General features: G+C 69.6%; 50 protein-coding genes and 1 tRNA gene (1 of these 51 only partly in view). 30 read left to right on the plus strand and 21 right to left on the minus strand.

Features of this window, described 5'->3' with window-relative positions; genetic code table 11:
* The first annotated feature begins 132 nt into the window (after positions 1-132).
* From AC3WOE_RS23345 to AC3WOE_RS23355, 3 genes are read left to right on the plus strand one after another with little or no spacing between them, the layout of a single operon-like run.
* Positions 133-1,887, plus strand: coding sequence for an ATP-binding protein (locus tag AC3WOE_RS23345; protein ID WP_492693784.1), 1,755 nt, complete (start codon positions 133-135; stop codon positions 1,885-1,887).
* Between the two features lie 3 nt (positions 1,888-1,890).
* Complete coding sequence (locus AC3WOE_RS23350; RefSeq protein ID WP_492693785.1) at positions 1,891-2,226, plus strand: Hpt domain-containing protein; 336 nt, start codon at positions 1,891-1,893, stop codon at positions 2,224-2,226.
* On the plus strand, positions 2,223-3,512 hold the full coding sequence (locus AC3WOE_RS23355) for a response regulator (protein ID WP_492693786.1): 1,290 nt from the start codon (positions 2,223-2,225) through the stop codon (positions 3,510-3,512). The genes AC3WOE_RS23350 and AC3WOE_RS23355 overlap by 4 nt, the downstream gene beginning before the upstream one ends.
* Positions 3,513-3,539: 27 nt before the next feature.
* Here AC3WOE_RS23355 and AC3WOE_RS23360 read toward each other — a convergent pair whose 3' ends face one another.
* Together AC3WOE_RS23360 and AC3WOE_RS23365 are read right to left on the minus strand one after the other, a co-directional pair.
* Positions 3,540-4,775 (minus strand): OmpA family protein, encoded by a 1,236-nt coding sequence (locus AC3WOE_RS23360; RefSeq protein ID WP_492693787.1) that lies wholly within the window; start codon positions 4,773-4,775, stop codon positions 3,540-3,542.
* A complete protein-coding gene (locus AC3WOE_RS23365) occupies positions 4,772-6,445 on the minus strand; it encodes a serine/threonine-protein kinase (protein WP_492693788.1) in 1,674 nt (557 codons plus the stop codon). The genes AC3WOE_RS23360 and AC3WOE_RS23365 overlap by 4 nt, the downstream gene beginning before the upstream one ends.
* Before the next feature lie 155 nt (positions 6,446-6,600).
* On the opposite strand from AC3WOE_RS23365, the gene AC3WOE_RS23370 reads away from it, so the two are divergent.
* Positions 6,601-7,887, plus strand: coding sequence for a sensor domain-containing phosphodiesterase (locus tag AC3WOE_RS23370; RefSeq protein ID WP_492693789.1), 1,287 nt, complete (start codon positions 6,601-6,603; stop codon positions 7,885-7,887).
* Here AC3WOE_RS23370 and AC3WOE_RS23375 read toward each other — a convergent pair.
* From AC3WOE_RS23375 to AC3WOE_RS23395, 5 genes are read right to left on the minus strand one after another with little or no spacing between them, the layout of a single operon-like run.
* Positions 7,884-9,491 carry a M28 family metallopeptidase gene (locus tag AC3WOE_RS23375; RefSeq protein ID WP_492693790.1) on the minus strand — a complete coding sequence of 536 codons (1,608 nt, stop codon included), beginning with the start codon at positions 9,489-9,491 and terminating at the stop codon, positions 7,884-7,886. The two genes, AC3WOE_RS23370 and AC3WOE_RS23375, sit on opposite strands and share 4 nt — an antisense overlap.
* Positions 9,491-11,479: a S9 family peptidase gene (locus tag AC3WOE_RS23380; RefSeq protein ID WP_492693791.1), complete on the minus strand. Its 1,989-nt coding sequence runs from the start codon at positions 11,477-11,479 to the stop codon at positions 9,491-9,493. The genes AC3WOE_RS23375 and AC3WOE_RS23380 overlap by 1 nt, the downstream gene beginning before the upstream one ends.
* On the minus strand, positions 11,476-12,072 hold the full coding sequence (locus AC3WOE_RS23385) for a GNAT family N-acetyltransferase (protein ID WP_492693792.1): 597 nt from the start codon (positions 12,070-12,072) through the stop codon (positions 11,476-11,478). Before AC3WOE_RS23385 ends, AC3WOE_RS23380 begins: the two co-directional genes overlap by 4 nt.
* Positions 12,069-12,293: a hypothetical protein gene (locus AC3WOE_RS23390; RefSeq protein WP_492693793.1), complete on the minus strand. Its 225-nt coding sequence runs from the start codon at positions 12,291-12,293 to the stop codon at positions 12,069-12,071. The genes AC3WOE_RS23385 and AC3WOE_RS23390 overlap by 4 nt, the downstream gene beginning before the upstream one ends.
* On the minus strand, positions 12,293-13,147 hold the full coding sequence (locus AC3WOE_RS23395; protein ID WP_492693794.1) for an AAA family ATPase: 855 nt from the start codon (positions 13,145-13,147) through the stop codon (positions 12,293-12,295). The genes AC3WOE_RS23390 and AC3WOE_RS23395 overlap by 1 nt, the downstream gene beginning before the upstream one ends.
* 99 nt (positions 13,148-13,246) lie before the next feature.
* Here AC3WOE_RS23395 and AC3WOE_RS23400 point away from each other — a divergent pair, with 99 nt between their 5' ends.
* From AC3WOE_RS23400 to AC3WOE_RS23440, 9 genes are all read left to right on the plus strand, one after another.
* Positions 13,247-13,891 (plus strand): c-type cytochrome, encoded by a 645-nt coding sequence (locus AC3WOE_RS23400; RefSeq protein ID WP_492693795.1) that lies wholly within the window; start codon positions 13,247-13,249, stop codon positions 13,889-13,891.
* A 130-nt stretch (positions 13,892-14,021) separates the two neighbouring features.
* The gene (locus AC3WOE_RS23405; protein WP_492693796.1) at positions 14,022-15,245 is read left to right on the plus strand and encodes an HD-GYP domain-containing protein; all 1,224 of its coding nucleotides are present in this window, start codon (positions 14,022-14,024) and stop codon (positions 15,243-15,245) included.
* A gap of 80 nt (positions 15,246-15,325) precedes the next feature.
* On the plus strand, positions 15,326-16,894 hold the full coding sequence (locus tag AC3WOE_RS23410) for an ABC transporter substrate-binding protein (protein ID WP_492693797.1): 1,569 nt from the start codon (positions 15,326-15,328) through the stop codon (positions 16,892-16,894).
* A 242-nt stretch (positions 16,895-17,136) separates the two neighbouring features.
* On the plus strand, positions 17,137-19,053 hold the full coding sequence (locus tag AC3WOE_RS23415; RefSeq protein ID WP_492693798.1) for a hypothetical protein: 1,917 nt from the start codon (positions 17,137-17,139) through the stop codon (positions 19,051-19,053).
* 109 nt (positions 19,054-19,162) lie between these two features.
* Positions 19,163-21,127, plus strand: coding sequence for a TonB-dependent receptor plug domain-containing protein (locus AC3WOE_RS23420; RefSeq protein WP_492693799.1), 1,965 nt, complete (start codon positions 19,163-19,165; stop codon positions 21,125-21,127).
* A gap of 4 nt (positions 21,128-21,131) precedes the next feature.
* On the plus strand, positions 21,132-21,692 hold the full coding sequence (locus tag AC3WOE_RS23425) for a YfiR family protein (RefSeq protein ID WP_492693800.1): 561 nt from the start codon (positions 21,132-21,134) through the stop codon (positions 21,690-21,692).
* Complete coding sequence (locus AC3WOE_RS23430) at positions 21,689-23,494, plus strand: putative bifunctional diguanylate cyclase/phosphodiesterase (protein WP_492693801.1); 1,806 nt, start codon at positions 21,689-21,691, stop codon at positions 23,492-23,494. Before AC3WOE_RS23425 ends, AC3WOE_RS23430 begins: the two co-directional genes overlap by 4 nt.
* A gap of 65 nt (positions 23,495-23,559) precedes the next feature.
* Complete coding sequence (locus AC3WOE_RS23435) at positions 23,560-23,805, plus strand: hypothetical protein (protein ID WP_492693802.1); 246 nt, start codon at positions 23,560-23,562, stop codon at positions 23,803-23,805.
* 35 nt (positions 23,806-23,840) lie between these two features.
* Positions 23,841-24,275, plus strand: a complete 435-nt coding sequence (locus AC3WOE_RS23440) for an Hsp20/alpha crystallin family protein (protein ID WP_492693803.1) — start codon at positions 23,841-23,843, stop codon at positions 24,273-24,275.
* Between the two features lie 61 nt (positions 24,276-24,336).
* Here AC3WOE_RS23440 and AC3WOE_RS23445 read toward each other — a convergent pair whose 3' ends face one another.
* The gene (locus tag AC3WOE_RS23445; RefSeq protein WP_492693804.1) at positions 24,337-24,648 is read right to left on the minus strand and encodes a hypothetical protein; all 312 of its coding nucleotides are present in this window, start codon (positions 24,646-24,648) and stop codon (positions 24,337-24,339) included.
* A 163-nt stretch (positions 24,649-24,811) separates the two neighbouring features.
* On the opposite strand from AC3WOE_RS23445, the gene AC3WOE_RS23450 reads away from it, so the two are divergent.
* The gene (locus AC3WOE_RS23450) at positions 24,812-25,339 is read left to right on the plus strand and encodes a flavodoxin (RefSeq protein ID WP_492693805.1); all 528 of its coding nucleotides are present in this window, start codon (positions 24,812-24,814) and stop codon (positions 25,337-25,339) included.
* A 234-nt stretch (positions 25,340-25,573) separates the two neighbouring features.
* Here the strand turns inward: AC3WOE_RS23450 and AC3WOE_RS23455 are convergent.
* Positions 25,574-25,663 (minus strand) — tRNA-Ser (locus AC3WOE_RS23455).
* A gap of 31 nt (positions 25,664-25,694) precedes the next feature.
* Positions 25,695-26,519 carry a symmetrical bis(5'-nucleosyl)-tetraphosphatase gene (locus AC3WOE_RS23460; RefSeq protein WP_492693806.1) on the minus strand — a complete coding sequence of 275 codons (825 nt, stop codon included), beginning with the start codon at positions 26,517-26,519 and terminating at the stop codon, positions 25,695-25,697.
* 127 nt (positions 26,520-26,646) lie between these two features.
* Here AC3WOE_RS23460 and AC3WOE_RS23465 point away from each other — a divergent pair, with 127 nt between their 5' ends.
* From AC3WOE_RS23465 to AC3WOE_RS23475, 3 genes are all read left to right on the plus strand, one after another.
* On the plus strand, positions 26,647-27,954 hold the full coding sequence (locus AC3WOE_RS23465) for a hemolysin family protein (protein WP_492693807.1): 1,308 nt from the start codon (positions 26,647-26,649) through the stop codon (positions 27,952-27,954).
* Positions 27,951-28,685, plus strand: a complete 735-nt coding sequence (locus AC3WOE_RS23470) for a SapC family protein (RefSeq protein ID WP_492693808.1) — start codon at positions 27,951-27,953, stop codon at positions 28,683-28,685. The genes AC3WOE_RS23465 and AC3WOE_RS23470 overlap by 4 nt, the downstream gene beginning before the upstream one ends.
* Before the next feature lie 231 nt (positions 28,686-28,916).
* The gene (locus tag AC3WOE_RS23475) at positions 28,917-29,603 is read left to right on the plus strand and encodes an N-acyl amino acid synthase FeeM domain-containing protein (protein ID WP_492693809.1); all 687 of its coding nucleotides are present in this window, start codon (positions 28,917-28,919) and stop codon (positions 29,601-29,603) included.
* On the opposite strand, the gene AC3WOE_RS23480 is transcribed toward AC3WOE_RS23475, so the two are convergent.
* Both AC3WOE_RS23480 and AC3WOE_RS23485 read right to left on the minus strand, forming a co-directional pair.
* Positions 29,546-30,040 (minus strand): hypothetical protein, encoded by a 495-nt coding sequence (locus AC3WOE_RS23480; RefSeq protein ID WP_492693810.1) that lies wholly within the window; start codon positions 30,038-30,040, stop codon positions 29,546-29,548. The two genes, AC3WOE_RS23475 and AC3WOE_RS23480, sit on opposite strands and share 58 nt — an antisense overlap.
* A gap of 58 nt (positions 30,041-30,098) precedes the next feature.
* Entirely contained in the window at positions 30,099-31,523 is a 1,425-nt protein-coding gene (locus tag AC3WOE_RS23485) for a phospholipase D-like domain-containing protein (protein ID WP_492693811.1), read from the minus strand.
* A gap of 305 nt (positions 31,524-31,828) precedes the next feature.
* Between AC3WOE_RS23485 and AC3WOE_RS23490 the strand changes: the two genes are divergently transcribed.
* The 3 genes from AC3WOE_RS23490 (at position 31,829) to AC3WOE_RS23500 (ending at position 34,048) form a co-directional block, all read left to right on the plus strand.
* On the plus strand, positions 31,829-33,310 hold the full coding sequence (locus AC3WOE_RS23490; protein WP_492693812.1) for a sigma-54-dependent transcriptional regulator: 1,482 nt from the start codon (positions 31,829-31,831) through the stop codon (positions 33,308-33,310).
* A gap of 64 nt (positions 33,311-33,374) precedes the next feature.
* Entirely contained in the window at positions 33,375-33,578 is a 204-nt protein-coding gene (locus tag AC3WOE_RS23495) for a hypothetical protein (RefSeq protein WP_492693813.1), read from the plus strand.
* A complete protein-coding gene (locus AC3WOE_RS23500) occupies positions 33,545-34,048 on the plus strand; it encodes a hypothetical protein (protein WP_492693814.1) in 504 nt (167 codons plus the stop codon). Before AC3WOE_RS23495 ends, AC3WOE_RS23500 begins: the two co-directional genes overlap by 34 nt.
* On the opposite strand, the gene AC3WOE_RS23505 is transcribed toward AC3WOE_RS23500, so the two are convergent.
* Positions 34,041-35,315 (minus strand): glycosyltransferase, encoded by a 1,275-nt coding sequence (locus AC3WOE_RS23505; RefSeq protein WP_492693815.1) that lies wholly within the window; start codon positions 35,313-35,315, stop codon positions 34,041-34,043. The genes AC3WOE_RS23500 and AC3WOE_RS23505 overlap by 8 nt on opposite strands.
* A gap of 53 nt (positions 35,316-35,368) precedes the next feature.
* On the opposite strand from AC3WOE_RS23505, the gene AC3WOE_RS23510 reads away from it, so the two are divergent.
* The 3 genes from AC3WOE_RS23510 to AC3WOE_RS23520 are packed head-to-tail and all read left to right on the plus strand — an operon-like array spanning position 35,369 to position 38,754.
* Positions 35,369-36,463 carry a DNA topoisomerase IB gene (locus tag AC3WOE_RS23510; protein WP_492693816.1) on the plus strand — a complete coding sequence of 365 codons (1,095 nt, stop codon included), beginning with the start codon at positions 35,369-35,371 and terminating at the stop codon, positions 36,461-36,463.
* A gap of 6 nt (positions 36,464-36,469) precedes the next feature.
* Entirely contained in the window at positions 36,470-37,642 is a 1,173-nt protein-coding gene (locus tag AC3WOE_RS23515) for a glycosyltransferase family 4 protein (protein WP_492693817.1), read from the plus strand.
* Positions 37,642-38,754 carry a zinc-binding metallopeptidase family protein gene (locus tag AC3WOE_RS23520; protein WP_492693818.1) on the plus strand — a complete coding sequence of 371 codons (1,113 nt, stop codon included), beginning with the start codon at positions 37,642-37,644 and terminating at the stop codon, positions 38,752-38,754. Before AC3WOE_RS23515 ends, AC3WOE_RS23520 begins: the two co-directional genes overlap by 1 nt.
* Before the next feature lie 15 nt (positions 38,755-38,769).
* Here AC3WOE_RS23520 and AC3WOE_RS23525 read toward each other — a convergent pair whose 3' ends face one another.
* Positions 38,770-39,216: a response regulator gene (locus AC3WOE_RS23525; protein ID WP_492693819.1), complete on the minus strand. Its 447-nt coding sequence runs from the start codon at positions 39,214-39,216 to the stop codon at positions 38,770-38,772.
* A gap of 105 nt (positions 39,217-39,321) precedes the next feature.
* On the opposite strand from AC3WOE_RS23525, the gene AC3WOE_RS23530 reads away from it, so the two are divergent.
* Positions 39,322-39,828 (plus strand): hypothetical protein, encoded by a 507-nt coding sequence (locus AC3WOE_RS23530; RefSeq protein ID WP_492693820.1) that lies wholly within the window; start codon positions 39,322-39,324, stop codon positions 39,826-39,828.
* Between the two features lie 69 nt (positions 39,829-39,897).
* On the opposite strand, the gene AC3WOE_RS23535 is transcribed toward AC3WOE_RS23530, so the two are convergent.
* Together AC3WOE_RS23535 and AC3WOE_RS23540 are read right to left on the minus strand one after the other, a co-directional pair.
* Positions 39,898-40,353 carry a PA2169 family four-helix-bundle protein gene (locus tag AC3WOE_RS23535; RefSeq protein WP_492693821.1) on the minus strand — a complete coding sequence of 152 codons (456 nt, stop codon included), beginning with the start codon at positions 40,351-40,353 and terminating at the stop codon, positions 39,898-39,900.
* 91 nt (positions 40,354-40,444) lie between these two features.
* Complete coding sequence (locus AC3WOE_RS23540) at positions 40,445-42,697, minus strand: hybrid sensor histidine kinase/response regulator (protein WP_492693822.1); 2,253 nt, start codon at positions 42,695-42,697, stop codon at positions 40,445-40,447.
* Positions 42,698-43,106: 409 nt separating this feature from the next.
* Between AC3WOE_RS23540 and rpoN the strand changes: the two genes are divergently transcribed.
* Positions 43,107-44,621, plus strand: coding sequence for an RNA polymerase factor sigma-54 (gene rpoN / locus AC3WOE_RS23545; RefSeq protein ID WP_492693823.1), 1,515 nt, complete (start codon positions 43,107-43,109; stop codon positions 44,619-44,621).
* Between the two features lie 7 nt (positions 44,622-44,628).
* Here the strand turns inward: rpoN and AC3WOE_RS23550 are convergent, their stop codons facing one another.
* Positions 44,629-45,954, minus strand: coding sequence for a PQQ-dependent sugar dehydrogenase (locus tag AC3WOE_RS23550; protein WP_492693824.1), 1,326 nt, complete (start codon positions 45,952-45,954; stop codon positions 44,629-44,631).
* Between the two features lie 375 nt (positions 45,955-46,329).
* Here AC3WOE_RS23550 and AC3WOE_RS23555 point away from each other — a divergent pair, with 375 nt between their 5' ends.
* On the plus strand, positions 46,330-46,521 hold the full coding sequence (locus AC3WOE_RS23555; RefSeq protein ID WP_492693825.1) for a CsbD family protein: 192 nt from the start codon (positions 46,330-46,332) through the stop codon (positions 46,519-46,521).
* Between the two features lie 70 nt (positions 46,522-46,591).
* Here AC3WOE_RS23555 and AC3WOE_RS23560 read toward each other — a convergent pair whose 3' ends face one another.
* Positions 46,592-47,296, minus strand: coding sequence for a D-glycero-alpha-D-manno-heptose-1,7-bisphosphate 7-phosphatase (locus tag AC3WOE_RS23560; protein WP_492693826.1), 705 nt, complete (start codon positions 47,294-47,296; stop codon positions 46,592-46,594).
* A 164-nt stretch (positions 47,297-47,460) separates the two neighbouring features.
* On the opposite strand from AC3WOE_RS23560, the gene ku reads away from it, so the two are divergent.
* The 4 genes from ku to AC3WOE_RS23580 all read left to right on the plus strand — a co-directional run bounded on the left by ku (position 47,461) and on the right by AC3WOE_RS23580 (position 51,419).
* Positions 47,461-48,369 carry a non-homologous end joining protein Ku gene (gene ku / locus AC3WOE_RS23565; RefSeq protein ID WP_492693827.1) on the plus strand — a complete coding sequence of 303 codons (909 nt, stop codon included), beginning with the start codon at positions 47,461-47,463 and terminating at the stop codon, positions 48,367-48,369.
* Between the two features lie 21 nt (positions 48,370-48,390).
* The gene (locus AC3WOE_RS23570) at positions 48,391-48,576 is read left to right on the plus strand and encodes a DUF3606 domain-containing protein (RefSeq protein ID WP_492693828.1); all 186 of its coding nucleotides are present in this window, start codon (positions 48,391-48,393) and stop codon (positions 48,574-48,576) included.
* Positions 48,577-48,579: 3 nt separating this feature from the next.
* Complete coding sequence (gene ligD / locus AC3WOE_RS23575; protein WP_492693829.1) at positions 48,580-51,075, plus strand: DNA ligase D; 2,496 nt, start codon at positions 48,580-48,582, stop codon at positions 51,073-51,075.
* A 68-nt stretch (positions 51,076-51,143) separates the two neighbouring features.
* The gene (locus tag AC3WOE_RS23580) at positions 51,144-51,419 is read left to right on the plus strand and encodes a hypothetical protein (protein WP_492693830.1); all 276 of its coding nucleotides are present in this window, start codon (positions 51,144-51,146) and stop codon (positions 51,417-51,419) included.
* Here AC3WOE_RS23580 and AC3WOE_RS23585 read toward each other — a convergent pair.
* The 3 genes from AC3WOE_RS23585 to AC3WOE_RS23595 form a co-directional block, all read right to left on the minus strand.
* Complete coding sequence (locus AC3WOE_RS23585) at positions 51,416-53,302, minus strand: AAA family ATPase (protein WP_492693831.1); 1,887 nt, start codon at positions 53,300-53,302, stop codon at positions 51,416-51,418. The two genes, AC3WOE_RS23580 and AC3WOE_RS23585, sit on opposite strands and share 4 nt — an antisense overlap.
* 154 nt (positions 53,303-53,456) lie before the next feature.
* On the minus strand, positions 53,457-53,948 hold the full coding sequence (locus tag AC3WOE_RS23590) for a tetratricopeptide repeat protein (RefSeq protein WP_492693832.1): 492 nt from the start codon (positions 53,946-53,948) through the stop codon (positions 53,457-53,459).
* 34 nt (positions 53,949-53,982) lie between these two features.
* Positions 53,983-54,408: the 3' portion of a PEP-CTERM sorting domain-containing protein gene (locus tag AC3WOE_RS23595; protein WP_492693833.1), read on the minus strand. 228 nt of this gene lie beyond the right edge of the window; the window shows 426 of its 654 coding nt (coding positions 229-654); its start codon lies beyond the right edge, outside the window — the gene reads right to left on this strand; it ends in the stop codon at positions 53,983-53,985.

Genomic DNA, 54,408 nt, shown 5'->3' on the forward strand with positions numbered 1-54,408 from the left:
TCACGGCATTGACCTCAAGCCGCCCATGTCACGTCTCTCGCTATCTCGAAAGAACGTGTTGACTCTTCACAGCTAGCCGTGCTGGTGCTTGGCGTCATGCTCCTGCGCATGCTCGGCGCACATTGGCCTGCCATGGCGGAGCCGCGCATTGCTGCCGCTGTGACCGTGCCGCTGGCCCTGCTTTTCTCGAGCGCCGTGCCGCGCTTGAGGGGCGTCGCCGATGCCTTCGTCCAGCGCGTGTTCTTCAGCAATTGGCGCAACAACGAAGAGGTGCTGTGGGTCGCCGCCCGCGCTGCGGCGAAGCTTCAGGGCCAGCAGGCGCTGCTGAACCACCACCTGACAGCCATCAGCCGGTTTGCGGGTGACGCCGAGGTGATGGCCTATCGGGTAGCTACGCAGACCGGCATGCGCCTGGCATCCACGTCTCCCGGAGCTCCCGAGGCCTTGCGGCTGAGCCTAGGCGATCTGCGCAGCATCCTCGCGCACGGCCTGCCCGCCGGGCTGGCGGCCGTGGCGGGTGTGGACGGCCTGGCCGTGCCGATCCGGCACCGCGATGAACTCACCGGCTTTGTGCTGCTGAGCACGCGCCCTGGCGGTGCGCCCTACCGGCCCGACGAGGTGCGCGCCGTGACCCGCGCGAGCGAGATGCTGGAGGAAGATCTGCAGGCCGACTCCGGCCGCACCCAGGCTCAGTTGCTGGAGCAGAAGCTCGCCGCCGAGCTGGCGGCGCGCGAGGCGGCCCAGTCCGCCAACGCGGCCAAGAGCGCCTTCCTGGCGACCGTCAGCCACGAGATCCGCACGCCGATGAACGGCGTCATCGGCATGAGCGGCCTGCTGCTGAGTTCGCCGCTGACGGAGGACCAGCGCGACCATGCGCAGACCATCCGCGAGTCGGCCGAGGCGCTGCTGACCATCATCAACGACGTGCTGGACTTCTCCAAGATCGAGGCCGGCCGGCTGGAGCTGGAGAACCAGCCCTTCGACCTGCGCGAGTGCATGCGCCTGTGTCTGGACCTGGTGGGTGTGCGGGCAGCGCACAAGGGCCTGCAGCTGAGCTGCCACTTCGACGCCGAAGTGCCGGCGGCCGTCGTGGGCGACGCGGCGCACCTGCGCCAGATCCTGCTCAACCTGCTCGGCAATGCGGTCAAGTTCACCGAGCGCGGCGAGGTGGCACTCAGGGTGTCCATGCCGGCCGAGGGGCGCCTGGCCTTCGAGGTGCGTGACACCGGCATTGGCCTGAGCGCGGAGGGCAGGGCCCGGCTGTTCCAGCGCTTCAGCCAGGCGGACAGCAGCATCGCCAGCCGCTACGGCGGCACCGGCCTGGGTCTGGCCATCAGCAGGCAGCTGGCCGAACTGATGGGCGGCAGCATGGACGTGGAGAGCGCCGGGCCGGGGCAAGGCAGCCGCTTCCACTTCGACATCCAGGCGCCGGCCGCGGCGCTGGACCTGCTGCCTCAGCGCGCGTCGTCTGCCCCGACAGAACTGGACCCGCAGATGGCCGCCCGCCATCCGCTGCGCATCCTGCTGGCCGAGGACAACGGCGTGAACCAGAAGCTGGCGCTGCGGCTGCTGGAGCAGATGGGCTACCGGGCCGACCTGGCCAGCAACGGCCGCGAGGCGGTGGACAGCGTGGCGCGCCAGGCCTACGACCTGTTGCTGATGGACGTGCGCATGCCCGACATGGACGGCCTGGAAGCCACGCGCCAGATCGTGTCGCGCTGGCCGGTCGGCCAACGCCCGCGTATCGTGGCCATGACCGCCAACGCCTTGCACGGCGACCGCCCGCAATGCCTGGCCGCGGGCATGGACGAGCATCTGAGCAAGCCGCTGCGCGTGGAGGCGATGATTGCCGAGCTGATGGCGACCCCTGCGCGAACCGACGCCTGAACCATGAAGCTGCCCCGCATCGACGCCCACACCTTCGAGGCCTTGCAGGCCAACGCGGGGGCGGACTTTGTCATCACCCTCATCGATGCCTTCGCCGAAGAGGCGCCGCGCCTGCTGGCCGACTTGCGGGCGGCGCTGGCCGCAGCAGACGGCGAGCGTTTCGTGACTGCGGCGCACACGCTGAAGAGCAATGGCGTCGCCTTCGGCGCCACGCGACTGGCGGAGATGGCGCGGCGCATCGAGTGGCAAGGGCTGGAGGCGCCCGCACCCGACGTCGACGCGCTGGCCGCCGAGCTGGACGCCACCTTGACGGCGCTGCACGCCCTGGCACGGCAATGAGCGCGCCACCCACCGCGCTCGTCTTCGGCGCCGTCGAGCTGCGGCTGGCCGAGCGGCTGCTGCTGGTGGACGGCCAGCCGGTGAGCCTGGGCAGCCGCGGCTTCGACCTGCTGAGGGCCTTGGTGGCCAGGCGCGACCGCGTCGTCAGCAAGGATGAGCTGCTGGACGAGGTCTGGCCCGGTCTCGTCGTCGAGGAGAACAACCTGCAGGTGCAGATCTCCGGCCTGCGCCGCGTGCTCGGGGCCCGTGCCATCGCCACCGTGGCGGGACTGGGATACCGCTTCACGCTGCCGGCCGGGCCGGCCCAGGGCACGGCGTCGCCATCGCCGCCGCCGTTCAGCGCGCAACCGGGCGCGCGCGTGCTGGTGGCCGACGACAACAAGGTCAACCGCCTGCTGCTGTGCCGCTCCCTGGAGCTGATGGGCCACAGCGTCAGCAGCGCCGAGAACGGTCGGCAGGCGCTGGAGCTGCTGAAGCGCCAGCCCTTCGAGCTGCTGCTGCTGGACCTGGCCATGCCGGAGCTGGACGGCTTCGGCCTGCTGCAGGCCCGCGCCACGGATGCGGCGCTGCGCGAGGTGGCCGTCATCGTCACCAGTGCGCTGGGCGGCGTGGCGCCGGTGGCGCGCTGCATCGAACTGGGCGCCGACGACTTCCTGCACAAGCCGGTGGACCCCTGGCTGCTGCAGGCGCGGGTCGAGTCCAGCCTGGCGCGCAAGCAGCAGCGGGACCAGCAGGGGGCCGCGCTGCGCCGCTGGATGCCGGGCGGCCCGGCCGAGGCCAGCCGGCTGGTCGAGGCCTGCGTGCTGGTGGCGCGGCTACACCGGCCCGAGCTGCGGGCCGAGTCGCCGCAGGCGCTGATGGAGCTGCTGAGCCACTGGAGCACGCTGATGTTCGACGCCGTCGAGGGCCGCGGCGGCGAGGTGGCCCAGTTCGGCGGCGACGGTCTGTTGGCGTTGTTCGCCGAGCCGTTGTCGGCGGTGCAGGCGGGGCAGGACATGGCCGAGGTGGCGGGCCTCTTCAACGCGGAACGCGGTGCAGCTGCGCAGCCGCCCATCGCCATGGGCATCGGCATCAGCCGTGGCGAGCTGGTCGTCGGCTCGGCGGCCACGGCGCGGCGCGCGGCCCATGCCTGCGTCGGCGCACCGGCCTTGCAGGCTGCACGGCTCGCCGAGGCCGCCGCGCCGGGCCTGCTGATCGACGAGACCACCCGCGCCGGCCTGCCGGTCGATCTGCGCACCGAGGCCGTGAACGACGTGGCCGGGGGCCGGGTCTTCCGCCTGCTCTAGCGTCCGCGGCTCAGAGGCGTTGCCACCTCAATTGCAGGGCTCGACGCGGAACTCGACGCGGCGGTCCAGGGCGTCCACGGCGTTGTCGGTGCCGCTGCCCACCAGGTTTTCGCGCCAGCCCATGCCGCTGGCCTTGATGCGCGAGCTCAGCGGCGGCGCCTCGCCGGTCAGGCGCTGCTGGATGAAGGCGGCGCGCTGCAGCGACAGGGCGTCGTTGGTCTGCTCCGAGCCGGTGTGGCTGGTGTGGCCGACGATGACCATGCAGACCCGGGTGCTGTTGCTTTCCTTGGCGATCTGCCGCAGCCACATCGGATAGGCGCCGCTGACCTTGGCGTCGGACCAGAACTCCGTGCTGCCCGGGTTGAACAGGAACTTCACGTCCAGCTTGTTGGAGCGCAGGCCGTAGGCCACGATCTGGCCGAAGGCCCATTCGGCTTCGGCGGTGCGGCCGAGCTTGACGTTGTTCAGGTAGATGCCGTTCAAGGTGCGCAGCTGGTCGCCGCCGGCCTGGCTGCGGGCCTCCTGGTACTTGGCCAGAGACTCCGGATAGCGCTCGGCGTTGTAGAGGGAGCCGGCTTCGTTGATGACGCTGGCCACCGCCACGCGTTCCATATAGGTGGCATTGGCCGCACCGCCAGGGGCCGTCAGGGCCGTGCTGATATAGCCTTCCACGACGCGGTCCTTCACCAGCACCGGGCTGTCCTGGTAGATGGCCAGCGGCGTGTGGTTGAGGCCGTCGTCGCGGGCCAGGGCCGAGGCCTGGGCCACCACCTGGCCGGTCTTGATCTCCACCAGGGCCAGGTTGATCTGCAGCGACTTCTTGCCTGGCACGCCGAGCAGCCGGGTCAGGGTGCCGGTCAGCAGGTACTGGACCTTGGACAGGTTCTCGGTCTTGAAGGGCAGCAGGTCGAAGCCGCCTTCCTTGCGCGCCGCCAGGCGCTCGCCGATGCGGCGCTCCAGCAATTGCGTGGTCTGGGTCTGCTGGCCGCTGGTGGCGTCGATCATCGGGTCGACGACGACGTTCTTGCGGACGATCTTGGATTCCATCTTGGCCAGGAAGGCCGGCAGCTTCTGGGTCTGGCCCACCAGGCCGTCGGTGGCGACGACGATGGCCTCGCTGAACGACAGCTCGTTGGTCGAGACCGTCGGCGCCTTGGGCGCTGTTTCCAGACAGCCGGCCAGCACGGCCAGGCAACCCAGCATGGCGGCACGCGCCAGCTGCACTGAAAAACTGATGCGATTCGTGTGGCCAGGGCGACTCATCGGCATTCCCTCTTCAGGTAGGCGGCTTCACTCGCGGTCAGGGGTTCCAGTGAGGCCTTTTGCAGAATATCACTGCACCTTGCACCTTTTGTGGCCACCGGAACAGGGGACGGTGCGCTCGCGCGGGCCTTGGTCGTTGCGGGCGCGGTGGGTGTCGGGGCCGAAACCGCGGGGGCCGGTGTCGGCGCGGGAGCGGCGGCGGGTGGCGGCGGCACCGGAGCCGTGGAGGCTGGCACGTCCGGCGCGGAGGCTGCAGTGGCTGTGGAGGCTGCCGCGGCGGGTGCTGACGCAGCCTGAACGATGGCCGGCGCCGGTGCGGCTGCGGGCGGCAACGACGAGGGCGAGGGCGCCGGCGCAGACAGCATGCGATAGCCGCCCAGGGCCAGTGCGGCCAGACCCGCTCCGCCCACCAGGCCCAGCACGAGACCGCGGCGCGGCGGGGGCGCGGCGGGCGCTTGCACGGGCGCCGGAGCAGGTGGCGGCGGCGGGGGCAACACCGGCGGAGGCGGCGCCGCGGGCGGCAGCACCGGGGCGGGGGCGGTCCGCTGGGGGCGCGTGACGGGCAATGGCGCCTGGGTCTTGGGCCGCGCCGGTTCGGTGCGGGGCGGCACGGTGCCGCCCGGCGCCACCTGGGTCGGATCGAAGTCCGGCAGCAGCACCGTCCTGTCGTCGTCGGGCATGCCGCCCAGTTCGAGCAAGTCCAGCACCTGGGTGTCGTCGGCGGTCAGCAGGGTGCGGAATTCGGCGATGGATTGCGGGCGGTCCTTGGGGTGGATGGCCAGCGCACGGTCGATGGCCGCGAGAAAGGCATTGCCGCAGCGACCCGCGGCCACGGTGGCCAGCGGTTGCAGCTGGTCGTTGAGCAGGCGCTCGACGGAGGCCACGGTGCGGCGGCCGCTGATGGCCGCGTAGAGCACGCTGGCCAGCGCGAAGATGTCGGTCCAGGGCCCTTGGGTCACGCCGGGCATGTCGCCGTATTGCTCGATGGGCGCGAAGCCCGGCTTGAGCATGGCGGTCAGCGCGTGGGTCAGGTCGCCGATGACGCGGCGGGCGGCACCGAAGTCCAGCAGCAGCGGCCCGTGGTCGGTCAGCAGGATGTTGTCGGGCGCGATGTCGCGGTGATAGCAGTGCTCGTTGTGCAGCACCTCCAGCGCATCCAGCAGCGGCATCAACCAGGCGCGCACTTCCTTCTCGGTCGGCTGGCGGCCGAGCTTGCCCAGGGCCTGCTTCAGCGTCTGTCCCTGGTAATAGGGCATGGCCATGTAGGCGGTGCCGTTCTGCTCCCAGAACTGATGCACCTTGAGCAAGGCCGGGTGGTCGAAGCGGGCCAGCAGCTTGGCCTCGTTGACGAAGCTCCTCAGCCCGATGGCAAAGGTCTCGGTGTGCTCCGCTGACTTGACCAGCACGGTCAGCGACTGGCCGGCGCGGGCCGCCATCGACGAGGGCAGGTATTCCTTGATGGCGACCTGGCGCTCCAGGGCGACGTCGGTGGCGAGATAGACGATGCCGAAGCCGCCCTCGCCCAGCACCCGGTCGATGCGGTAGTCGTGGATGCGCGTGCCGGGCGGCAGGGTGTGGCCCGGCGTCAGCGGCGGGCCCATCTTGACGGTGGGCTCGACCGGGTCTTCCGGCTTGTCGCGCCCCGATGGATCGCCATCTGCGTCGCTCATTGCTTCACGGGACGCGGCAGGGGGAGGGCGGGCATCGGCATCGGCGCTCGGCTGAGGGGGCGACAGGGGCTAAAACGATTATCAGTGCGATATTCCCGCGACTTCGTAGGGGGCGCCGCTAGTATGGGTCGCATGTCGCTCCCGCAGGACCGCCCTTGAAAGCCGTCGCGCCGCCCGGCGCCGATGCCATGCTGCTGCATCTCGTCGAGTCGCTGGAGATGGAAGGCGGACGCTGGCGGGCGCGCCAGGGCGACTGGCAGCTGGACAGCCATTTCCAGCCCGTGTTCAGCTTTCCGCACCGGCGCGCCGTCGGCTACGAGGCGTTGCTGCGGGTGTCTGACCCGGCCGGCAATGCCGTCTCGCCGATCAAGTTCTTCGAGCAGCTGCGCAGCTTCGAGCAGCAATGGGCGGCCGACCGCCTGTGCCGGCTGCTGCACGTGCACAACTTCGTGCAGCAGACCGGCAGAGGCGAGGATGGGGGTTGGCTCTTCCTCAATATTCATCCCGCGGTCTTCGTGCATGGCGCCCAGCAGATGCAGGCGCTGGAGTCGTCGGTGCGCACCATGCAGGCGCTCGGCCTGCCCATGCACCGCGTCGTGCTGGAGGTGACCGAGGACGTCATGGCCCAGGAGGCCGACTTCGAGCGCGCCGTGGCCAACGTGCGCCAGACCGGTTGCCTGCTCGCCCTGGACGATTTCGGCGCGGGTCATTCCAACTTCGACCGCATCTGGCATATCCACCCCGAGATCGTGAAGCTGGACCGCAGCCTGCTGCGCCGTGCCTGCGGCTCGCCGCGCATCGCGCGCGTGCTGGCCCAGATGGTGTCGCTGCTGCACGAGTGCGGGTCGCTGGTGCTGCTGGAAGGCGTGGAGACGCGCGACGAGGCCTTGCTGGCCCTCGACGTCGACGTCGACATGGTGCAGGGCTTCGTCTTCGGTCGGCCGGTGCCCGGCATGCTGGGGCCCCAGGGTGTGTCGGACGAGATCGAGGAGATCTGGGAGCTGCTGGACGGTCGCCATGCCGACACGCGGCGTGTGCATGCGGCCCAGATGGCGCCCTACCGCGAGGCGCTCCGGCGAGCCCAGGAAAGCCTGGCGGGTCAGGCCTTGCCCGAGGCCTGTGCGGAGCTGCTGGCGCTGCCGGGCGTGCAGGTCTGCTTCCTGCTGGACGAGCAGGGCCGCCACGTGGCCGAACCCCTGGTGCCGCCGGGCGTCAAGGACCTGTCCCAGGACCCGCGCTTCAGGCCGCTGGGCCTGGCCGGCGAGGCGCGCTGGGCGCGCCGGCCCTATTTCCGCCGTGCACTGGAGGAGCCGGGCGTCATGCAGATGACGAGGCCCTATCTGAGCCTGCACGGCGCGCAGATGTGCGTGACCCTGTCCGTGGCCTGCCGCACGCCGGACGGGCTGCGCGTGCTGTGCACGGACATCGACTGGATGGGCTAGGGAGCACGCCCGTACAACTCGCCGAAGAAGTCTCCGGGCAGCCAGCGCGGCCGCTCGGGCTGTTGGGCGACCTCCTTCACCAACTCCCACTGCAGCTGCGCAAAGCGCTGCGCGGCCGTCCAGTGGAAGGGCTGGCTCAGGTCGTCGCCGGGCTGGTGGTAGCGCTGGCGGCGGAAGTCGCGGATCAGCGCATCGCCGTCCTCGCCGGCCTGGAACGAGGCACCGCCCGGCCCGAGGATGAGGGCCGGGATGCCGCGGCGCACGAAGCTGTACTGGTCGGAGCGCGTGAAGCGGCTCTGTTCGGGCATGGGGTCGGGCGAGGTCTGCAGGCCCAGCCTGCGCGCGGCGCGCTCGACGGCCGCGCCCAGCGTCGAATGTTCTGCCCCCAGGGCGACGACGTCCTTGAAGTCGTGCAGCAGCACGGGCATGTCGATGTTGATGGCCGCCGCGATCGCCTCCGCCGGCACGGTCGGGTGGCGGGCGAAATAGGAGGAGCCGGACTGGGCTTTCTCTTCGCCCGTCAATGCGATGACGAGGACGGAGCGGTCCAGCATGCCCGGGCTCTGGGCCAGCAGCCGGGCCGTCTCCAGCAGCATGGCCACGCCCATGGCGTTGTCCATGGCGCCGGGGAAGATCACATCGCCCTTGCGGCCGAGGTGATCGAGGTGGGCGCTCAGCACGATGAACTCGTGCTTGCGTCGCCCGCCCTCGATGCAGCCGATGACGTTGTGGCTGCGCGCCTGGCCGTGCACGCTGTCGCGCACGAGGCGGGCTCTCAGGCCCAGGTCGCCGCGCGGCAGGGGCTGGCCGGCCTCGGCGTCGGCCACCAGGCGCTCGTAGTCGCTCGCGACGCGAGCCAGCAGGCGAGGCGCGGCCTGCGCACTGACCGAGGCTCCGCCCTGGATGCCGCGGACGTCGTTGCCGCCGCCGCCTTCGGGCGTCTGCCAGTCCATGTAGGCGGCATCGGCGTACTGGCGATTCAACTGGAAGGGCGCGACGCGGTCGCTGCGCGGCGTGGTCAGCGTGATGAGGCCGATGGCGCCATGGCGAGCGGCCGCCTCCTGCTTGGTGCGGCCATTGCCGAAGTGGGCGCCTTCCTCGGAGGGCAGCCGCGGCGGTCGGCCGGACAGGGCGACGACGATCTTGCCCCTGACCTCCAGCCCTGCATAGTCGTCCAGGCCGAAGGCCGGCGCCTCGATGCCGTAGCCGGCGAAGACGAGATCCCCCTGCATCTCGGCATGCGCTGAAGCCATGTCGGGGCGGGTGCTGAATTCATCGAGATAGCGCAGGCGTTCGCAGGTCTCGCCGCGGCAGAGCTCCAGCGTCGGTGCGGTGGCGGCGAGGCGCGCACTCTTCAGCGGCACGGCCTGGGCATAGCCGCCGGCGTCGCCCAAGGGCTTGAGACCCAGTTGCGCGAACTGGCTGGCCACATAGGCGGCCGCCAGGTCGAAGCCGCGGGTGCCGGCCTCGCGGCCTTCCAGCAGCGGGTCGGCCAGGAAGCGCAGATGGGCCTGCAGGCGCCGCGCGTCGGCCTGTGCTGCGGCGGCCAGTGCCGGGCCGGGCAGGGCGGCCGCCAGCGCGCTCAGCAGGGCGCGGCGCTGCATCAGCGCGCCGGCTGATGCCGGGCCAGCCAGCCGAAGAACTCGCCGTACCAGAGGCGGCTGTTGCGCGGCTTCAGCACCCAGTGGTTCTCGTCCGGGAACCACACCAGGCGCGAGGGCACGCCCAGCGACTTCAGCGTGTTGTAGTAGGCCAGGCCCTGGGCGTCGGGCACGCGGTAGTCCAGGGCGCCGTGGATGACCAGGGTGGGCGTCTTGAAGGCCTTGGCGAAGCTGTGCGGGCTTTGCGCCGCGACGCGGGCCGGGTCGTCCCAGTAGGCCGCGCCCAGTTCCTTGCGGTGCCAGTTGTAGGCGTCGTCGGCATACATGGCCTGCCAGTCGTAGCAGCCGGCATGGCAGACATAGGCCTGGTAGCGGCCGGCTTTCACATGGCCGTTCATCCAGGCCACCATATAGCCGCCATAGCTGCCGCCGGTGGCGACGATGCGCTTCCTGTCCACCCAGGACTTCTTCAGCAGCCAGTCGGTGCCGGCCTCGACGTCCTGCAGTTCGTACTCGCCCCAGTGGCCGGTGATGCTGTCCAGGAACTCGAAGCCGAAGCTGGATGAGCCGTGGTAGTTCACGCAGGCCACCACATAGCCCTGGGCGGCGAAGGCCTGGTGGTTCCAGCGCCAGTGCCAGCTGTCCCCGAAGGCCGTGTGCGGGCCACCGTGGATGACGTGCATGACGGGCCACTTCTTCTTGGCATCGAAGCCCGGCGGGTAGACCAGCCACATCTGCACGTCGTCGCCGCGTGCGCCTTGGATCGTCACTTCCTCGTGGCGACCGAAGCGGTGCGAGGCGAGGCGTTCGTCGTTCAGCGCCTCGATGTGGCGCAGGCCGTCATCGGCCAGCACCGACAGCCGCGGCGGGAACTGCACGCCGTCGTGGTTGATGACGACGAAGTCCTGGGCCAGCGTGAAGCTGCCGACATGGCCGCCCTCGAAGATGGGTTCGGCCAGGCGCTCGCCCAGCATGAACTGCCAGAGGTGGCGGCGGCCGCGGTCCTCGGCGGCGAACAGCAGGCTCTGGTCGTCGGCCGTCCAGCGCAGCGGCGCGCTGACCTCATGGTCCCAGTCCTCGCTGAAGACGGCCCACTGGCCCTGCTGGTCCAGCACGGCGAGCTGGTTGGGGCGGTTGTGGCCCAGGGCCTGGTGGCTGGCCAGTAAGGCCAGATGGCCGCCGCCATGGCTGTAGCGCGGCGCGGCGAAGTCCCAGTCGCCGTCCTGCAGCAAGATGTCGACGCGGCGCGTGCGCACATCGATCTCGGCCAGCGCGAAGCGGCCGTCGAGCTGCTTCTCGGGCGCGGGGTCGAAGGCGAAGGCGATGCGCTTGCCGTCGGGCGCGACGTCGAAGCTGTTGGCATCGGGTTCCGCACGGCTGAGTTCCCAGTCCGTCCCTTCGAACAGGTCGCGGGCCTTGCCGGTCTCGACGTCCATCACATGCAGATGCGGCACGCGGCCCATGGGCACATGGTGGTCCCAGAAGCGGTAGAGGGCCTCGTCGGTGACGTAAGCGCTTTCCTTGCGGGACTTGAAGTCGCCCAGCGCCTGGGCCTGGGCGGCGGCTTTCAGGCCGGGCCAGACCCAGGAGACGAAGGCGATGCGCCGGCCGTCCGGGAACCACTTGAAGGACTCCACGCCGGTGGGCACGTGGCCGACGCGGCGCGCCTCGCCGCCGTCCGGCGGGATGACGTAGAGCTGGGTTTCCTCATCACGCTGGCCGGCCTGTTCCCGCTTGGCCGTGAAGGCGATCAGGTCGCCGCGCGGGCTCCATTGCGGGTTGCCGTCCTTCTCGCCGGCTTCGGTCAGGCGGCGCGGCTCACCGCCCAGCGTCGAGAACAGCCACAGGCTGCTCTGCGCCCGGTTGGTCTCCATCGAGTAGCGGGTGACGCCGGCGGCGGCCTGGGCGCCATCGGGGCTGAGGCTGGGTTCGCCGATGCGATCCAAGGCCCAGAGTGCATCAATGTCGAAGGCCTTGGACTTGTGCTTCATGGTCTCTGTCGGGTCAGTTGCCAATTCAGATGGGCCTTGACCTCGGGCCATTCGCCCGCGGTCAGGCTGTACATGACGGTGTCGCGGACCGTGCCGTCACGTCGCAGCGCGTGGTGGCGGATCACGCCGTCGCGCTTCGCTCCCAGGCGTTCGATGGCGCGCTGCGAGGCATGGTTGAAGTTGTCGGTGCGCCAGCCAACGAGCCTGGCGCCCAGGGTCTCGAAGGCATGGGTCAACAGCAGCAGCTTGGCCGTCGTGTTGACGGCGCTGCGCTGCACGCGCTGGGCATACCAGGTGTAGCCGATCTCGACACGCTCCACTGCAGGAACGATGTCGTGATAGCTGGTCGAGCCCAGCACCTCGCCGCTCGCGGCATCCAGCACCGCGAAGGGCAGGCGGTGGCCAGCGGCCTGGCCGGCCAGGGCGGTCTCGACATAGCCGACGGTTTCGTCCGGCGCCGGCACGCTGGTGAAGCGGAGGTTCCACAGCTCGCCGTCGGCGGCGGCCGCCCTCAGGCCGGGCACATGCTCCAGCGTCAGCGGCACCAGCCGGATGGGGCCGGCGGCCAGGGTGGTGGGCAGGACGGGCTTCAAGTCTTGTCCTTCAACATCAGCCGCCGGGCGATGAAGCGGCCGCCACCGCAGCCGGCGACGATGAGCACCAGGCCCAGCATCTGCTGCGTGTTCCAGTCGGTGCTGGCGACGAAATCGATGCCGAACTGGCGGCCCAGCCACCAGCCGGCCAAGGCGCCGCCGACAAAGCCGACGGCATCGGCCAGGCCTTCGCGCATGGCGCGGTTGAAGTCTTGGGCCATCAGCGGTTGTTGCGCTGCATGAAGACCAGCTTCTCGAACAGGGTCAGGTCCTGCTCGTTCTTCAGCAGGGCGCCCACCAGCGGCGGGATGCTGACCTTCTCGTCCTTGGCCTGCAGGGCGTCCACGGGCACGTCTTCGGCGACCAGCAGCTTGAGCCAGTCGATCAGCTCCGAGGTGCTGGGCTTCTTCTTCAGGCCGGGCAGGTTGCGCACGTCGTAGAAGTTCTTCAGCGCCGCGGCCAGCAGGTCCTTCTTCAGCGTCGGGAAGTGCACGTCGACGATCTTCTTCATCGTCTCGGCGTCGGGGAACTTGATGTAGTGGAAGAAGCAACGGCGCAGGAAGGCGTCCGGCAGCTCCTTCTCGTTGTTGGAGGTGATGAAGACCAGGGGCCGGTGCCTGGCCTTGATCAGCTGGCGTGTCTCGTAGACATAGAACTCCATGCGGTCGATCTCGCGCAGCAGATCGTTCGGGAACTCGATGTCGGCCTTGTCGATCTCGTCGATGAGGAGCACGACCGGCTGGTCGGCCTCGAAGGCCTGCCAGAGCACGCCCTTGACGATGTAGTTCTCGATATGACGCACGCGGTCACTGCCCTCGATGCCGGCGAGCTGGCTGTCGCGCAACCGGCTGACGGCGTCGTACTCATACAGGCCCTGCTGGGCCTTGGTCGTGCTCTTGATATGCCACTGCAGCAGGGGCAGCCCCAAGGCCGCGGCGACTTCTTCGGCCAGCATGGTCTTGCCGGTGCCGGGCTCACCCTTGATCAGCAGGGGGCGCTGCAGCTTGGCGGCGGCATTGACCGCGAGCATCAGGTCGGCCGTGGCGACGTACTGGTCGGAACCTTGGAATTTCATGGGGAAAACCGGGGCAAAACCCGAACTGAAGGGGAGCCGGACCAGTATAGGAGGCCTCCTATAATCGCCGCCGCTCAAGTACACGACACCCCCGGGACCATGAAAAAACTGCTGCAGATCTCGCTCGCCCTGGCCACAGCTTTTGGCGCCTTTGCCGCCCAGGCCCAGGATGTGAAGGCCGGTGAGACCAAGATCGCGATGTGCATCGGCTGCCACGGCATCGTTGGCTACCAGGCCAGCTTTCCCGAGATCCACAAGGTGCCGATGATCGCGGGCCAGAACGCCAAGTACATCGTCTCGGCACTGACCGCCTATGCCAAGGGCGACCGCAAGCACCCGACCATGCGCGGCATCGCCGGCTCGCTGAGCGAGCAGGACATGAACGACGTGGCCGCCTTCTACGAGCAGCAGGCCAAGCTGCCCGCCGCCGCCGACAGCATTCCGGCCGCGCCGGCCAACGTGGCCGAGCTGCTGACCAAGGGCGCCTGCGTGTCCTGCCACGGCGCCAACTTCAGCAAGCCCATCGACCCCAGCTATCCCAAGCTGGCCGGCCAGCATGCCGACTACCTGACGGTGGCCCTGAAGTCCTACAAGACCGAGCACAACCCCGGCGTCGGCCGCAGCAATGGCGTCATGGCCGGCCAGGTCAAGCAGTTCAGCAATGCCGAGCTGAAGGCCATCGCCGGCTATATCAGCAGCCTGCCGACCGAACTGGCCACCGTGCCCCAGGGCAAGTTCCGCTGATCGGACCGTTTCCCGACGACAAGCCGCCCCCCGAGGGCGGCTTTTTGTTGTCCGGGCGAAAAGCGTGCAGGGATGCACAGTGGCCGGCGGGGCCGGCGGAGATACTCAGCGTTACATAGACGACCTTGTCATGCTGAAGAAGATCGCCACCACCGAGGTGAGGCTGGGCATGTACCTCCAGGCGATGGAGGGGGCCTGGCTCTCCCATCCCTTCTGGAAGACCAAGTTCGTGCTGACCGACCCGGCCGACCTGGCCGCGTTGAGGGCCAGCGGCGTGCCGGCGGTGTGGATCGACAACGACAAGGGTGAGGATGTCGAGGCGCCGCCCGCCGCAGCGCCGACGCCGACGGTCGTCATCGAGACGGTGGCGCCTGCGCCCGAGCCTGCCGCCGCGCCGGTGCCCGAGCCCCGCGTCAGCATGGAGGCCGAACTCGACCGCGCGGCCCAGGTGCTGCACAAGGCCCGCGTCGCCGTCACGGCGCTGTTCGGCGAGGCCCGCCTGGGCAAGGCCATCGACAGCGAGAACTGCCTGCCCATCGTCGACGAGGTCACATCCTCGCTGGCGCGCAACCCGTCTGCCTTCCTGAGTCTGGCCCGGCTCAAGGACAAGGACAACTACACCTATATGCACTCGGTCGCCGTCTGCGGCCTGATGGTGTCGCTCGGCCGCCAGCTGGGCCTGGACGAGGCCCAGCAGCGCGAGGCTGGCCTGGCCGGCCTGCTGCACGACGTCGGCAAGATGCAGATGCCGCTGGAGGTGCTGAACAAGCCCGGCGCGCTGACCGATGCCGAGTTCACCGTCATGCGCGGCCACCCCGAACGCGGCTGGGACCTGCTCAAGGACGGCGCCAAGGTGCCGGCTTCGGCCCTGGACGTCTGCCTGCATCACCACGAGAAGATGGACGGCACCGGCTACCCGCACAAGCTGGCCGGTGACCAGATCAGCCTGATGGCCCGCATGGGCGCCGTCTGCGACGTCTACGACGCCATCACCTCGCACCGGCCCTACAAGGCGGCCTGGGACCCGGCGGGCTCGCTGCAGCGCATGGCGCAGTGGAAGGGGCAGTTCGATCCCGCCATCTTCCAGGCCTTCGTGAAGAGCGTCGGCATCTATCCCACCGGCACCCTGGTGCGCCTGCAATCGGGCAAGCTGGCCGTCGTGGTCGAGCAGAACGCCGCCTCCCTGGTCGCGCCGCGGGTCAAGGTCTTCTATTCGACCAAGTCCAGCATGCCGATTCCGCTGCAGGTCATCGACCTGTCGGCCTCCACCGACCGCATCGCCGGCCGCGAGCCGCCCGAGAACTGGAACTTCACCCATCTCGACGAGCTCTGGAATCCCAACGCAAAGCGCTGATCCTTCCTCGCAAAACGGCTGAGAAGGGGCTTTGCCTGGCCTCCTAAACTGCTGTGTTGCATGCAGTCGGGAGAAAAGCAATGAAGCGATGGATTGGCGTGGCCCTGCTGGCGGCCGCTTGCGGCGTGTCGGCCCAGACCCTGCGCTGGGCCAGCCAGGGCGATCCGCAGACCATGGACCCGGACTCGCAGAACGAGAGCCTGACGAACATGGTCAACGGCCAGATCTACGAGCGCCTGACCAACCGCGACGCCAAGCTGGGCCTGGTGCCGGGTCTTGCCGCGGAATGGAAGCAGACCGGCCCGCTGGCCTGGCGCTTCAAGCTGCGCCCCGGCGTCAAGTTCCACGACGGCACGCCGCTGACGGCCGACGACGTCGTCTTCTCGGTGCAGCGGGCCAAGGAGCCGACCTCGCAGATCGCCGTCTGGGCCAATGCCGTCGGCGCCGCGAAGAAGGTCGACGAGCTGACGGTGGACTTCCAGCTCACGATCTTCAACCCGATCTTCCTGCAGCACATCGACCAGCTGTGGATCATGAGCCGCAAATGGTGCGAGACCCACAAGGTCACCAAGCCGCTGGACTTCAAGAACAAGGAAGAGAGCTTCACGGCCCTGAACGCCAACGGCACCGGCCCCTTCATGCTGGCCAGCCGCCAGCCCGGCATCAAGACCGTGCTCAAGCGCAACCCCAACTGGTGGAACAAGTTCCAGGGCAATCTGCAGGAAGTCGTCTACACGCCCATCGCGACCGACGCGACCCGCCTGGCGGCCCTCGTCTCGGGCGAGGTCGACTTCGTGCTCGACCCCGCGCCGCGTGACATCGCCCGCCTGCGCAACACCGCCGGCGTCAAGGTCATCGAGGGGCCGGAGAACCGCCTCGTCTTCATCGGCATGGACCAGTCGCGCGACAAGCTGCTCTACGGCAATGTCCCGGGTGACAAGAACCCTTTCAAGGACGTTCGCGTGCGCAAGGCCCTGTACGAGGCCATCGACATCGAGGCCATCCGCACCAAGCTGATGGCAGGCCTGTCCGTGCCCACCGGCGCGCTGACGCCGTCCAGTAATGCCTCCTTCGACGACCCGGCCCTGCAGACCCGCCTGCCGCACGACCTCGCCGGCGCGAAGAAGCTGATGGCCGAGGCGGGCTATGCCGATGGCTTCGAGGTGACGCTGGACTGCCCCAACAACCGCTACATCAACGACGAGGAGATCTGCACGGCGCTGGCGTCCATGTGGGCCCAGCTGAAGGTCAAGGTCAAGGTCAACGCCATGCCGCGCGTGCTGTACTTCCCCAAGCTCGAGAAGTACGACACCAGCCTCTACATGTACGGCTGGGGCGGTTCGGTGACGGACGCCGAGAGCATCCTGACGCCGCTTTACCGCACGCGCGGCGACAAGGGCGTGGGCAACTACAACTTCGGCGGTTTCCGCAACGACAAGGCCGACGCGCTGGCGGCCCAGTCCAGCGTCGAGCCGGATGCCAAGAAGCGCGAGCAGCTGATCCGCGGCGCACTCACCGAGCTGCGCGAGCAGGTCAACGTCATTCCCCTGCACCGCCAGGTCGTGCCCTGGGGCGCGCGTGCAAACGTCACGGCCGTCCATCGCTCCGACAACTGGCTGGAACTCGCCTGGGTGCAAATCAGCCGCTGAACTTGGCCCACCCCTACCGGCTGACGCCGTGCCAAGGCCAGAGGCCTTGTCCTTCGGTAGGCACAAAGAGTCCTCAGGACTCTTTGTGTCCGGTCTCAGCCCGCTCAAGGGGCGCTCCGCGCAGCCCGGCAAAGCCGGCTCTGCGGGAGCCGCTGGGTAAAGCCCTAAGTTCGCCCCGTTATCAGGCGAATGCGAGAGGGGCATTTGGGCACACTGGCTTTAGCCAGATTTCCGCCCGCGCCATGCTGTACCGCCTCGCCGCTCTCCTGCTGACCCTGACCCTCACCGCCTGTGGCGGCGGAGGTGGCGGGGGCGGCGGCACGCCGCCGCTGGAGACGCCGCCCACGCTGCGCGGCGTGGCTGCCACCGGCGCGCCCCTGGTCAGCGCCCAGATCAGCGTCGTCGACGGCCAGGGCAAGGCCGTGGGCACGGCCACCACCCATGCCGCCGACGGCAGCTACAGCCTGACGCTGAACACCACCAGCCCGGCCGCGCCCCTCTTCATCCAGGCGCGCGGCATGGACGCCGGCGGCACCATGCAGGTCCTGCACTCCACGGTGCCCGCCATCAGCGCCGCCATGGTCGGCCACGTGACGCCGCTGACCAATGCCATCGTCGCCCTGTCGCTGGGCACCGAGCCCGCTCCCGTGTTCGCGTCGGCCTCGACCAGCGCCGGCCAGCTGGCGCAGATGGGCACGGCCAGCGCTGCCGCCGCCACCTTCCTGAAGACCCTGATCAAGACCCAGATCAGCGACCTGAAGATCACCGACGCCACGGCCTTCGACCCGCTGGCCGATGCCAGCTTCGCCGCCAACAAGGGCGCCCACGACCTGCTCATCGAGAGCGTGCGCATCGACCTGGCCCGCTCCAAGCTCAATGTGCCCGTCCTGCAGATCGGCAACAAATTCATCGCCGCGCCGACGGCCGAGGTCGTCGTCGAGCTGCCCACGGCCCAGACCGAACTGCTGAAGGCCAGCGGCACGCCGGCCAATGCCATCACGTCCACGCTGAAGGCCTCGACCAGCGCGACGACCCTGCTCGGCACCCTGTCTGGCCTGGACGACCTGGGCGCCGCGCTGAACCAGCTCATCGCCCAGGGGCGCGACGTCAGCACCATCCTGACCAACCCCCTGGTCAGCAGCTACGACAAGCACAACGGCCGCGGCAAGGCCGACCTCGCCGGCATCCTGTCCACCTACACGACGGCCAACCGCCAGTTCGGCCGCTTCCAGCTGCTGGGCTGCGCCGACGACGCGCCGACCGCCGGCAACTGCGCCAAGGTGCTGGTGGGCGCCATCATCAGCGACTCCAGCGGCGCCACGGTCGATCTCTTCGCCGACGCGGTCAGCTACAACAAGTCAGCCACGACGACCAACAAGTGGAACCTGATCGGCAACGGCAAGAAGCTGTCCTTCGGCGTCTATGCGCTGGGCTACCGGGCGCTGAGTGCCGACGGCACGGCCAGCAGCGTGGTCGTGCCCAACCCGGGCATCGGCCTGCAGGTCGAGATCCAGTCGCAATCGGCCGACCCCGTGCCGGGCATACCGCCGACGCAGCTGCTCAGTTCGGCGACCGTGCAGATGCCGGGCGGCTACAGCATTCCCTTCGGCTATTGCGACCGCCTGATGCTCTGCGTGTCGACGACGACGGGCGCCACCAACCTGATCCCGACCGGCGGTGTCGGCGACGTCGCCATCCAGCGCGCGGCCGTCGGCTGGATCGGCAGCGTGGACAGCGTGCGCGGCGCCAAGTTCATCGCCAGCTACACCACCGGTGGCGTGGCCGAGACGCGCAATGCCTGGCTGCGTGCCGATGTGCTGGGCGACCCGGCCACGACCCGCTTCCCCACCGTCGACAGCGTGTCGGCCGCCAGCCCGGTGTCGGCGACCTCGCTGCAGAGCGGCGCGCTGGTCATCAACTGGGCCACCTGGGCCGCGGCCAACCCCGATCTGCGCATCATCGAGATCAAGCGTGTCTTCACGCCCAGCGCCGGCGGCACTCCCACGGTGCTCGATACCGCGGCACCGCTGCCGCCCAAGACGACGGTCACCCTGAGCAACTTCTACACGCCCATTGGCAGCGTCACCTCGGAGCTGTGGCTGCAGGCCATGGATTCGCAGGGCCGGCGTTTCCACACGCGCTATACCGGCAAGCCATGACGCTCGTTTTCATGGGCTTTGCCGTGAAATCTGACAAGGGCCGCCGCCAGGGGCAGGGCTAAGCTTCCGGCACCGTTGCCCCTCGCCGTCGCACGACGGCGACATCCTCGTGAAAAGCCGCCTTTTTGCGCTGGCGTGGCTGTCCACGCTGGCCCTGACTCCTGCGGCTCGCGCCGCCGCCGACGCCGATGCTTCGGACGACCAGGCCCTGGAAGCGCTTCTGAAGCGGGAGGTGCAGGGCCCTTCCCGCTATGCCCAGAGCCTGATGGACGCACCGGCGTCGGTCAGCGTGCTGGAGCGCGCCGTCTCGGACGCCCTGGGCCACCAGACCGTGGGCGACCAGCTCGCCCGCCTGCCGGGCGTCTACCTGAGCAACTCGCGCACTTACAGCGCCCTCGGGCTGCGCGGCTTCAACCGCCCCGGCGACTACAACGCCCGGCTGCTGATGGCCGTCGATGGACAGCGCGTCAACGACGCCATCTATGACCAGGGCCTGCCGCAGCTGGAGTTCCCCGTCATGGCGGAATGGGTCAAGCGCGTCGAACTGGTCCACGGCCCCGGCTCGTCCGTCTACGGCAGCAATGCGCTGCTGGGCGTCGTCAACGTCGTCACGCTGGACGGTGCCGACACGCCGGGGCTGACGACCCAGGCCAGCCTGGGCAGCCATGGCTTTCGCCGCGCCGAGATGCACTACGGCGCCAGCGACGCCGGCCGCGACCTCTTCGTCGGCCTCAATCTGCAGCGCACGGCGGGCGAGGATCTCTTCCTGCCCGAACTCGGCACGCCCGACGGCTGGGTGCGCGGCCTGGATGGCGAGCGGCAGGTGTCGCTGCTGGCCAAATACCGCAGCGGCCCGTGGCGCCTGGCCCTCAACGCCGTGCGCCGCGACAAGGACGCCGCCACGGCACCCTATGGCACCGAGGCCGGCGCGCCCGGTACCCGCTACGTCGACAGCCTGGTGCTCGGAGAACTCAGCTACGACGAGGGCTGGCAGGGCGACGTGCGCCGTTCCGTCCGGCTCAGCCTGGCCGGCTATGAATTCCGCGGCAGCTACGTCTTCAGTTCGACGCCCGAATTCATCAACAAGGACGATGCCCGTGCGCAGTGGACGACGCTGGAAGGGCGGGTCCTCTGGCGCGGCCTGCTCAACCACCAACTGATGCTGGGCGCCGAGCTGCGCACCTCGCCGCAGGGATTGCAGCGCAACTACGACGTCGCGCCTCATGCGGTGCATCTGGATTCCAACGTCACCCAGGATGCCGCAGGCCTGTATGCCCAGGACCAATGGCGGCTGTCCTCGGCCGTGCAGCTGACCACCGGCCTGCGCCTGGACCATGTGCGCGGCTTTGCGCCGGCCCTGTCGCCACGCGCCGTGCTGGCCCTGCGCCCCGACGAGCGCGAATCCCTCAAGCTGATGTGGGCGCAGTCCTTCCGCACGCCCAATCTCTATGAACGCTTCTATGACGACGGTGGCGTGTCGCAGATCGCGCCGGACCACCTCAGGCCCGAGCGCCTGAACTCCGTCGAGGCCGCCTGGGAGCACGTGCTGCGAGGGGGGCACGCGCTGAGCGCCAACGCCTATTACACCCGCATGAACCGGCTCATCGAGCAGCAGCCGCTGAGCAGCGAGCCCGACTCAGCGGTCCAGTACCGCAATGTCGGCAACGTCAGGCTCAAAGGGGTGGATCTGGGCGTCGAGAGACGGGCGGGAGACGGCTGGCTGTGGCGAATGAGCGCCTCCTGGATGGACGGCCGCGACGTGGCCGGCCAGCGCCTGAGCAACTCGCCGTCCTGGATGTTCAAGGGCGACGTCGTCACGCCGCTGTGGCAGCGCTGGCAGCTGGGACTGGAGTGGAACCTCGTGGGGCCGCGCATGGGACGGGTCGAGGTGCCCGCCACGGCCCTCGTGAATGCCCATCTGCGTTTCAGCATCGACTCCCACCAGAGCCTGGCCCTGCATGTAAACAACGCGCTGGACCACCGCAATCTGGATCCGTCGACGCCCGAGACCTCGCTGAGCGCCATCCCCCAGCCCGGCCGGGCCTGGCGCCTGGACTGGCGCTTCACGCTCTGAGGCCATGCGTCGCAGCCGGACATCGTCGTGGGGAGGCTGGCGCTGGGGCGCCGGCTTCGCCCTGCTGCTCGGCCTGCTGGCGTCCCGGCCCGCCACGGCCCAGAGCGCCAGTCCGGAAGCGCTGAAGGCCGAGGTCGTCTACCGCCTGCTGATGTTCGTCACCTGGCCCGCCGAGCGCGAACCTGCCGGTCGCCCCCTGCAGCTTTGCACCTTCGGCGAGGGGCGGATGGACAGCGCGCTGCAAGGCCTGGCGGGTCGACCCATCCGGCATTTCAGCATCGACGTGCGCCACCAGCCGCGCGCCGACCAGCTGGCCGGCTGCCACCTGCTCTACCTGCCCGCGTCCCAGCCGACCCTGCGCCCGGTCCTGGCGGAGCTGCCGGTGCTGGTCGTGTCCGATGGGGCGGCGATGCTGGAGCAGGGGGCCATGATCAACCTGCAGATCGAGGACGGTCGTATCGTCTTCGACGTGGACCTTGACGCCGCACGTCGAGTCGGCCTGGCCATCAGCACCAAGCTGCTGCGCCTGGCCCGCTACGTGCGCCACCAGACGACAACGCCGTGAAACCGCAATTTGCCGAAGCCTTCGAGCGCCTGCGTGAACTCGTCGTCGCGCTGGCCGCGCTGCTGTTCTTCGCCTTGCTGCTCAGCGTGCTGCAGTACTGGCGGCTGCACGACCGGCAACTCGAGGACCTGCGCATCCAGGCCGACATCGTCGCGCAGACGGTCTCGGCGGCCTTGGTCTTCGACAGCCGCAGCGATGCTGGCGAAAGCCTCGCGGCCTTGCAGCAGAGCCCGTCCATCCTTCACGCCCGCCTGGTGAAGAGCGATGGTGCCGTGTTCACGCAGTTTTCGCGCACGGTGGCCGATTCGTCCTGGCTGTACGCGGCGGTCGGCACCGCGACCGTGCAGGTGCCCGTCATCGCGGACGGAAGGCGCGTGGGCATGCTGGCCGTCGAGGCCAGCCGCATGCCGGTGTGGGGCGACCTGAGCCAGTTCCTCGCGGCCACCGTCGCCACCCTTTTCGCCACCGCGGGCCTGGCATGGTGGCTGTCCAAGCGGCTGCGCGTGCAGATCAAGGAGGTGGAGCGCCGCACCCGCTACCTGGCCCGCTTCGATGCCCTGACCGACCTGCCCAACCGCGACCACATGCGCGCCCTGCTCGAGCGTGTGCTGCAACAGCAGGGCCGCGCGACGCTGCTGATCCTGGACCTGGACGATTTCAAGCAGATCAACGACCAGCACCGCCACGCGGCAGGCGACGCCGTGCTGCAGGCCGTCGGCCAGCGACTCAGGCTGCTGAGCCGGCCCGGCGACCAGATCGCCCGGCTGTCGGCCGACGAGTTCGCGATGCTGCTGGTGCCCGCGATGGACGACGAGGCATTAAGGGTCCATGTGGCACATCTGCAGGCGGAGCTGACCCAGCCCGTGCTGCACGACGGCCATTGGTTGCATCTGCATCTTTCCAGCGGCGGCGTCAGCTTGCCCGAGCACGCCCAGGATGCCAGCGAGGCCCTGCGCAGCGCCGATGCCGCGCTGCGCCACGCCAAGCAGACCGGCAAGGACAGCTTCCAGCTGTTCACGCCGCAGATCGGCGAGGCGCTGCGCCAGCGGTTGGCGCTGGAGCACGACATGCGGCTGGGCATGGATCAGGATCAGTTCTGCCTGTTCTACCAACCGCAATACGACGCCCAGCGCCGCATCCAGGGCTTCGAGGCGCTGGCGCGCTGGCACCACCCGCAGCGCGGCTGGGTCTCGCCTGCGGAGTTCATCCCGGTGGCCGAGAACTCGGGGCTGATCGTCGAGCTCAGCCTGGTGTTGCTGTGCGTGCTGCGTCGTGACCTCGGCGGCCTTCGCGCCCGGGGTCTCATCTGTCCGCCCGTGGCCGTCAACCTGTCCTGGGAGCAATGCCGCAAGCCCCAGCACCGCGAGCGCTTCCTGCAGCAGCTCAAGACGCTGCGCCTCGGGCCCGACGAGGTCGAGTTCGAGCTCACGGAAAGTGCCGGCTTCGAGGACATCGACAAGCCGGACTCCTTCGTCTTCACCTTGCAGGGCCTGGGCTATGCCCTGGCCATCGACGACTTCGGCACCGGCTACAGCTCGCTGGCCTATCTGCGCCGCATCCGCTGCCGCAAGCTCAAGATCGACCGCCTGTTCGTCCACGGCCTGTCGGTCAGCGCCGACTCCCGCACCCTGGTCGAATCCATGGTGCGTGTCGCGCATGCGATGCGCATGGTGGTGGTGGCCGAGGGCGTGGAACTCCCCGCCGACGAAGCCGCGTTGATCGCCATGGGCTGCGACCTGATGCAGGGCTTCGGTTTCTGCAAGCCGGTGCCGCCGGAGCAGATGGCGCAACTGCTGGGCTGAAGACGGGGCGCGGCAAGGGCAGCCGCACGTGGAGCGGCTGGGATTGGGCGTCTGCAGGCACGGCCATGCCTGCCGAAGCTCGCGTGGCCTCGGCAGGACCTATCGCGCCGGCGACGTCGAAATGCACGCCTTTGCGCGACGTCGACCTCGACACCGGGCGGGGCGAGTTCATCGTGCTGCTTGGCGCGTCGGGCAGTTGCGGCGGGCTCGCTTGCGGCCTGGCCGACGTCAAGGCCGGCCCCGGATGCCCGGTCTGCCCGAGTCGCGGCATGGTTGATCGGCGTCAATGCGCGCGCGATGAGGCTTCCTAGAGTTGGATGGCCCCCCAACCCAGAAAGGAACTGCCATGAGCGCATTGACTGCCTATGAACGCATGGACGATCTGCTGTCCGGCGCCTTTCCCGGCTTCTTCCGCGGCCCGCTCGCCCGCGACTGGCCGCAGGCCAGGACGCCCGTTGAGATGAAGCTGGACGTCAGCGAGACCGACCAGGCCTATGTCGTCAAAGCCCAGATCCCCGGAGCGAAGAAGGAGGACGTGAAGGTGAAGATCGACGGCAACTTCGTCTCCATCAGCGCGGAAGTGAAGGAGGAAAAGGAAGCCAGGGACGCCAAGGCGCGCATCCTGACGCGCGAGCTGTACTACGGCAGCCTGTCGCGCGGCTTCGCGCTGGAGCACGAAATCGACGAGAAGGAGGCGCAAGCCAGCTTCGAGCAGGGCGTGCTGTCGCTGACGCTGCCCAAGCGCGCGGAGGCCAAGGGCACCACGCTGAGGATCAGCTGAGCGGCCTGAAGCCGGGTGGACCCGCCGCAACTGGCCGGGCCCGCCCGCGTGGCGCCGCGCCCTAGGCCTGCGTCGCGTCGTGACGCATGGCGTCGGCCCAGACGTGGAGCCAGCCCGACCAGGCCTTTTGCCAGGCTGCCGGCCCGAGCGGCGCGACACCCTGCGCGGCATCGACCAGCGATTGGGCAGAGGGTGGCGGTGCGGTGGGATCGAGCCAGAACTGCATCAGGGCGGCCGTCTGCCGCTCCATCTCGCGCCACCACGCGGTCTGCGCGTCGAGCGAGCCGATCAACCAGCGGCTGTAGAGCAGCGAGCCATCGGCCCATGGTGCGATGGACGGGTGTGCTGGGCGCGAACCTGAGGGAATGGCCATGACGGTCCTCCAAGGGGGTTGAGGGACTCTAGGTCACCGGGCGCGACTTGCGTTGCGCGACATCAACCTGTTGCCACGGCGCACAGGCTGCCCGGCACGCCGGACGCGCAGTTCGTTTGCGCTGTGTCAAGGCGCATCCCTGCGCACTGCCTACGCTCAAGGCATGAGCAAGATCCTCGTCGTCACCTATTCCTTCACCGGCACGGGAACCCGGCTGGCGGAACTGCTCTGCCGGGCGCGCAACTGGGAATCGGCCGCGGTCGTCGAGCGGCGGCCACGCAAGGTGGCGGTGACGCTGCGCTGCGCGGTCGATTCCTTCTTCAGGCGCAAGCCGCCGATCATCTACAACGGCCCTGATCCGTCCGGCTTCGATCTGGTCGTGCTCGTCGCTCCGATCTGGCTGCGCCGGCTGGCGAGTCCGATGCGCAGCTTCGTCGCGACCTTCGGCCCGGGCTTGCGCCGCGTCGCGGTGATTTCCGTGATGGGGGGCCAGGGGGGCCAGAACGCTGGTGCGGAAGTCGGCGATCTGCTGAACCAGGCGCCCATCATGAGCACCACCTTCACCCAGCGCGATGTGGACGACGGCAGCTATGCGCCTCGACTGCTGGCGTTCGCTGGCGCGCTGGACGCGGCCGTCGAACTCAAGGGTGAGTTGCGGCCCTTCGTGTTGTCGCCCGAAACGGCGGGATGAGCCGTCATGCGTGTCGCGCTGTGGCTGTCGCTGTTGTCTGCAGCTGCCGGGCTGGCGTGGCTGATGTTCCGGCTCGTCATCATGCTGCTCACACGCGACTGAGACGTTCGCGATCCTGGCTGAGGACGCCTGCCGCACGCCAACAAGACCGCAGCTGACGGGCGACGAAGTCAAGACTTGCAGCCGTTGCTGGGCTGCCTCAAGTCGCGCCGGGCCGGAGCCACTTGAAGAAAGTGGCGGAAGCGGTGAGATTCGAACTCACGGAAGGCTCACACCTTCGACGGTTTTCAAGACCGTTGGATTAAACCACTCTCCCACGCTTCCTCAGGGGGAGCGGCATTCTACGGTGAGCCGCTCACGCGCCCGGCTTCTGCGCCTGCTCGCATGGCACCTGGATGATCTCGCGCGCCGCGCCGTCCACGCGTGCGGCCGTCAGCTGCCCGCCCCAGACACAGCCGGTGTCCAGTCCCAGCAGCCTCGGGCGGTCCAGCAGGCCCAGCGTCGACCAGTGGCCGAAGGCCATGGGCGTGTCGGCGGTCTTGCGGCCGGGCACGTCGAACCAGGGCATGAAGCCGTCGGGTGCGGCGCCGGCGCCGTCCTTGGTCTTGAAGTCCATTTCGCCGTTGGCCGTGCAAAAGCGCAGCCGCGTCAGCGCATTGACCGTGAAGCGCAGCCGCGCGGTGCCTTCGAGGTCGGGATCCCAGCGCGCCGGCTCGTTGCCGTACATGGCCTGCAGGAAGTCGGGCAGGGCGGGGCCGCGCAGCACGGCTTCGACGTCGGCGGCCAGGGCCAGCGTGTCGTCGCGGCTCCATTGCGGCACGACGCCGGCATGCACCATCAGCCAGCCGGCCTCGTAGACGGCCATGCGCTGGTGGCGCAGCCAGTCCATCAGCGCCTCGCGGTCGGGCGCGGCCAGGATGTCGTCCAGCGTGTCGCCCCGGTGCGGGCGGCGCACGCCGTGGTGGGCCGCCAGCAGATGCAGGTCGTGGTTGCCGAGCAGGCAGGTGGCGGTGGCGCCCAGGCCGACCAGGCGGCGCAGCGTCGTCAGCGACGACGGGCCGCGGTTGACGAGGTCGCCCAGCAGCCAGAGACGGTCGCGCGACGGGGAGAAGTCCAGACGTTGCAGCAACTGCTCCAGTGCATCGCAGCAGCCTTGCAGGTCGCCGATCAGGTAGTTCATGCCCGTGATTGTCCCGGCCCCAAAGCGAGGGATCGCACGCTGGGTTTGGTCATGGCCTTCTGATAGTCTCCCGGGCTTCGTTTTTGACCGCGCGCCACCAAGGGTTTTCCCGTGTCCGGCGCCTTCGATGGATACCGCTCTCGTTCTCTTTCTGATCCTGATCAACGGCTTGTTCGCCATGTCGGAGATGGCCTTGACCGCCAGTCGCAAGGCCCGGTTGCAGGTGATGGTGGAGAGCGGCGAGGGCGGTGCGCAGGCCGCGATGGACCTGCACGACAACCCCACCAGATTCCTGTCGACGGTGCAGATCGGCATCACCGGCATCGGCGTGCTGAACGGCATCGTCGGCGACGCCGCCTTCTCCGGCCCGCTGTCGCGCTGGCTGACCGAGACCTTCCACCTGAACCCGCATGCGACCGACATCGCCGCCACGGCCCTGGTCGTCGTCATCATCACGCTGCTGACCATCGTCTTCGGCGAGCTGGTGCCCAAGCGCATCGGCCAGATCTACCCCGAGACGGTGGCCCGCCTGGTCGCGCCGTCGATGAACTTCATCTCCGTCGCCGCGCGGCCGCTGGTGAAGTCCTTGAGCTTCATGACCGAGGCGACGCTGGGCCTGCTGGGCCTGCGCAACAAGGGCCAGCGGGGCGTGACGGAAGAGGAGATCGCAGCCAGCCTGGAAGAGGGCCTGGACGCCGGCGTCATCGAGGAGCACGAGCACCAGATGGTGCGCAATGTGTTCCGCCTGGACGAGCGCCAGATCGGCTCGATGATGATCCCGCGCGCCGAGATCGCCTGGCTGGATGCCGAGGCCACGCCGGCCGAAGTGCTGGCCGTGCTGCGCGAGCATGGCTTCAGCCGCTACCCGGTCTGCCGCGGCGGCCTGGGCGACGTGCTGGGCGTGGCCAATGCGCCGACGCTGCTGGCCCGCATGCTGGAAGGCCAGCCGCTGGACCTGGCGGCGGGCCTGGAGGCGCCGCTGTTCGTGCCCGAGACGCTGTCGGGCATGGAGCTGCTGGAACATTTCCGCGTCTCGGACGCGCCGCTGGTCTTCGTCGTCGATGAGTACGGCGAGGTGCAGGGCGTGATCGCCGTGCGCGACGTGCTGGAAGCCATTGCCGGGGAATTCAATGCCCCCAGCGATGGCGACGCCTGGGCGGTGCAGCGTGAGGACGGGAGTTGGCTGATCGACGGCCTGATCCCCGTGCCCGAGCTGAAGGACCGCCTGGCGCTGAAGGAACTGCCCGAAGAGGACCGTGGGCGCTACAACACCCTGGCCGGCATGATCATGCTGCTGCTGGGGCGCTTGCCGCGCACGACCGATGTCGTGGAGTGGGACGCGTGGAGATTCGAGGTCGTGGACCTCGATGGAAAGCGTGTGGACAAAGTGCTGGTCAGTCGTCTGGCCGATGAAACTGGAGAGAGAGAAACATGAGCAACCCCCCGATGTACGGCGAACTGCTGCCGCTGGATCGTGATGTCCACAAGAATCTGAAGCTGGACACCAACCAGTCGGTCGTGTCCCGCGTGGCCGACCAGAACTCGGTCTTCCTGGCTGCCGTCGAATTTGGCGACGCCTGCAAGGAATACCCGATCGTCTTCGTGCGCGCCGGCCAGCCCAGCCCCGATGGCAAGCAGGCCGTTGCGCCGCTGGCCGTGCTGGGCCTGAAGTCCGGCTCCAACCTGTTCGTCGAGGGCGACAAGTGGACGGGCAACTACGTGCCCGCCTATGTGCGCCGCTACCCCTTCGTGATGGCCCGCCTGGACGAGAGCTCCAACAACATGGCGGTCTGCTACGACACCCAGTGGGCGGCTTTCAACGAGACCACCGGCGAAGCCCTGTTCAAGGATGGCCAGCCGACCGAGTTCCTGATGAATGCCAAGGCCTTCCTGGAGAACTTCGAGCAGGAAACCGAGCGCACCCGCCTGATCTGCAACCTGCTGGTCGAGCTGGACCTGCTGCAGGACATGCGCTTCGAGGCCACGCTGACCAACGACGAGAAGCTCGACGTCGAGGGCTTCATGGCCCTGGACGAGAAGAAGTACGCCGAACTGCCCGACGACAAGGTGCTGCAACTGCATCGCAACGGCCTCATCGCCATGATCGAGATGCACCGCCTGTCGCTGACCAACATGAACCGCCTGGTGGGCAAGTACGCGTCCTGATCGCGGTTTTTCCACCCCGAGGCCACGCATTGCGTGGCCTTCTTATTGGGCGCTCCGCTGGAAATGGGCCCCCAACACACGTCAAACCTGACCTTGTCGCATGTCCCGGCGACGGGGTAAACCCGAAAAATCCACTCATTTAGATGTATCGGTCTGTGAGCTTCGATGAAATCGGGCAATTCAATCCCTAGACTCGCCCGCTCGGCGCGTTGGGCGTCAAGGATGCTGTTGATGATCCCTACCTTCGAAGAAAGCCGCCGCACGCCGCTGAACCCCAACGGCGGCCCGCCGCTGGAGCTGGACAGCGATTTCGGTTCGCTGGACGGGGACGCCTACGACCTGGTCGAGCGGCGCTACGGGGATCGCGGCCTGTCGATGTCCAAGGAGCGCTACAGCAGCCGCAACGAGGACGGCGACATCGTCTGCACCGCCCGCAATGGCGAGCAGATCGTCGGCACCCTGTCGGTGCGCTTCGACGGCGTGGGTGGCCTGCATGCCGACACCCTGTTCGGGCCGGAGCTGGCCGAGTGGCGCTCCGCCGGCGTCAAGCTCTGCGAGTTCGGCAGCCTGGCCGTCGACCGCCATTCCCACAACGCCAAGCGCGTGCTGGCCCAGGTCTTTCATCTCGGCTATCTGCATGCCCATCGCCGCGCCCGCTGCGAGCGCCTCATCATCGAGGTCAACCCGCGGCACGTGGCCTTCTACCGCCGCTACCTGGGCCTGCTGCCCTACACGACGGCCCGGCACAACCCGCGCGTGAACGCGCCGGCCGTGCTGATGAGCATCGATTTCGCGACGGTGCGCGAGCAGATCACGCTGTGGGGCGGCCGGCCCGAGCTGCTGACCCAGGCCCGCTGCCTCTACCCGTTGGCCTGGGACGAGGCCACCGAGGCCGCCATGCTCGCCAAACTGCCCTGAGCGGTCAGCAGGGTCCGGCCCGGCGCCATGCCGGCCATGTATTCCGCGGCCAGCGGCGCGGTGGCGAATTCCTCGCGCAGGCGCTGCAGCAGATCTTCCCGGTCCGGCGGCGGCGCACCGCAGGAGCAGCGTGCCGCGATGGCACGATCCAGCGCACCTTCCAGGCCGTTGCACTGCACCGAGAACGAGGTGTGGTGAGGCTGGCCATGGCGGTCGGTCCAGGTTGCGACCACGCGCAGCACCGGCCCGGTCGTGCGCGTCACCCATTCAAAGCGGATACCCGCCGTGCGGGTGCGGCTGCGCCGCATCAGGCGGCCCGTGCTGCTGCCGCCGGGGCGGCGCGCGTGATCCAGGCGCAGGTTGCCCAGGAGGCGTCCGGCAGCGGCCATGTCGGGAGCGCCGGCCATGGAGGAGGTGCCCATGGTGTCAATCGTCATTGCAAGACTCCGAGTTGCTGAATAAACCCGCCAACCCCCGGCAAACGGCGCGCCTGCCTCACAGCAGCGGCTCCATCAGGCGGGCAAAACCCTGCAGCAGGCGCTGGCCGAGGCCGCGTTGGGCCCACTGGGCGGGATCGATGCGCTGCGACACGGTGAGGTCGCGCGCGAACAGGGATTGCATCTGCTGGCCGAAGTCGTCGCCCAGCACGATGACGTCCATCTCGTGGTTGCCGACGATGCTGCGCCAGTCCAGGTTGCTGGAGCCGACGCTGGAATAGACGCCGTCCACGACCGCCGTCTTGGCGTGCATGACGACCCCGCCCATCTCGTAGACCTGCACGCCGGCCTCCAGCAGCTGGGCATAGCGCGAGCGCGCCGCGTGCAGCACCAGGGACACGTCGCTGCGGCCCGGCAGCACCAGGCTCACGGCGACGCCGCGCCGGGCCGCATCGCACAGGGCCTGGATGAGTTCGGAGCCGGGTGCGAAATAGGCCATGGTCAGCTGCACGCTGCGCTGGGCGGCGTCGATGGCGTGCAGCAGATGCGTGTAGCTGGGGTTGATGCCCTGGTCGGGGTTGCCGGCCACCAGCTTGATCACGCGCTGGCCGGGTGCGGCCGAGCGCGGCGGCGGCTCGGCCGCCAGCTGGCCCTGGCAACCCTGCTGCGCCCAGGAATCGCGGAACACCGCCGCCAGGGCCGACACGACGGGGCCGCGCAGCTCGATCTGGGTGTCGCGCCAGCCGCGCTTGTCGGCGTCCTCGGGCGGGCGCTGGCGGCGCGCACTGCCGAAGGAGCCCTCGGCGTAGACATTGCTGAGGTTGATGCCGCCGGTGAAGGCCACATCGCTGTCGGCGGCCAGCATCTTGCGGTGGTTGCGTTCCAGCACGCCCCAGTGGCCGGGCCTTTCCAGCGGGTTCAGCGGATTGAAGGCGCAGACCGCGACGCCGCCCTGGCGCAGACGCGCGAAGAAGGCGCCGTCGGTGCTTGCCGAGCCCAGGCTGTCGTACATCAGCGCGACGCTGACGCCCTCGGCGGCCTTGCGCAGCAGCAGCTCGCCCACCTCGGCCGCGACGCCCTCGTCCTCGACGATGTAGAACTCCACCAGGATGCGGTGGCGGGCGGCAGCAATGGCGGCCTTCATCGCCGTGAACGTGGCCGGCCCGTCGACCAGCAGCCGGGCGGTGTTGCCGCGCAGCAGCTGGGTGTCGCCCTTGGCGGCGAGCACGCCGAGATGGCGCTCGAACAGGGCGGCGTTGCCCTCGTCGCGCACGCGGGCCAGGTCACGCGCCTCGACGGCCTCGGGCACCGGGCCGTTGCTGCCCTGCAGCGTGACCCGCTGTGCCACCAGGCTGGGCGGCACCGGCTGGAGCTGCCGGTTCTGTTCCGGCAGCGTGCCGCAGGCCACCGTGCCGGCCGCGGCCAGCATCGTCGCGAGGGCGCGCACCCACCCGCCGCAGCGCGAACTGCGAGATGGCGTCATGAAGCCCTGGTCGATGCATCCATGCCGGTGCCAGGGCAAACGGTGTGCCTGGCCGGCGCGCTGGCCGCGGCGCGGGCAGACCCGGTAGAACTTGCCGCAATGCTGGCGACGCGTCGCGGCCCGCTCCTACAAGCGCCGACCCGGCAAACTGCATAACGTGGTGTTTGGGGGACGGAGCAGCCGGCATGCCTGCCGCGACGGACGGCGCCGCGGCCGGGCCGAAATCTTTACCGGGTGAAGCGAATCTGCCGACAATGAATCCCCGCAAAAGCTCGCTGTCCACGTAACAAAGCTGGAAGGAAACAATGCCGCATGCCCTGGTAGTGGACGACGACCACGATTCGGCCGCCTCGCTGCGTGAGCTGATCGCGGGCGAGCAGTTCACGGTGGCGGTTGCCCACAACCTGCGCGACGCCCGCCGGCAGATCTCCCTGCAGCAACCCGACATCCTGCTGCTGGACCTGCGCCTGCCCGATGGCAACGGCATGGACCTGTTGGCTGATCCCAGGCTGGTGGCCAATTCCGAGGTCGTGCTGTGCACCGGCCATGCCAGCCTGGAAACTTCGCTGCAGGCGCTGCGCCTGGGGGCTGCCGACTATCTCGTCAAGCCCGTCAACCTCAAGCAGCTGCAGGGCGTGCTGTCGCGGATCATGAAGCCCGCGGCCCTGCAGGCCGAGGTCGAGGACCTGACGGCCAATCTGGACGAGTCCGGTCACTTCGGGCACCTCTGGGGCCGCAGTGCGCCGATGAAGCGCATCTACGAGCAGATCTCGCGGGTAGCGGGCACCAGCGTGTCGGTCTTCATCACCGGCGAATCCGGCACCGGCAAGGAGGTCGTCGCGCAGACCGTGCATGACCTCAGCCGCCGCCGCAAGCGACCCTTCCTGGCCGTCAACTGCGGCGCCATCAGCCCCAATCTCATCGAAAGCGAGATCTTCGGCCACGAGAAGGGCAGCTTCACCGGCGCCGAGCGCCAGCACCAGGGCTTCTTCGAGCGTGCCAGCGGCGGCACGCTGTTCCTGGACGAGATCACCGAGATGCCATTGGAGCTGCAGGTCAAGCTGCTGCGCGTGCTGGAGACCGGGCGCTTCATGCGCGTGGGCAGCACGACGGCGCTGGAGACCGATGTGCGCATCGTCGCCGCCACCAACCGCCTGCCCTACCAGGCGGTGGCCTCCGGCAAACTGCGCGAAGACCTGCTCTACCGCCTCAACATCTTCCCCATCGCGCTGCCGCCGCTGCGCGACCGCGTCGCCGACATCCCGCTGCTGGCCAACCACTTCCTGGCCGCCATCAGCGAGCAGGAGGGCACGGTGAGGCGCTTCTCGCCCGAGGCCCTGGCCACGCTGGTGGGCTATCCCTGGCCGGGCAATGTCCGCGAGCTGCGCAATGTGGTGCAGCGCGCCTATGTGATGGCCCAGGGCGAGATCATCGACGAGACCTGGCTGCCCGGCAGTCCAGAAGCCGGGGCCGCTTCGTCATGGGGAAGCCTCGCGCCGCCGGAGCTGCCGGCCGCACCACCGGCCAGTGCCCCGCTGCCCGTGCCGCGGTCGGCCGAGAGCCAGGGCAGCGACGCCGACGTGCCCTTCGTCACCCTGCCCGTCGGCTCCAGCCTGGCCCAGGCCGAGCGCGCGTTGATGCTGGCGACGTTGCGCCATTTCAACCACCACAAGGAACGCACGGCCGCGGTGCTGGGCATCAGCCTGAAGACGCTCTACAACCGTCTGAAGGAATATGCCGCCGAAGGCAGCCCGTCGACGGACCACACGACGTCCCGCCAGGACTGAGCGGCGCCCGCGGGCGCGTCGATTGCCAGGGTCCAGTCCCGATCATCAAGACGAAGGACTGACCATGGGTCACGCCGATCTGGTCCACGACGCCGCCGACGCGGTCGTGCCGAGGCTGCGCGATGTTCGCTCGCGCGTCTCACAGGCTTGCGACCGCACCCTGGGCCAAGTGCGCGAGCAGCCGGTGCGCACGGCCGTCGCCGCCGCAGCGGTCGGTACGCTGGTGTTTGCGATATGGCATCTGCTGAGCTCGCGCAATTCCCGCTGATGGCCCAGGCCTCGGTGGCCAGGCTGCCGCTGCTGACCCGGTTGGCCGACTTCCAGCAAGCGCTGAACGAGCAGTTCGACAACTGCCGCCACGGCGCGCGTTACCGGCCAGGCCTGGCGTTGCAGAAACTGCGCTCCGGGATCGGGCTGTTGTGCCGGTTGCAGGAAGAGTTGCTGCATCCGGCGCTGTCGGCGTCGCGTGCCGAAGCGTGGCCGGCCCTGGGCCAGGCGATGGAATCGGTGGACTCGCTGCGCGACCTGGCGGCCCTGGGCAGCCGCACCGCCGACCCGCAGCAGCGCGCCCTCGTGGCCCTGCTGGAGGGGCTGGTCCAGCTGCACTTCGTCAGCCTGGACGAGTTGCTCGCCGAGGTTGACGTGGCAACCATGCCCTGGGCTGAACTGGCGATTGCGGCCCAAGCCCTGCTGCAGCCCTGGCTGGCGGACGTCGAAGAGCTGGTCGCCCTCAGCTAGGCGCGGCGCCGCATCCGGGCCTCAGCGTTGGTTGGCGTGCCAGGCGGCCGGTGGCCAGCGGCGGCAAAACCGGTGCGCGCGCCGGCTCGGGCGCCGCGACGGCGCTGCGGCCGAGCAGGGCCGCATAGCGTCGCGTCATCTGGGCCAGCACGCGCGGCCAGTCCTGGGCCTGGGCGCGAGCCAGGGCCGCGCGGCGCTGGATGGCGTTGTTGCCGCTCAGGCTGGCATCCATGGCCTCGGCCCAGGAGCCGGCGCGCGGGCGCTCCACCAGCAGGCCGGCGTCACGGGCCAGCTCGCCCAGGGCACCGGCGCTCGCGGCGACGACCGGCGTGCCGCAGGCCATGGCCTCGAGCACCCCCAGGCCAAAGGTCTCCTGATCGCCGGCGTGCACATAGGCATCGCAGCTCGCCACCATGCGCGCGAGCTGCTGGCAGTCGGGCTCGGTGGGCAGCACGCGCACCTGCTCGCCCACCGGCGGCGCCGGCCCGTCGCCGACGGCCAGCAGCGCATGGCCGCGGCCCAGCAGGCCGACGGCATCGGCCAGCAGCTGCAGGTTTTTCTCCAGCGCGAAGCGGCCGGTGTAGACGAGCAAGCGCGTGTCCGGCGCCAGGCCCTGGTCGCGGCAGAACTGGGCCCGCCAGGCTGCATCCCGGGCGCAGGGCGTGAAGACCGAGCAGTCCACGCCCAGGGGCTGGACGGTCACGCGGGGCACGCCCCAGGCCTGCAGGCTCTGGGCCATGCCGGTGCTGGGCGCCATGACGAGATCGAAATGCCGATAGAGCCCGACAAGGTAGCGGCGGGCCCAGCGTTGCGCGGTGCGACCCAGCCGCGGGTGGCCGGGGCCGGCGGCCAGGCGCGCCATCAGCTCGGGCAGGTTGCTGTGGCAGAAGGCCACGGCGGGCACCTGCAGGCGTTCGGCAGCGGTCAGTGAAGCCCAGGCCAGCACATAGGGGTCGGCCGACTCGATGAGGTCGGGCGCGACGAATTCCATCTGCCGCAGCGCGCGGCTTCGGCCCATCACCATGCGATAGCCACCGCTGCGCGGCAGCGGCAGGCCGCCGCAGTCCAGCAGGCCCGGGCCTTCGGCGCCGGGAGCGATGATGGTGTGGCGCCAGCCCAGCGAGCGCAGCCTGTCGTGCTTGGCCGTCAGCACGCGCCGCACGCCGCCTGTCGGGGTCCAGAACATCGACACATCCAGCAGATGGTGGCCCGCGCCAGCAGGCGCTTGCTGGATCTGCCGCTCGGGCTCGGCGTGATTCAGATGCATGGCGCCGCCATGGCAATTGGCATGCCTGGCACGCCGCCTGCCCGGGGGCCGGCATGCCCACCCGCCCCGAACTCCGCGCGGCCCGCAGCGCCGGCCTGCGCTGGCTCAACGATGCTGGCCCCGGTATCGCTCGCGAGGCGATCCCCGGCGGCTTTCGCTACCGTGACGCGCAAGGGCGCCTGGTTCGCGACGCCGACACGCTGGCCCGCATCCGCCAGCTGGCCATCCCGCCGGCCTGGCAGCGGGTCTGGATCAGCCCGCATGCCGACAGCCATCTGCAGGTCACCGGGCGCGACGCGCGCGGGCGCAAGCAGTACCGTTATCACGCCGGCTGGATGGCCGGACGCGGCCAGACCAAGTTCGACGGCCTGCTGCGCTTCGGCGCCGTGCTGCCGCGGCTGCGCCGGCGGGTGCAGCGCGCGCTGGCCGGTGTGGGCGAGCCCACGCGCGAGCGCGTGCTGGCCACGCTGGTGCGCCTGCTGGACACCACCTGGCTGCGCATCGGCAACGGCAGCTATGCGCGCGAGAACGGCTCCTACGGCCTGTCGACGCTGCGCAACCGCCATGCCGGCGTCCAGGGCGACGCGATCCAGCTGTCCTTCGTCGGCAAGAGCGGCGTGCGCCATTCGGTCAGCGTGCGCGACCGCCGCGTCGCCCGCATCGTGCGCCGCTGCCGCGAACTGCCGGGCCAGGAACTGTTCCGTTATGTCGACGAGCAGGGCGAGAGCCATGCGCTGGATTCGGCCGACGTCAATGCCTGGCTGGCCGAAGCCGCCGGCCTGCGCGTGACGGCCAAGGACTTCCGCACCTGGCACGGCAGCGTGCTGGCCTTGCAGTTGACGCTGCAGGCCTGTGCCGAGGGGGCCGAGCCCTGCCGACCGCAGCAGGTGCTGGCCCGCGTGGCCCAGCGCCTGGGCAACACGCCGGCGGTTTGCCGCAAGGCCTACATCCACCCGCGCGTGCTGGCCCTGGGCGAATCCCTCGGCGACGAAACCGGCCGTGTCGCCTTGCGCAGCCAGGCCTGGACGAGGCCCGGCGCCCGGGCCGGCCTGAGCGCCGCCGAGCGCCAGCTGATGGCCCTGCTGCGCTCGCGAGCGGCGCGGGCATCCCATTTGCCAACGGGACCGGGCTGCAACCCGCCGGAGTGAAGCCTCGTGCGTATCGCCTTTGTGACCGAAACCTTTCCGCCCGAGATCAACGTTGTCTCCCTGACGTCGGAGCGGGCGCTGCGGCATCTGCGCGAGGCCGGGCACGCAGTGCAGCTGACCCGCCCGCGCCAGCCGGGTGAGGCGGCGCGTCGCGACGAGTCGGAATGGCGCTGCGGCGGCGGCCCCCTCCCGATGCACCCCGGGCTGCGCTATGGCTGGGCCGCGCCGGCCGCGCTGCGCGCGCTGTGGCATGAGCTGGGCAGTCCGCCCGAGCTGGTGCACGTGACCACGCCGGGGCCGCTGGGCTGGGCCGCGCTGCGCGCCGCGCGTTCCGAGGGCATTGCCTGCAGCGCCGACTTCCGTACCAATTTCCATGCCTTCTGCGAGCACCATGGCCTGGGCTGGTTGAGGCCGGTCGTGCTGGGCTATCTCAAGCGCCTGCACGGCATGGCCGATCTCAACTTCGTTTCCACCGCGGAGCTGCGGCGCGAGCTTGCGGCCCATGGCTTTGATCGCCTGGAGGTGCTGGACCGGGGCGTGGACGCCAGGCGCTTCTCGCCGGAGCGCCGTGACGCCAGGCTGCGCCGCGACTGGCGCGTCGGCAACGAGCACCGCGTCATGCTCTACGTCGGCCGGCTGGCGCCGGAGAAGAATGCCGGCCTGGCCTTGCAGACCTTCGAGCGCCTGAGCGCGCGGCGCCCGGGCCTGCGCATGGTGGTCGTCGGCGACGGGCCGTTGCGCGCGCGTCTGGAGCAGGCCCACCCGACGGCCCGCTTCGTCGGCATGCAGACCGGCGTCGCGCTGGCCCGCCACTACGCCAGCGCCGACATCTTCCTCTTCCCCAGCCAGACCGAGACCTTCGGCAATGTGACGCTGGAGGCCCTGGCCAGCGGCCTGGCGGTGGCGGCCTTCGACACCGGCGCCGCCGCCCAGCATGTGCGCGACGGCATCAGCGGCTGCCTGGCCCAGCCCTGCGAGGGCCTGGACGTGGCGGACGCCTTTCTCGATGCCGCGACGCGTGCCCTCGATGCCAGCGCGCCGGACGGCCTGCTGCGCATGGAGGCGCGGCTGGCGGCCACCCGGGCCGACTGGGCCGGCGTGCAGCGTCGCTTCGAGCAGATGCTGATGCAGCTGGCCGCCGCAGAGCAGGCACTGCCGCGCCACATCGCCCTGGCTTGATGCTGCCAGTCGCTGCCACGCTTCGCGCCCTGCCGCCACCGACCACACCGCGCGCCTTCAGCTGCGCCTGTGGGCGGCCGGTGTTCTTCGGCAACAGCGCCTGCCTGGCCTGCCGGCGGCCGCTGGGCTATGCCGCCGTACGCGGCGCGCTGCTGGCCCTCGAGCCCGTGCGGGGCGGCAGCTGGCGCGAAGCTGGCGTGCCGGTGCGCCGCGCGCCGCGTTATGCACGTTGCGCCAATCTCGGCAGCGCTGCTGCCTGCAACTGGCTGCTCGATGCCGCCGAGACGGAGGCCGGCTTCACGCTGTGCCGCTGCTGCCGGCTGACGCGCACCTTGCCCGACCTGTCGGTGCCCGGCGCGGGGCTGTGGTGGTGCCGCATCGAGGCAGCCAAGCGCCGCCTGGTGTCGTCGCTGATCGGGTTGAAGCTGCCGGTCGCCGCCAAGGCCGAAGACGCTCACGGTCTGGCCTTCGACCTGCTGCTGGCACCGCCCGAAGGACCACCCGTCATCACCGGCCACGTCGACGGTGTCATCACGCTGGATGCCTCCGAAGCCGACGACGCCCGCCGCGAGGCGCGGCGTCATGAGCTGGGTGAGCCCTATCGCACGCTGCTGGGCCATCTGCGCCACGAGACGGGCCATCACTACTGGCAGCGCCTCGTCGAGCCCGGTCCCTGGCTGCAGCCGTTTCGCGAGCTGTTCGGCGACGAGCGCCAGGACTACGCACAGGCGCTCGCCAACCACTACGCCCAGGGTGTGCCGGCCGATTGGGGGCAGCGCTTCGTCAGCGCCTATGCCAGCGCCCATCCCTGGGAGGATTGGGCCGAGACCTGGGCCCACTATCTGCACCTCGTCGACACGCTGGACACGGCGCGCAGCTTCGGCCTGGACGGCGAGCGGGTGGAGCTGAGCTATGAGCGCTTCGCGGCCGAGCTGCTGGCCGATGCAGACGACTTCCTGCCCCTCATCAACAGCTGGATGGAATTGACGGGCGTGCTCAACGAGCTGTCGCGCAGCATGGGCGTGGCGGACTTCTATCCCTTCGTGCTGTCGGCGCCGGCGGTGCGCAAGCTGCACCTGGTGCACCGCATCGTGGAGAGCGCCAGAGCCTGAGCCCGGGCGCTTGCCTCAGCGCCAGACGGGTGCCAGCACTGCCGGCATCTGGCGCAGGCGCAGCTCGGGCAACTGCGGCGGCGGGGCGGGAAGGGTGCCTACGCGCTCGTCCAGGCGGGCCAGGACTTCGTCGACATTCAGCGGCTTGGACCAGAGCTCGCAAAAGCCCCAGTCCTCGACGGGAAAGTTGACGTCCGCGGTCACGGCCACGGCCGGCACCGACTCGCAGCCGGGCAGCGCACGCAGCAGGCCGAGCAGGCGGCTGCCGTGGCAGTCGGGCAGGCCCAGATCGAGCAGCAGCAGCGCGGGGTGCAGGCCGGCAGCCATGCACAGGGCCTCTTCGCCCGTCGTGGCGATGAGGAGTTCGAGTTCGGGGCGTCGTTCGAGGATGGCGGCCATCAGCAGCGCGTTGACCGGATGGTCCTCGACATAGAGAACGGGTCGGCGGGCTGGGGTGAACATGAATGCTCCGGATGTCATGGGCCAGCTGACGGGGCAATCCGCGTACCCGCCGCCTTGGGCACCGCCCTTGCCTGCTTAGGGTTCCCAGCGCAACAAGGTCAGCCCATGCCCACCACCCCCCGCGACGCACCGCGCAGCTTTGGCGTCTTCAAGCCGGTCGGCCACGTCGTCATCTCGTTCCCCGAGGCCGGCCAGGCCGCGCGCGCCGGACAGGCCATGGCCGAGCTGGGCCTGTCCGACGGCGCGGTGCGTCACTACAGCGACCGCGAGATGCTCAGGCAGATCGACGAGGACGTCGCCCATGCCAGCCCCATCGCCTCGGTGGGCCAGGAGATGAACCTCGTGCTCGCCCACCGGGCCCTGGCCGAAAAGGGCTACCACTGGCTGATCGTCCAGGTGGCCAACGACGACCAGGCGACCTGCGTCGCACGGGCGGCGCAGGGCTGTGGCGCGGAGCGCGCCCAGCACTATGGCCACTTCATCATCGAGGAGCTCATCGAGCGCCCCGGCGGCATGGCCCAGGTGGCCGAGTCGCCCGACCGCGGCCTGGACGCCCAGACGCCTTCCGGCAAGGAAACCGAGGCGGCGTCCTTGAAGAAGGGCTTGCAGTAAGCCGCACCGGCAAGGCCTGCGGCTTCTGCCTGCCCAGCCCCGGCCGAAGCCGGGGCCGTGCGGCCACGCTCAGAGCGCGGCGGCGCGGGCCTGGTCGCGCAGCGTGCGCACCTGCAGGTGGTTGCGCTTCACGCCTTCGAACTGGCGCTCCACCACCAGGCGGATGTCGGGCGGCAGGGCCTGGTCGAGGGCTTCGCGATAAGCCTTCAGCGCACTGTCTTCACCGCGCTCGGTTTCCTCGAGGATGGCCTTGTCGGTATAGCCGGCCAGCGTGCCCTTCACGGCCACCCAGCCGCGGTGCATGGCACCGGCCGCCGTACCGCTGTCCTCGGCCTTGCCACCCAGGCGCACGACCAGGGACTGCAGGTCGGCGGCAGCCTGGCGGCATTCTTCGGCACGGCGCTCGAAGGACTGCTTGATGGCGGGATCCTTCAGGTATTCGGCCGAGGCGTGGAAGCCGTACTCGCCGTCCTTGGAGGTCTCGATGAGATCGTTCAGCGTGTCGATGATGTCGTCGTTGCTCATGGCATGTCCTTTCGCGTTTCGATGAAGGCGCGCGGCGAACCCGGCCGCCACGCGTCCTGGTCGGCATGGGGCATTTCGCGTGCCCGAGCCGTCAGCGCTTGTGACCGGCGAAGGGCGGGCGGGAGACGCGGGCCGCCGTGACGACCGCCTGCAGCGTGGCCAGCAGTTCGGCCGGCGCACAGGGCTTGCGCAGCGTGATGAACTCACCCTCGCCGACGGCCGTGTTGTTGAAGCCGGTGATCAGCACCACCGGCAGGCGCGGGCGCTGCTCGCGCAGGCGGCGTGCCAGTGCGACGCCGTCCATGGCGCCGGGCATGACGACGTCGCTGAGCACCACGTCGGCCTCGGCACCGCCGTCCAGCAGGCGCAGGGCTGCATCCGCATGGCCCGCGCGCAGCACGCGGGCGCCGTGGGCCATCAACAAGGCGGTGGTCACGTCGCCCAGCGACTCGTCGTCCTCGACCAGCAGCACCGCGCTGCCGGCAATGCTCTGCTGGGCCACGTCGCCGGCGCCGGGCGTCTGCGGCTCCTGCGCACCTGCCGCCACCGGCAGCAGCAGGGAGACTGTCGTGCCCAGGCCCGGCGTGCTGGCGAGGCGGGCGGTGCCGCCGGCCTGCGTCGCGAAGCCATGGACCTGGCTCAGGCCGAGGCCACTGCCCTGGCCCACGCCCTTGGTCGTGAAAAACGGTTCGAAGGCATGCTCGACCAGGGACGGGTCCAGGCCCATGCCGTCGTCGCCGACCGTCAGCAGCACGTAGTCGCCCGGGGCGAGATCCTCCTTGTCGGCGGCTTCGGCGTTGCAGGCCCTGAGCCTGAGCTCGCCGCCGGCGGGCATGGCGTCATGGGCGTTCAGGGCGAGGTTGACGAGGGCGAGGTCGAGCTCGTTGACATCCACGCGCACCGGCCGGACATCGGCGGCCACCTGCACATGGATCTCGATGCGCCGGCCGAGCACGCTGCGCATCAACTCCTGCACCTCGGGCAGGTAGCGGGCCATCGACAGGGTCTGCACCCGCACCGGCCGCTTGCCGGCGAAGCGCAGCAGATGCTGGGTCAGCTGGCTGCCCTTGTCGACCGAGCGCTGCGTGGCGCTCAAGGGCCCCTGCAGTTCGGCGGCGCTGGGATGGCGCTGCATCAGGTGCATGCTGTTGCTGATGACGCCCAGCAGGTTGTTGAACTCATGGGCCACGCCGCCGGTGAGCCGGCCGAGGGCGACGACGCGCTGGCTCTGCGCGCCGCGCTGCTCGGCCTGCCGGGTCCGCTCCACGGCCTCGGCGACGCTGCGCTCCAGGTCGGCGCGGGCACTGGCCATGCTGTGGCCGGCGGAGACCAGGGCGCTGGCCACGTCGTCGGCCTCGGCCATGCCGGTGGGCTCCGCTTTCACGGGGCGGCCCGTCTGCAGGTCTTCGGCGAGGCTCTTGAGGGAGCGGACCGGCCGTTCGATGCGCCGTGACACCCAGATGGCACCGGCCATGGCCAGCGCCAGCAGCACCAGGGCACCCACTGCCACGCGCTGCACGGCCTGGGGCATGCGGCCGGCGTACTCGTCGCGCGGCATGGCGCTGACATAGCTCCAGCCCAGCGGCGAGGTGCTGAAGTAGCCGGCGGTGGCGACGCCGTCGAGCGAGACCGACTGGAAGGCGCCCTCGCGTTCCGCGGCCATGCGCTCGCGCAGATCGGCACTGCCCGTGCGGCCGACAAAGGACGCGCCGCCGGGCAGGCGCGCCACGAGACGACCGCTGCTGTCCATGACCGTGCCTATCCAGCCCGGGTGCGGTGCCTGGGCCTGCACGAGGCGCTGCAGTTCGGAAGGGCGCACGGTGATGACGAGGTTGTAGAGCAGCTTGCCGTTGCGCATCACCGGCTCCACCCAGGCGGCGTGCAGGTCCTCGGGCCCGCCGGGCGGGACGGCCGTGGCGGGCTGCAGAGGCAGCATGACCGGGGTGGCGCTCAAGGTGGCCGGGCCGGGCCCTTCGGCGCTGCCGCCTTCGGGCAGGCGGGTGCTCAGCAACAGGCGGCCGGGCGCACGGAGTTCGACCCAGCCGTCCAGGCCTTGCAGGGCGCGCCGCGCCAGACGCTCAAAGCCCAGGCGGGTTTCGGGATTGATGAACTGCGGACTGTCCAGCGCCGGTGACTGGGCCAGCACATGGGCGATCGCGGCGCGGCGCGTCAGCTCGCCGTCGACCAGCATGGACAGGGCCCGCGCGGTGTCACGCAGATTGCGTTCGTGGGCGTCCCGTTCGGCCTCGTAGGTGCTGGCGATGAGCCAGGCGACGCCCAGCATGCCAGGGAGGAGGACCGACAGCACGAGCAACAGCAGGCGGGAGCGGATGGTGACCGGCATGGCGTTTTCAGGGTGCGCAGGGCGGGGCCGATCGCGAGGACGCAACCATAGCGCCATGACCCGGCCCCGGCCATGGAATTTGCCAGCGCGTTCCTGGCAAACGGCGTGCCCGACGCCCGGGCAAGCCATGTCCTGGCAGCGCCTGGCAACCCCGCCGGCGACGGCAGGGATTACCGAAATTGCGGCTGGGCCGCGGAGGGATCGGTAAAACCTGCAAGTCGCCCGGCCCGCTCGCGGCCCCACGATGCGGAACCGGTGGCGCAAACCCTTGGCACGCAAGGAAGAAAGCGGTCTTGTGTCGGGATGCGACAAAACGGCGGTGGCCGGCATGGAGGTTGCGTACTCCAGGGCCTGGGCCGCGTCTTCTCGCAAGGACGCGGCATGCCCCGACCCCGCAAGAGGAAGCCTCGTGCCGTCTCTGGACCTCCGTGCCGACCACCGGCAAACCCAGACCCTGTCGCCCCGACTGCAGCATGCCGTGCGTCTGCTGCAGATGTCGTCGCTGGACTTTGCGGCCATGCTGCGGGACACGCTGGGTCGCAATCCCTTCCTCGAGGCCGAGGACGGTGACGGCAGCGAAGGCGAGGAGGCCGCCCTGCCGCTGGCCGACGCGGGTACATCGGCCGGCGCGCCCGAGCTGTCGAGCCTGTCCAGCCTGATGGACGATGCCGACGCCGGCGTGGCCGAAGCCGGGGCCGATCTGTCCGCCGTTCCGGCCGACGTGGACGTCACCGCCGTCAACGAGGAAGGCAGCGACCGCGATCTCTGGACCGCCGACGGCACGGGGCCGCGCCGGGCCGAGGACGGCGAGCTCAGCGCGCTGGACATGATGGCCGTCGAGACCTCGCTGACGACGCATCTGCACGGACAGCTGAACGTGCTGCCGCTGTCGGAGCGCGACCTCACGCTGGCGCGCATCATCGTCGAGTCGCTGGACGACGATGGCTATCTGCGCACGCCGCTGCGGGAGCTGGTCGACGTCGTCGTCGGGCTGGACCCGGCACCCGAACTGCAGGAACTGCAGTTCGCGCTGAAACTGGTGCAGTCGCTGGATCCGGCGGGCGTCGCCGCGCGCGACGTCGGCGAATGCCTGCTGCTGCAGCTGCCGGGCATCGATTGCCCCGAGATGCGCCAGCTGGCCCAGGCCATCGTCACCGACCACCTGCCGGCGCTGGCCGCGCGTGACGTGGCGACCCTGGCCCGGCAGCTGGACGAGTCGCCGGCGCGCATCGAGGCCGTCTGCGACCGCATCCGCCGCCTGGATCCGCGGCCGGGCTGGCGCTTCGGGTCCTCGCAGGTGGCCTATGTCGTGCCCGACGTCATCGTCAGGAAGGTGCGCGACCGCTGGACCGTGCAGCTCAACCCGGCCATCGTGCCCAAGGTCAGGCTCAACCAGGTCTATGCCAATCTCTTCCAGCGCCACCGCACGGGGGCCAATGCCGAACTCGGCGCCCATCTGCAGGAGGCGCGCTGGACGCTGCGCAACGTCGAGCAGCGCTTCTCCACCATCCTGGACGTGGCCGAGGCCATCGTCAGGCGCCAGCACAACTTCCTCGACTACGGCGCCATGGCCATGAAGCCGCTGGGCCTGAAGGAGATCGCCGAGGAGGTGGGCATCCACGAGAGCACCGTCTCGCGGGTGACCAACAACAAATACATGGCCACGCCGGTCGGCGTGCTGGAGCTGAAGTACTTCTTCAGCCGCGCCATGATCAGCGCCAACGGCAGCGCCTGCTCGGGCACGGCCATCCGCGGCCTCATCAAGGACATCATCGAGGCCGAGAGCCCGGACACGCCGCTGTCGGACGCCGAGATCACGCGGCAGCTGGCGCAGCAGGGCCTGGTGGTGGCGCGCCGCACCGTCACCAAGTACCGGCAGATGCTGAAGATCGAGGCCGTGGACCGGCGCCGGCGCGTGGCCTGAGCTTGCGTCAGCGCGGTGCCACCCGCCACACCGTGTTGCCGACGTCATCGGCCACCAGCAGCGCGCCGCGCGCATCGATGGCGACCCCGACCGGGCGGCCCCGGGCCTCGCCGTTGTCGCCGAGAAAGCCCGTCAGCACATCGATGGGCAGGCCCTGGGGACGGCCTTCGGCGAAGGGCACATAGACCACCTTGTAGCCCGAGAAGGGCTGGCGGTTCCACGAGCCGTGCATGCCGATGAAGACGCCGTCCGCGGCGCCGCCCGGGAGCATCCGCTGCAAGGGGCTGGAGCCCGCCGCCGTCAGGCCCAGCGCGGCGACGTGGGCGCCCAGCGCGTAGTCGGGCACCAGGGCGCTGGCGACGAGGTCGGGCCGCTGCGGCTGCACGCGCGTGTCGACATGGCTGCCGTACCAGCTGTAGGGCCAGCCGTAGAAGCCACCGTCCTTCACCGAGGTCAGGTAGTCGGGTACCAGGTCGCTGCCCAGTTCGTCGCGCTCGTTGGCCACCGTCCACAGCACCGGCGCGCCGTCCGACGCGGCCATCCAGGCCATGCCGTTGGGGTTGCGCAGGCCGGTGGCGAAGAGGCGCTTGCTGCCGGTCGCGCGGTCGATCTCCCAGATGGCCGCCCGGCCCTGCTCGGCGTCGATGCCGTTCTCGGCGGCATTGCTGTTGGAGCCCACGGTGGCGTAGAGCTTGCTGCCGTCGGGGCTGGCGATGAGGCTCTTGGTCCAGTGGTGGTTGCGCGTGCCGGCGGGCAGGTCGGCCAGCTTGCGGCCCGGGCCGGCCAGTTGGGTCTGGCCGGGCGTGTAGGCGTATTCCCAGACGGCGTCGGTGTTGGCCACATAGAAGCGGTCGCCCACCAGCGCCATGCCGAAGGGGGAGTTCAGGTCGTGCAGGAAGACCGTGCGGACTTCGGCGCGGCCGTCGCCATCGGCGTCGCGCAGCAGCGTGATGCGGTTGGCGCTGGGCGTGGCCGAGCCAGCCTTGGCCATCAGCTTCTTCATGACCCAGCCCTTGAGGCCCTGGCCCTCTTCGGGCCGCGGCGGCGCATTCGTCTCGGCGACGAGTACGTCGCCGTTGGGCAGCACCAGCAGCCAGCGCGGGTGCTCCAGGCCGCTGGCGAAGGCCAGGGCCCGCAGACCGGCGGCAGCGGTCGGCGTCTCGCCGGCCGTCCAGGGACGGGTGCTGGCGACGTGGGCCGTCGGCACCAGCGTCTGCACCGGCTCGACCAGGGTGGGGCGCGGGCCGACGTCGGCATTGGGCGGCAGCCGCGTGGTCTCGCCGCAGGCGGCGACGGCCAGGGGCAACAACAGGAGGGAGAAGGGGGTCTTCATGCCTGCATCAGGCAAGACGGGTGCCCGACAGCCGCCGCAGGGCCCGGCATGCCGGGCCCTGCGGCCGTGCGTCAGTGGAAGAACAGATAGACCAGCAGCAGCACGATGCCCGGCACGCCGAGCAGCCAGGCGAGGAGGTATTTGCCCATGGTGTTCTCCTGTGAGTGAAGGGGTAGGCAAAGCATGGCCGCACAGGCGGCGATGAAACAGCAGACGGGGCCCGGCCCGCGCGTAGGAAGAGCGGACGCGGCCTGGGCGTAGGACCAGACCCACCGGCAGACCCGGTCGAGGCTGGCGCCGGGGCCTGTCTCTAACGCTTAGTCTGATGGCCATTCCTCAGGCAGTCCGCCAGGGGTTGGCGTAAAGGAGCACATCATGAACAGCGACCAGATCAAGGGCAGCGTCAAGGACGTCGCCGGCAAGGCGCAGCGCAAGCTGGGCGAGGCCATTGGCAGCACCGAGCAGCAGGTCAAGGGTGCCGCGACCCAGGTCGAAGGCAAGGCCCAGAAGGCCTTGGGCGACCTGCGCGAGGCCGTCAAGGACGCTCGCGACAACCGCAAGCCCTGATCGCCAGCGGCGTTCCAGTCGTGCCGCCGGGCTTCAGGGCCCGGCGGCCTTTATTCGCTTGCCGATGCGGTCAGCCGACCGGTTGTGCCGACGCGTAGCCGCCGTGCGGTCGCGGCAGCCAGTCAGCCTGGGCGCGCACCAGGCCACCGGCCAGCTTCTCGAGGTAGGTGGCCAGGGCCGGCCAGTCGAAGAAGCGGGCATCGGGCTCGCGCAGCGGCGAGCGGCGCCAGGCAGTCTCGCCGCCAGTGTCCAGCAGCAGGCCGCCGGCTCCGGCCCGGTGGCCGGCCTCGACGTCGTCCAGCGTGTCGCCCACCATCCAGGAGCGCTTGAGATCCAGACCGTGGCGGTGGGCGGCGCGGATCAGCATGCCCGGTGCCGGCTTGCGGCACAGGCAGGCCGGCCGGCCTTCGCTGTCCGGGCCGTGGGGGCAGACCTCGACGCCGTCGACGTGCACGCCGAACTCTTCCTTCAGGCGTTGCAGCAGAACCTGCTGCAGCCTGGCGAACTCGGCGCGCGTGAAGCGGCCGCGGGCCAGGCCGCTCTGGTTGGTCACGATCACCAGGGCCAGGCCCGCCGACTGCAGCCGGGCCAGCGCCTCGCCAGCGCCGGGCAGGAAGCGCAGCAGCAGGGGATCGACGTGGCCTCCCGGCACGTTCTCGACCAGCGTGCCGTCCTTATCGATGAAGAGACAGGGGCGCTGCGGTGCGCGGGCGACGGGCCGTTGCAGATCGAGCATTGTCGACAGGCTGGAGGGGTTGTGGGGCAGGGACATCATGGCCGGAGCTTTCGCGGGTGGTGTCTTGGGGTGAAGGGACGGCATGAAGCCATGAGTGCAGACGCTGGCAAACGGCGTGCCCGGTCCCGGGCATGAGCCTTGCCATGGCTTTGAGGGCCCGCGCTTGCCGGTGGGCCAGCCTCGCGCAGACGACAGGAGATCCCATGGCCACCTCGACCCGCTCCATTGCCTCGCTGACCCTGAGCTTCGGCCTCGTCAACGTGCCCGTGCGCCTGTTCTCGGCGACCGAGAGCGGCGCCGACATCCGCTTCAACCTGCTGGACCGGGACGGCTCGCGGCTCAGGCAGCAGTACGTCAACGAGCGCACCCGCAAGGTCGTCGAGCGCAAGGACATGGTCAAGGGCTACGAGATCGAGGACAACCAGTTCGTCCTTTTCACGCCCGACGAGCTCAAGCAGCTGGAAGAGGGCAGCAGCCACGTCGTCCAGATCGTCAGCTTCGTGCCGCTGGCGTCCATCGACCCGCTCTACTACGACAAGAGCTATCTGCTCGCGCCCGACAAGCGCGGCGACAAGCCCTATGCCCTGCTGGCCGAGGCGCTGCGCCAGTCCGGCCGCTGCGCGCTGGCCAAGTGGCCGTGGAAGGCCAAGCAGTACGTGGCCCAGGTGAGGGCCAACGAGGACGGCCTGATCCTGCAGCAGCTGCGCTATTCGGCTGAAGTCAGGTCGCTGGCCGCCTTGGACATCCCCAAGACTGCGGTTTCCAAGCCCGAGTTGCAACTCGCCCTGCAACTGGTCGAGCAGATCGCCGCGGACGGTTTTGACCCCGAGCAGTTCCACGACGAGGAGAAGGAGAGGGTGCTGGCGGCCATCGAGGAAAAGGTCAAGGGCAGGAAGATCGTCACCTCCTCGCGCGAGGAGCATGGACCGGTCGGCGGTGGCCAGGTCATCGACCTGATGGACGCCCTGCGCGCCAGCCTGGGCAAGAAGCCTGCGGCCAAGACCAGCACCAGGACTTCCGCCAAGGTCACGCCGCTGCCGGCCCGCAAGAAGGCCGTGGCCAAACGAACCGAGAGCGAGCCCGCGCCCAAGCGCGCGCGGGCCCACCGCTGAACCGTTGATTGGAGAATTCCCATGGCAGATGACAAGAGCAAGATCGGCGGCCAGGACCGCCAGCGCATCAACGTGAACGAGGACCATGAGCTGCGCGACTGGGCTGCGAAGTTCGGCGTGTCCATCGAACGGTTGCGCGAGACGGTGCTGCTTGTCGGCGACCATGCCGACGAGGTCGAGCACTACCTGAAGGAAGGCACGCGCTAGCCCATGGCCCGAGCCCGGCCCGCCGAGCCCGAAGTGCCGCTGGCGCGCTACAACGCCAAGCGCGACTTCAGCGCTACGGCCGAGCCCGAGGGTCGCGTCGGGCGCAAGAAGGCCAAGGCCCTGGTCTTCGTCGTGCAAAAGCACTGGGCCTCGCGGCTGCACTACGACTTCCGCCTCGAGCTCGACGGCGTCATGCTGAGCTGGGTCGTGCCCAAGGGCCCCAGCTGCGACCCGGCCGTCAAGCACATGGCGGTGCGGGTGGAGGACCATCCGGTCAGCTACAACCAGTTCGAAGGCGAGATCCCCAAGGGCCACTACGGCGCGGGCCGCGTCATCATCTGGGACCGCGGTGAATGGGCGCCCGTTGGCGACCCGCACGAGGGCCTGGCCCAGGGCAAGCTGGTCTTCCAGCTGCATGGCGAGAAGCTGGCCGGCCTGTGGGAGCTGGTGCGCATCGCCAAGCCTGGTGACCGCCAGGAGGCCTGGCTGCTGCTGAAGAAGAAGGGCGACGCGTGGGCGCGGCCGACCCGCGAGGTCGACGTCGTGACGGCCCTGCCGGACAGCGTGGTCGAGACGCCGTTGGGATTGGCCGAGGAGCGCGAGGGGCGTGAGGCGCCCGCCGCGCCCGATCTCGCCAAGGCCGTCAAGGCGACCCTGCCCAAGGCGCTGGAGCCGCAGCTGGCGACGCTGGCTGCAGCCGTGCCTCCGGGCGGGAACTGGATCGTCGAGAACAAGTTCGACGGTTATCGCATGCTGGTGCTGCTGTCGGCCGGCAAGGCTCGCCTCATCACGCGCAACGGCAACGACTGGACGGCCAGGCTCAAGCATCTGGCCGCCGAGGTCGAGCAGCTCGGCATCGCCAAGGCCTGGCTGGATGGCGAGATCGTGGTGCTCAACGAGGCCGGCCTGCCCGACTTCAACCGCCTGCAGGACGCCATGGACGGCGCGGGCAACGAGGACATCGTCTTCTACCTCTTCGACCTGCCCTTCCTGGGCGACCGCGACCTGCGCGCGGTGCCGCTGCAAAGCCGCCGCGCCGTGCTGCGGGAGTTGCTGGAGGGCCATGAGGGCCCACGCATCCGCTTCAGCGACGCCTTCCCGGCGCCGCCGACCGAGGTGCTGGACGCCGCCTGCCGCCTCGGCCTGGAAGGCGTCATCCTGAAACGGGCCGATTCGCCCTATGTGAGCCGGCGCAGCGACAGCTGGCTGAAGCTGAAATGCCAGCGCCGCCAGGAGTTCGTCGTCCTCGGCTTCACCGACCGCAGCAACTCGCCGAGCGAAGTCGGCGCGCTGCTGCTCGGCTATCACGACGTGCAGGGCCGGCTGCGCCATGCCGGCGCGGTCGGCACCGGCTGGTCGTCGGCCCAGGGACGCGAGCTGCACCGCGTGCTGGTGAAGCTGGAAACGAAGCGCCCGGCCGTAGCGCCCGAGGCAGCGCCGCCCGGCCGGCGCGGCGGGCGTGCGCGGGGTCGCGAGCGCTGGGTCAAGCCGCAACTCGTCGTCGAGGTCGCCTTCGGCGAATGGACGCCCGACGGCCATATCCGCCATGCGAGCTTTCGCGGCCTGCGCGAGGACAAGCCGGCGCGGCTCATCGTTCGCGAGGAAGCCATGCCCGCTGCCAGCCGCCAGGCGCCCGCCTTCAAGGTGTCCCACCCCGAACGCGTCATCGACGACAGCTCGGGCCTGACCAAGCTCGACCTGGTGCGCTATTACGAGAGCGTGGCCGACTGGCTGCTGCCGCATCTGCGCGAGCGGCCCGTGTCGCTGGTGCGTGCGCCGCGCGGCATCGCGGGACGGCTTTTCTTCCAGAAGCATGCCGAGACGGACATGCCGGGCCTACGCCAGCTCGATGCCGCGCTGTGGCCCGGGCATGAACCGCTGCTGGTGGTGGACAGCGTCGAGGGCCTGGTGTCGGCGGCGCAGATGAATGTCGTCGAGTTCCACACCTGGAACTCCACCACTGCCCGCATCGCCCAGCCCGATCGCATCGTCTTCGACCTCGATCCTGGGGAGGGCGTCAGCTGGGCGCATGTGCGCGAGGCCGCGGTGCTGACCCGCACCATGCTGGAGGAGCTGGGCCTGCGCAGCTGGCTCAAGACCAGCGGCGGCAAGGGCCTGCATGTGGTGGTGCCGCTGAAACCCAAGGTCGATGACGCCGAGGCCAAGGCGTTCACCCATGCCGTCGTGGCGCATATGGCGCGAACCCTCCCGCAGCGCTTCGTCGCCAAGAGCGGCGCGAACAACCGCGTCGGCAAGATCTTCATCGACTATCTGCGCAATGGCCACGGCCAGACGACGGTGGCGGCCTTTTCGGCCCGCGCCCGGCCGGGCCTGGGGGTCTCCATGCCGGTGGCCTGGGAACAGCTGGCCGAGTTGAAGGGCGGCGCGCAGTGGACGGTGAAGACGGCGCGTGACCACCTGTCGCTGCAGAGGTCGGACCCCTGGGCCGGCTTCTGGAAGAGCCGCCAGGTCCTGAAGCGGTGGCCGCCGAGGCGCTAGGTGTCGGCGGCAAAGAGGCGGGCATGCGGTTTGCCGTGCCTTTTCTTCAGTTTTGAACCGGGTGGCCCATGTCAGCAACGACGGAGCGTTATGTCTTCTTCAACAACGCCGTCGACCATGAGGGGGTGCGCAAGGCGGGCGCCGTCGCAGTCGCGCGTGGCGCGCGGGTGATCGAGCTCCTGCCCCGGGCCGTGCTGGTGGAGGTGGACGTGCACCGGGTGCCCGACATCGCGGCCGCGCTGGCGAACTGGCGCTTCACACCCGAGAGGCGGCAGCAGCGCGAGCGCCGCCTGACACCAGCCCGGCGCGCCGCGGCCTCGCGACCGGTACTGGCGGCGGCTTAGACCGGTTCGCCGGCCAGCACCCGTTTCAGCGGCGCGCCGCTGACGGTTTCCTGGCCAAGCAGCAGTTCGGTCAGCGCATCCAGGCGGTCGCGCTGGTCCTCCAGCACGCGGCGGCATTCGGCCTGGGCGCTCTCCAGCAGGGCGCGGGCTTCGTCCAGCACCGACTTCTGCACGTCGGGGCCGATGAGCTCCTTGGGCACGCCGGCCATGCTGAGCAGGCCGAAGGTCTTGCCGAAGCCCAGCGAGCCGACCATGTTGGTGGCGAGCTCAGACGCGCGCTTCAGGTCGTCGGCCGCGCCGGAGGAGGCGTTGCCGAAGGCGATCAGCTCGGCCTCGCGGCCGGCCAGCATCATGGCCAGGCGGCTGCGCAGTTCGCGCTCGCCGTACAGCGGCTCCTCGTGGGTGCGCGTCACATAGGTCACGCCCAGGGCCGGACCGCGCGGCTCGATGCTGACGCGCTCGACGCTGCCGGCCTCCAGCACATGGGCGACCAGGGCATGACCGGACTCGTGGAAGGCGATGCGGCGCAGGGTCTCGGGCGTGATGACGTTCCTGGCGTTGCTCACCTCGCCGCCGAGCTGGTGAGTCTCCAGCGACTGGAAGACCCGCTCCTGGCTCACCAGGGCTTCGCCGGCCTCGGCTGCGTAGGCCGCTGCGCGGTTGACGCAGTTGGCGATGTCGGCCGGCGACATGGTGGCCGCCGTGCGGGCGATGGCGGCGAGGTCCATGCCGGCGGCCGCCTGGATCTGGCCAAGATAGAGGCCGAAGAGCCGCTCGCGCTCGGGCACGGTCGGCATGGTGGTGCGCACGATGAGGTCGAAGCGGCCGGGGCGGCGCATGGCCGCGTCGATGTTGTCGACATGGTTGGTGGCGCCGACGATGACGACGTTCTCCAGCGAAGAGAAGCCGTCCATCTCCACCAGCAGGCGGTTGATGATGCGGTTCTGTTCCTGCTCGCCGCCGCCGGGCGCCTCGGCGCCGCTGCTGCGCCGACCGATGCCGTCGATCTCGTCGATGAAGACGATGCAGGGCGCCGACTCGCGGGCCTTCTTGAACAGCTCCTTCACCTTGCCGATGCCGGCGCCGTAGAACATGGAGCTGAAGTAGGAGCCGTCCACGCTGATGAAGCTGGCGCCGCATTCGCCGGCCAGGGCCTTGGCCAGCAGGGTCTTGCCGGTGCCGGGCGGACCGTCGAGCAGCACGCCGCGCGGCGCCTTGGCGCCGACGGCCGCGTACTGCTTCGGATCCTTCATGAAGGCGGCCACGCGGCGCAGGGCCTTCTTGGCCTCCTCGGCGCCGATGACGTCATCGAAGCGGGTCCTGGGCTTTTCGGCTAGGCGGGTGCGCTGGCCCAGCGAGCCGCGCATCTGCAGATAGACCAGGGGCGCGGCCACCAGCAGCATCAGCAGGATGGGGGCCAGCACATGGCCTGCGCGTTCCAGCGACTCGAACAGGCGCTGGCCGCCGGTGCGGGCGTCGACGTCGATGTCGGTCAGCGCAAAGCCCTGGGCCACGCTGAATTCACCCAGGCGCGAGCCGATCTCGTTCCTGCAGCCCAGGCCGCAGTCGATGAGGCGGGTACTGAACTGCTGGCCGGCGCGGTCGGTGTAGAGCACCAGGCTGCCGCTGACGCCGACGGCCGTGACGTTCTTGGCCTGCAGCGCACGCTCGAATTCCGAGGCCTCGCGCGGGTGGGCCAGCCATTGCTCGGGGGTCTTCTCGAAGGCGAGGGCGGTCGCGTTCTTGCGCGCCTGCACCTCGCTGGCCGTGCGCTCATGCAGCGTCGACAGGCCGAGGGCGGCCAGCAGCAGGGCGGCGGCGCTGGCGGCGATGATGAGTTTCTGACGCAATCCGGGCGTGGGAGCCTTGCTGGCGCTGTCCATGGTGTTCGGGAGCTTGGGGTACTGCAGTGCCGCCAGACTAGCGGCCTGCAGCCCGCAGCGCGCGTGCGTTATCGCGCTCCGGCTGAAGTCGTTTGCAACAGCCGTTTCAAGCGCGAAAAACTGCCGCCCCGGCAGGCCAAAGGCCTGTACTCGCCTACCAGCCCTTGGCCACGTAGTTGTTGCCGTTCTGCTGGTAGCGCGCGATGGCGTCCTTCAGCTCGCTGAGTTGCGTGCAGCCGGCCTTGCACTCGCTTGCCAGCGCGGTGAGGCGGGCCTGGGCCTTGGCGAGATCGCCCTTCATCAGATAGAGCTCGCCGGAGTATTCGAGGGCATTGCGATGGTGGGGGTCGATGCGCAGTGCCGCGTCGTAATGGCGCTCGGAGACCGCCAGGTCCGGGTTGGCGGACTTGCGCAGCGTGTAGCCCATCAGGTTGTTCCAGTCGGCACTGTCGCGCGCATCCACGCGCTTGAGCTCCGACAGGGCCGCGGCCCATTGGCGCGATTCGATCATCGTGCGGGCATTGGCCAGCGGATCGGCGGCGGCCGCGGGCGCGGCCATCGGGGCCATGGTGTCGGCGGCCTGCGCGGGCTGGATGAAGAGGGCGGTGGCCAGTGCGGCGGCGGTCAGGGCTTGCAGGGACTTCATGAGTTGCTTCTCTCGGTTGCGGTGGGATGGGAGTTCAAGCCTGGATGTGACGCTTGCGCAAGGCGGCGATGCCGGCGAGGCCGACGCCGAGCAGGGTCAGCGACGAGGGCTCGGGGACGCTGGCGACGGTGAAGTTCTCCGCACTGAAGCGGGGCAGGGCGTCGATGGCCGCCTGGCCGGTGGGCGAGGTGATGCGTGCGAGCACGCTCAGGTCGGCGGTCGCGTCGTTCAGGTTGGTGGAGAAGACGAGGCGGTCCACGTCCAGCGCGCTGTTCTTGTAGATGAAGAAGCCCGCGCCGTCGGTGTCGACCTTGCCGGCGATGAGGCTGGCCGCGTTGCCGGCACCGAAGGGCGTGGCGGGATTGCCGTCGTTGTCGATGTCCTGCAGCACGATGACGTTGAAGCCCGAGCCGGGAATGGCGCTGGCGGGGGCGTTCAGGAAGTGCAGTGCGCTGACGGC

The organism is Roseateles sp. FW305-36 (assembly GCF_058787015.1).

Coding starts and splice junctions, on each gene's coding strand:
- AC3WOE_RS23345 (WP_492693784.1), top strand. CDS start 133: ATGGCGGAGCCGCGCATTGCTGCCGCTGTGACCGTGCCGCTGGCCCTG.
- AC3WOE_RS23350 (WP_492693785.1), top strand. CDS start 1,891: ATGAAGCTGCCCCGCATCGACGCCCACACCTTCGAGGCCTTGCAGGCC.
- AC3WOE_RS23355 (WP_492693786.1), top strand. CDS start 2,223: ATGAGCGCGCCACCCACCGCGCTCGTCTTCGGCGCCGTCGAGCTGCGG.
- AC3WOE_RS23360 (WP_492693787.1), bottom strand. CDS start 4,775: ATGAGTCGCCCTGGCCACACGAATCGCATCAGTTTTTCAGTGCAGCTG.
- AC3WOE_RS23365 (WP_492693788.1), bottom strand. CDS start 6,445: ATGAGCGACGCAGATGGCGATCCATCGGGGCGCGACAAGCCGGAAGAC.
- AC3WOE_RS23375 (WP_492693790.1), bottom strand. CDS start 9,491: ATGCAGCGCCGCGCCCTGCTGAGCGCGCTGGCGGCCGCCCTGCCCGGC.
- AC3WOE_RS23380 (WP_492693791.1), bottom strand. CDS start 11,479: ATGAAGCACAAGTCCAAGGCCTTCGACATTGATGCACTCTGGGCCTTG.
- AC3WOE_RS23390 (WP_492693793.1), bottom strand. CDS start 12,293: ATGGCCCAAGACTTCAACCGCGCCATGCGCGAAGGCCTGGCCGATGCC.
- AC3WOE_RS23395 (WP_492693794.1), bottom strand. CDS start 13,147: ATGAAATTCCAAGGTTCCGACCAGTACGTCGCCACGGCCGACCTGATG.
- AC3WOE_RS23400 (WP_492693795.1), top strand. CDS start 13,247: ATGAAAAAACTGCTGCAGATCTCGCTCGCCCTGGCCACAGCTTTTGGC.
- AC3WOE_RS23405 (WP_492693796.1), top strand. CDS start 14,022: ATGCTGAAGAAGATCGCCACCACCGAGGTGAGGCTGGGCATGTACCTC.
- AC3WOE_RS23410 (WP_492693797.1), top strand. CDS start 15,326: ATGAAGCGATGGATTGGCGTGGCCCTGCTGGCGGCCGCTTGCGGCGTG.
- AC3WOE_RS23415 (WP_492693798.1), top strand. CDS start 17,137: ATGCTGTACCGCCTCGCCGCTCTCCTGCTGACCCTGACCCTCACCGCC.
- AC3WOE_RS23425 (WP_492693800.1), top strand. CDS start 21,132: ATGCGTCGCAGCCGGACATCGTCGTGGGGAGGCTGGCGCTGGGGCGCC.
- AC3WOE_RS23435 (WP_492693802.1), top strand. CDS start 23,560: ATGCCTGCCGAAGCTCGCGTGGCCTCGGCAGGACCTATCGCGCCGGCG.
- AC3WOE_RS23440 (WP_492693803.1), top strand. CDS start 23,841: ATGAGCGCATTGACTGCCTATGAACGCATGGACGATCTGCTGTCCGGC.
- AC3WOE_RS23445 (WP_492693804.1), bottom strand. CDS start 24,648: ATGGCCATTCCCTCAGGTTCGCGCCCAGCACACCCGTCCATCGCACCA.
- AC3WOE_RS23450 (WP_492693805.1), top strand. CDS start 24,812: ATGAGCAAGATCCTCGTCGTCACCTATTCCTTCACCGGCACGGGAACC.
- AC3WOE_RS23460 (WP_492693806.1), bottom strand. CDS start 26,519: ATGAACTACCTGATCGGCGACCTGCAAGGCTGCTGCGATGCACTGGAG.
- AC3WOE_RS23465 (WP_492693807.1), top strand. CDS start 26,647: ATGGATACCGCTCTCGTTCTCTTTCTGATCCTGATCAACGGCTTGTTC.
- AC3WOE_RS23470 (WP_492693808.1), top strand. CDS start 27,951: ATGAGCAACCCCCCGATGTACGGCGAACTGCTGCCGCTGGATCGTGAT.
- AC3WOE_RS23475 (WP_492693809.1), top strand. CDS start 28,917: ATGATCCCTACCTTCGAAGAAAGCCGCCGCACGCCGCTGAACCCCAAC.
- AC3WOE_RS23480 (WP_492693810.1), bottom strand. CDS start 30,040: ATGACGATTGACACCATGGGCACCTCCTCCATGGCCGGCGCTCCCGAC.
- AC3WOE_RS23485 (WP_492693811.1), bottom strand. CDS start 31,523: ATGACGCCATCTCGCAGTTCGCGCTGCGGCGGGTGGGTGCGCGCCCTC.
- AC3WOE_RS23490 (WP_492693812.1), top strand. CDS start 31,829: ATGCCGCATGCCCTGGTAGTGGACGACGACCACGATTCGGCCGCCTCG.
- AC3WOE_RS23495 (WP_492693813.1), top strand. CDS start 33,375: ATGGGTCACGCCGATCTGGTCCACGACGCCGCCGACGCGGTCGTGCCG.
- AC3WOE_RS23500 (WP_492693814.1), top strand. CDS start 33,545: ATGGCATCTGCTGAGCTCGCGCAATTCCCGCTGATGGCCCAGGCCTCG.
- AC3WOE_RS23505 (WP_492693815.1), bottom strand. CDS start 35,315: ATGCATCTGAATCACGCCGAGCCCGAGCGGCAGATCCAGCAAGCGCCT.
- AC3WOE_RS23510 (WP_492693816.1), top strand. CDS start 35,369: ATGCCCACCCGCCCCGAACTCCGCGCGGCCCGCAGCGCCGGCCTGCGC.
- AC3WOE_RS23520 (WP_492693818.1), top strand. CDS start 37,642: ATGCTGCCAGTCGCTGCCACGCTTCGCGCCCTGCCGCCACCGACCACA.
- AC3WOE_RS23525 (WP_492693819.1), bottom strand. CDS start 39,216: ATGTTCACCCCAGCCCGCCGACCCGTTCTCTATGTCGAGGACCATCCG.
- AC3WOE_RS23530 (WP_492693820.1), top strand. CDS start 39,322: ATGCCCACCACCCCCCGCGACGCACCGCGCAGCTTTGGCGTCTTCAAG.
- AC3WOE_RS23535 (WP_492693821.1), bottom strand. CDS start 40,353: ATGAGCAACGACGACATCATCGACACGCTGAACGATCTCATCGAGACC.
- AC3WOE_RS23540 (WP_492693822.1), bottom strand. CDS start 42,697: ATGCCGGTCACCATCCGCTCCCGCCTGCTGTTGCTCGTGCTGTCGGTC.
- AC3WOE_RS23550 (WP_492693824.1), bottom strand. CDS start 45,954: ATGAAGACCCCCTTCTCCCTCCTGTTGTTGCCCCTGGCCGTCGCCGCC.
- AC3WOE_RS23555 (WP_492693825.1), top strand. CDS start 46,330: ATGAACAGCGACCAGATCAAGGGCAGCGTCAAGGACGTCGCCGGCAAG.
- AC3WOE_RS23560 (WP_492693826.1), bottom strand. CDS start 47,296: ATGATGTCCCTGCCCCACAACCCCTCCAGCCTGTCGACAATGCTCGAT.
- ku (WP_492693827.1), top strand. CDS start 47,461: ATGGCCACCTCGACCCGCTCCATTGCCTCGCTGACCCTGAGCTTCGGC.
- AC3WOE_RS23570 (WP_492693828.1), top strand. CDS start 48,391: ATGGCAGATGACAAGAGCAAGATCGGCGGCCAGGACCGCCAGCGCATC.
- ligD (WP_492693829.1), top strand. CDS start 48,580: ATGGCCCGAGCCCGGCCCGCCGAGCCCGAAGTGCCGCTGGCGCGCTAC.
- AC3WOE_RS23580 (WP_492693830.1), top strand. CDS start 51,144: ATGTCAGCAACGACGGAGCGTTATGTCTTCTTCAACAACGCCGTCGAC.
- AC3WOE_RS23585 (WP_492693831.1), bottom strand. CDS start 53,302: ATGGACAGCGCCAGCAAGGCTCCCACGCCCGGATTGCGTCAGAAACTC.
- AC3WOE_RS23590 (WP_492693832.1), bottom strand. CDS start 53,948: ATGAAGTCCCTGCAAGCCCTGACCGCCGCCGCACTGGCCACCGCCCTC.